General features: G+C 39.2%; 52 protein-coding genes (1 of these 52 running past the window's edge). 38 read left to right on the plus strand and 14 right to left on the minus strand.

What is annotated here, in order from left to right:
- Nucleotides 1–64 precede the first annotated feature (64 nt).
- On the minus strand, nt 65–1,312 hold the full coding sequence (locus LMB56_RS02705) for an ISL3 family transposase (protein WP_229283443.1): 1,248 nt from the start codon (nt 1,310–1,312) through the stop codon (nt 65–67).
- A 549-nt stretch (nt 1,313–1,861) separates the two neighbouring features.
- Here LMB56_RS02705 and LMB56_RS02710 point away from each other — a divergent pair.
- The 4 genes from LMB56_RS02710 (at nt 1,862) to LMB56_RS02725 (ending at nt 10,760) form a co-directional block, all read left to right on the plus strand.
- Nucleotides 1,862–7,366 carry a mucin-binding protein gene (locus LMB56_RS02710; RefSeq protein ID WP_229284155.1) on the plus strand — a complete coding sequence of 1,835 codons (5,505 nt, stop codon included), beginning with the start codon at nt 1,862–1,864 and terminating at the stop codon, nt 7,364–7,366.
- A 286-nt stretch (nt 7,367–7,652) separates the two neighbouring features.
- On the plus strand, nt 7,653–8,834 hold the full coding sequence (locus LMB56_RS02715) for a PTS transporter subunit IIC (protein ID WP_229284156.1): 1,182 nt from the start codon (nt 7,653–7,655) through the stop codon (nt 8,832–8,834).
- A gap of 260 nt (nt 8,835–9,094) precedes the next feature.
- Nucleotides 9,095–9,652 (plus strand): elongation factor P, encoded by a 558-nt coding sequence (gene efp, locus LMB56_RS02720; protein WP_003664757.1) that lies wholly within the window; start codon nt 9,095–9,097, stop codon nt 9,650–9,652.
- Nucleotides 9,653–9,716: 64 nt separating this feature from the next.
- Entirely contained in the window at nt 9,717–10,760 is a 1,044-nt protein-coding gene (locus LMB56_RS02725; RefSeq protein WP_229284157.1) for a hypothetical protein, read from the plus strand.
- Between the two features lie 48 nt (nt 10,761–10,808).
- Here LMB56_RS02725 and LMB56_RS02730 read toward each other — a convergent pair whose 3' ends face one another.
- Together LMB56_RS02730 and LMB56_RS02735 are read right to left on the minus strand one after the other, a co-directional pair.
- The gene (locus LMB56_RS02730) at nt 10,809–11,273 is read right to left on the minus strand and encodes a low molecular weight protein-tyrosine-phosphatase (RefSeq protein WP_229284158.1); all 465 of its coding nucleotides are present in this window, start codon (nt 11,271–11,273) and stop codon (nt 10,809–10,811) included.
- A gap of 18 nt (nt 11,274–11,291) precedes the next feature.
- On the minus strand, nt 11,292–12,398 hold the full coding sequence (locus tag LMB56_RS02735) for an NAD(P)-dependent alcohol dehydrogenase (protein ID WP_229284159.1): 1,107 nt from the start codon (nt 12,396–12,398) through the stop codon (nt 11,292–11,294).
- A 128-nt stretch (nt 12,399–12,526) separates the two neighbouring features.
- Here LMB56_RS02735 and LMB56_RS02740 point away from each other — a divergent pair, with 128 nt between their 5' ends.
- Complete coding sequence (locus LMB56_RS02740; protein ID WP_229284160.1) at nt 12,527–13,420, plus strand: LysR family transcriptional regulator; 894 nt, start codon at nt 12,527–12,529, stop codon at nt 13,418–13,420.
- Here LMB56_RS02740 and manA read toward each other — a convergent pair.
- Both manA and LMB56_RS02750 read right to left on the minus strand, forming a co-directional pair.
- The gene (gene manA / locus LMB56_RS02745) at nt 13,417–14,382 is read right to left on the minus strand and encodes a mannose-6-phosphate isomerase, class I (protein WP_229284161.1); all 966 of its coding nucleotides are present in this window, start codon (nt 14,380–14,382) and stop codon (nt 13,417–13,419) included. The two genes, LMB56_RS02740 and manA, sit on opposite strands and share 4 nt — an antisense overlap.
- Nucleotides 14,383–14,519: 137 nt before the next feature.
- Nucleotides 14,520–15,050 carry a GNAT family N-acetyltransferase gene (locus LMB56_RS02750; protein ID WP_035169458.1) on the minus strand — a complete coding sequence of 177 codons (531 nt, stop codon included), beginning with the start codon at nt 15,048–15,050 and terminating at the stop codon, nt 14,520–14,522.
- Between the two features lie 115 nt (nt 15,051–15,165).
- Here LMB56_RS02750 and LMB56_RS02755 point away from each other — a divergent pair, with 115 nt between their 5' ends.
- From LMB56_RS02755 to LMB56_RS02830, 16 genes are all read left to right on the plus strand, one after another.
- Nucleotides 15,166–16,179 carry a hypothetical protein gene (locus tag LMB56_RS02755; RefSeq protein WP_229284162.1) on the plus strand — a complete coding sequence of 338 codons (1,014 nt, stop codon included), beginning with the start codon at nt 15,166–15,168 and terminating at the stop codon, nt 16,177–16,179.
- 164 nt (nt 16,180–16,343) lie between these two features.
- Nucleotides 16,344–16,739 carry a winged helix-turn-helix transcriptional regulator gene (locus tag LMB56_RS02760; RefSeq protein WP_229284163.1) on the plus strand — a complete coding sequence of 132 codons (396 nt, stop codon included), beginning with the start codon at nt 16,344–16,346 and terminating at the stop codon, nt 16,737–16,739.
- 294 nt (nt 16,740–17,033) lie between these two features.
- Nucleotides 17,034–18,212 (plus strand): ammonium transporter, encoded by a 1,179-nt coding sequence (locus tag LMB56_RS02765; protein WP_229284188.1) that lies wholly within the window; start codon nt 17,034–17,036, stop codon nt 18,210–18,212.
- Nucleotides 18,213–18,252: 40 nt separating this feature from the next.
- Complete coding sequence (locus tag LMB56_RS02770; protein ID WP_019253683.1) at nt 18,253–18,771, plus strand: AmiS/UreI family transporter; 519 nt, start codon at nt 18,253–18,255, stop codon at nt 18,769–18,771.
- A gap of 30 nt (nt 18,772–18,801) precedes the next feature.
- Nucleotides 18,802–19,104 (plus strand): urease subunit gamma, encoded by a 303-nt coding sequence (locus LMB56_RS02775; RefSeq protein ID WP_035155979.1) that lies wholly within the window; start codon nt 18,802–18,804, stop codon nt 19,102–19,104.
- Nucleotides 19,105–19,134: 30 nt separating this feature from the next.
- A complete protein-coding gene (locus tag LMB56_RS02780; protein WP_035155977.1) occupies nt 19,135–19,509 on the plus strand; it encodes an urease subunit beta in 375 nt (124 codons plus the stop codon).
- Between the two features lie 15 nt (nt 19,510–19,524).
- Nucleotides 19,525–21,246, plus strand: a complete 1,722-nt coding sequence (gene ureC / locus LMB56_RS02785) for an urease subunit alpha (protein WP_107721743.1) — start codon at nt 19,525–19,527, stop codon at nt 21,244–21,246.
- An 82-nt stretch (nt 21,247–21,328) separates the two neighbouring features.
- A complete protein-coding gene (locus LMB56_RS02790; protein WP_003664737.1) occupies nt 21,329–21,778 on the plus strand; it encodes an urease accessory protein UreE in 450 nt (149 codons plus the stop codon).
- Nucleotides 21,779–21,791: 13 nt separating this feature from the next.
- A complete protein-coding gene (locus LMB56_RS02795) occupies nt 21,792–22,502 on the plus strand; it encodes an urease accessory protein UreF (RefSeq protein ID WP_229282136.1) in 711 nt (236 codons plus the stop codon).
- Between the two features lie 26 nt (nt 22,503–22,528).
- A complete protein-coding gene (gene ureG / locus LMB56_RS02800) occupies nt 22,529–23,155 on the plus strand; it encodes an urease accessory protein UreG (RefSeq protein WP_229272887.1) in 627 nt (208 codons plus the stop codon).
- On the plus strand, nt 23,145–23,999 hold the full coding sequence (locus LMB56_RS02805; protein WP_229284164.1) for an urease accessory protein UreD: 855 nt from the start codon (nt 23,145–23,147) through the stop codon (nt 23,997–23,999). The genes ureG and LMB56_RS02805 overlap by 11 nt, the downstream gene beginning before the upstream one ends.
- A 15-nt stretch (nt 24,000–24,014) precedes the next feature.
- The gene (crcB, locus tag LMB56_RS02810) at nt 24,015–24,395 is read left to right on the plus strand and encodes a fluoride efflux transporter CrcB (protein ID WP_035154127.1); all 381 of its coding nucleotides are present in this window, start codon (nt 24,015–24,017) and stop codon (nt 24,393–24,395) included.
- Between the two features lie 15 nt (nt 24,396–24,410).
- Complete coding sequence (crcB, locus tag LMB56_RS02815; RefSeq protein ID WP_003664732.1) at nt 24,411–24,821, plus strand: fluoride efflux transporter CrcB; 411 nt, start codon at nt 24,411–24,413, stop codon at nt 24,819–24,821.
- 19 nt (nt 24,822–24,840) lie between these two features.
- Nucleotides 24,841–25,854, plus strand: coding sequence for a cobalt transporter CbiM (cbiM, locus tag LMB56_RS02820; protein ID WP_229269362.1), 1,014 nt, complete (start codon nt 24,841–24,843; stop codon nt 25,852–25,854).
- Nucleotides 25,823–26,671, plus strand: coding sequence for an energy-coupling factor transporter transmembrane component T (locus LMB56_RS02825; RefSeq protein ID WP_003664730.1), 849 nt, complete (start codon nt 25,823–25,825; stop codon nt 26,669–26,671). The genes cbiM and LMB56_RS02825 overlap by 32 nt, the downstream gene beginning before the upstream one ends.
- A complete protein-coding gene (locus tag LMB56_RS02830) occupies nt 26,668–27,393 on the plus strand; it encodes an energy-coupling factor ABC transporter ATP-binding protein (protein WP_003664727.1) in 726 nt (241 codons plus the stop codon). The genes LMB56_RS02825 and LMB56_RS02830 overlap by 4 nt, the downstream gene beginning before the upstream one ends.
- A 151-nt stretch (nt 27,394–27,544) precedes the next feature.
- On the opposite strand, the gene LMB56_RS02835 is transcribed toward LMB56_RS02830, so the two are convergent.
- A complete protein-coding gene (locus tag LMB56_RS02835) occupies nt 27,545–28,255 on the minus strand; it encodes a winged helix-turn-helix domain-containing protein (protein WP_229284165.1) in 711 nt (236 codons plus the stop codon).
- A 125-nt stretch (nt 28,256–28,380) separates the two neighbouring features.
- On the opposite strand from LMB56_RS02835, the gene LMB56_RS02840 reads away from it, so the two are divergent.
- From LMB56_RS02840 to LMB56_RS02875, 8 genes are all read left to right on the plus strand, one after another.
- On the plus strand, nt 28,381–29,253 hold the full coding sequence (locus tag LMB56_RS02840) for a phosphate ABC transporter substrate-binding protein (RefSeq protein WP_229284166.1): 873 nt from the start codon (nt 28,381–28,383) through the stop codon (nt 29,251–29,253).
- 4 nt (nt 29,254–29,257) lie between these two features.
- Nucleotides 29,258–30,157: a phosphate ABC transporter permease subunit PstC gene (gene pstC / locus LMB56_RS02845; RefSeq protein ID WP_003664723.1), complete on the plus strand. Its 900-nt coding sequence runs from the start codon at nt 29,258–29,260 to the stop codon at nt 30,155–30,157.
- Nucleotides 30,157–31,038, plus strand: a complete 882-nt coding sequence (pstA, locus tag LMB56_RS02850; protein ID WP_019253675.1) for a phosphate ABC transporter permease PstA — start codon at nt 30,157–30,159, stop codon at nt 31,036–31,038. Before pstC ends, pstA begins: the two co-directional genes overlap by 1 nt.
- Before the next feature lie 10 nt (nt 31,039–31,048).
- Nucleotides 31,049–31,804, plus strand: a complete 756-nt coding sequence (gene pstB, locus LMB56_RS02855; RefSeq protein ID WP_003664719.1) for a phosphate ABC transporter ATP-binding protein PstB — start codon at nt 31,049–31,051, stop codon at nt 31,802–31,804.
- 10 nt (nt 31,805–31,814) lie between these two features.
- On the plus strand, nt 31,815–32,519 hold the full coding sequence (phoU, locus tag LMB56_RS02860; RefSeq protein ID WP_003664717.1) for a phosphate signaling complex protein PhoU: 705 nt from the start codon (nt 31,815–31,817) through the stop codon (nt 32,517–32,519).
- Nucleotides 32,520–33,698: 1,179 nt separating this feature from the next.
- Complete coding sequence (locus LMB56_RS02865) at nt 33,699–34,562, plus strand: hypothetical protein (protein WP_229284167.1); 864 nt, start codon at nt 33,699–33,701, stop codon at nt 34,560–34,562.
- Between the two features lie 142 nt (nt 34,563–34,704).
- Nucleotides 34,705–36,012 carry a glycosyltransferase family 2 protein gene (locus tag LMB56_RS02870; protein WP_229284168.1) on the plus strand — a complete coding sequence of 436 codons (1,308 nt, stop codon included), beginning with the start codon at nt 34,705–34,707 and terminating at the stop codon, nt 36,010–36,012.
- Nucleotides 36,013–36,026: 14 nt separating this feature from the next.
- Complete coding sequence (locus LMB56_RS02875; protein ID WP_229284169.1) at nt 36,027–37,166, plus strand: glycosyl hydrolase family 8; 1,140 nt, start codon at nt 36,027–36,029, stop codon at nt 37,164–37,166.
- Here the strand turns inward: LMB56_RS02875 and LMB56_RS02880 are convergent.
- Nucleotides 37,163–37,924, minus strand: a complete 762-nt coding sequence (locus tag LMB56_RS02880; RefSeq protein ID WP_229284170.1) for an NADPH-dependent oxidoreductase — start codon at nt 37,922–37,924, stop codon at nt 37,163–37,165. The genes LMB56_RS02875 and LMB56_RS02880 overlap by 4 nt on opposite strands.
- Before the next feature lie 77 nt (nt 37,925–38,001).
- Entirely contained in the window at nt 38,002–39,774 is a 1,773-nt protein-coding gene (locus LMB56_RS02885; RefSeq protein WP_229284171.1) for an oleate hydratase, read from the minus strand.
- Nucleotides 39,775–39,928: 154 nt separating this feature from the next.
- Between LMB56_RS02885 and LMB56_RS02890 the strand changes: the two genes are divergently transcribed.
- The 3 genes from LMB56_RS02890 to LMB56_RS02900 are packed head-to-tail and all read left to right on the plus strand — an operon-like array spanning nt 39,929 to nt 42,496.
- Nucleotides 39,929–41,272: a TrkH family potassium uptake protein gene (locus LMB56_RS02890; RefSeq protein WP_229284172.1), complete on the plus strand. Its 1,344-nt coding sequence runs from the start codon at nt 39,929–39,931 to the stop codon at nt 41,270–41,272.
- Nucleotides 41,265–41,933 carry a potassium channel family protein gene (locus tag LMB56_RS02895; protein ID WP_003664702.1) on the plus strand — a complete coding sequence of 223 codons (669 nt, stop codon included), beginning with the start codon at nt 41,265–41,267 and terminating at the stop codon, nt 41,931–41,933. Before LMB56_RS02890 ends, LMB56_RS02895 begins: the two co-directional genes overlap by 8 nt.
- Nucleotides 41,934–41,950: 17 nt before the next feature.
- Nucleotides 41,951–42,496, plus strand: a complete 546-nt coding sequence (locus LMB56_RS02900) for a class I SAM-dependent methyltransferase (protein WP_229284173.1) — start codon at nt 41,951–41,953, stop codon at nt 42,494–42,496.
- Nucleotides 42,497–42,877: 381 nt separating this feature from the next.
- Here the strand turns inward: LMB56_RS02900 and LMB56_RS02905 are convergent, their stop codons facing one another.
- Nucleotides 42,878–43,225, minus strand: coding sequence for a helix-turn-helix domain-containing protein (locus tag LMB56_RS02905; RefSeq protein ID WP_229284174.1), 348 nt, complete (start codon nt 43,223–43,225; stop codon nt 42,878–42,880).
- Between the two features lie 192 nt (nt 43,226–43,417).
- Between LMB56_RS02905 and LMB56_RS02910 the strand changes: the two genes are divergently transcribed.
- Together LMB56_RS02910 and LMB56_RS02915 are read left to right on the plus strand one after the other, a co-directional pair.
- Nucleotides 43,418–46,204, plus strand: a complete 2,787-nt coding sequence (locus LMB56_RS02910; RefSeq protein WP_229284175.1) for an LPXTG cell wall anchor domain-containing protein — start codon at nt 43,418–43,420, stop codon at nt 46,202–46,204.
- Nucleotides 46,205–46,209: 5 nt separating this feature from the next.
- Entirely contained in the window at nt 46,210–46,668 is a 459-nt protein-coding gene (locus LMB56_RS02915; RefSeq protein ID WP_035155936.1) for a hypothetical protein, read from the plus strand.
- 259 nt (nt 46,669–46,927) lie between these two features.
- Here the strand turns inward: LMB56_RS02915 and LMB56_RS02920 are convergent, their stop codons facing one another.
- On the minus strand, nt 46,928–48,232 hold the full coding sequence (locus tag LMB56_RS02920; RefSeq protein ID WP_016496550.1) for an Nramp family divalent metal transporter: 1,305 nt from the start codon (nt 48,230–48,232) through the stop codon (nt 46,928–46,930).
- A gap of 2 nt (nt 48,233–48,234) precedes the next feature.
- Complete coding sequence (hemH, locus tag LMB56_RS02925) at nt 48,235–49,167, minus strand: ferrochelatase (protein WP_229284176.1); 933 nt, start codon at nt 49,165–49,167, stop codon at nt 48,235–48,237.
- A 386-nt stretch (nt 49,168–49,553) separates the two neighbouring features.
- Here hemH and LMB56_RS02930 point away from each other — a divergent pair, with 386 nt between their 5' ends.
- On the plus strand, nt 49,554–50,468 hold the full coding sequence (locus tag LMB56_RS02930) for a PLP-dependent cysteine synthase family protein (protein ID WP_229284177.1): 915 nt from the start codon (nt 49,554–49,556) through the stop codon (nt 50,466–50,468).
- A 194-nt stretch (nt 50,469–50,662) separates the two neighbouring features.
- Nucleotides 50,663–51,202 carry a flavodoxin family protein gene (locus LMB56_RS02935; RefSeq protein ID WP_229276525.1) on the plus strand — a complete coding sequence of 180 codons (540 nt, stop codon included), beginning with the start codon at nt 50,663–50,665 and terminating at the stop codon, nt 51,200–51,202.
- An 82-nt stretch (nt 51,203–51,284) separates the two neighbouring features.
- Here the strand turns inward: LMB56_RS02935 and LMB56_RS02940 are convergent, their stop codons facing one another.
- The gene (locus LMB56_RS02940; RefSeq protein WP_035153731.1) at nt 51,285–52,313 is read right to left on the minus strand and encodes a YeiH family protein; all 1,029 of its coding nucleotides are present in this window, start codon (nt 52,311–52,313) and stop codon (nt 51,285–51,287) included.
- A gap of 178 nt (nt 52,314–52,491) precedes the next feature.
- Here LMB56_RS02940 and LMB56_RS02945 point away from each other — a divergent pair, with 178 nt between their 5' ends.
- The gene (locus LMB56_RS02945) at nt 52,492–53,208 is read left to right on the plus strand and encodes an alpha/beta hydrolase (protein WP_019254020.1); all 717 of its coding nucleotides are present in this window, start codon (nt 52,492–52,494) and stop codon (nt 53,206–53,208) included.
- Nucleotides 53,209–53,440: 232 nt separating this feature from the next.
- Here the strand turns inward: LMB56_RS02945 and abc-f are convergent, their stop codons facing one another.
- Both abc-f and LMB56_RS02955 read right to left on the minus strand, forming a co-directional pair.
- Nucleotides 53,441–54,910, minus strand: a complete 1,470-nt coding sequence (abc-f, locus tag LMB56_RS02950; RefSeq protein ID WP_229284178.1) for a ribosomal protection-like ABC-F family protein — start codon at nt 54,908–54,910, stop codon at nt 53,441–53,443.
- A 258-nt stretch (nt 54,911–55,168) separates the two neighbouring features.
- Nucleotides 55,169–56,113, minus strand: a complete 945-nt coding sequence (locus tag LMB56_RS02955) for a Dyp-type peroxidase (protein WP_229284179.1) — start codon at nt 56,111–56,113, stop codon at nt 55,169–55,171.
- 134 nt (nt 56,114–56,247) lie between these two features.
- Here LMB56_RS02955 and LMB56_RS02960 point away from each other — a divergent pair, with 134 nt between their 5' ends.
- Nucleotides 56,248–57,671: the 5' portion of a YfcC family protein gene (locus LMB56_RS02960; RefSeq protein WP_229284180.1), read on the plus strand. The gene runs 94 nt beyond the window's last position; only the first 1,424 of its 1,518 coding nucleotides appear in the window; its start codon is at nt 56,248–56,250; the stop codon falls past the right edge of the window.

Below are 57,671 nucleotides of genomic sequence, written 5' to 3' on the forward strand. Positions count from 1 at the left end.
GGATATCTGTCAACTGGTATGGTTGACTAAAAATACTTCCTACGAAAATGTAGGGGGTATTTTTTTACGAAAAAATACAATCGATTCTTAAAAAGAAAAATTTTTGATTGGCAAAACCATAACAAGTTCGTTTTAGAGTTTTGATTTTGCGATTGATGCCTTCTAAAGGACCATTAGAGTATTCAAACTTAGCACTATTTAAGACATATTTTCTGTTTTGACGAAGGGTTTGGATAGCGGTATCCATTTCTGTATTGGTTTTTTGGTAGTCTAAGATGGTTGACTCTAGTAATTCACTATTGCGCTCGTTGAGGGCTTTCGTGATATCTTGGTAAGTTTGGTATACTTCAGCGAACTTAGAAAATTTACTAGTAATGAGATCCACAGCATTTTGGCGAGTCATATATTGCTTAACGCCGCGAAGAAAAACTACTTCTTCAGGGTGAAGATCTTCAGCTTTTTTATGGAATAGCTTCCAATGTGACTTCATAATTTTATATTCTCGGCTCTGTTTATCGAGTTGTTTTAGGATAGAAATACGACAATTGTCCAAAGCGCGACCAGCTAATTGCACAAGATGGAAGCGATCAATAATAATGTTGGCATTAGGGAAAAGGCGATAGATAAAGCTTTGATATTGAGCATTTAAATCAATTACAACTGATTGAACGTATTCGCGTTCGGCTTTTGAATAACGACTTTCAAAATAATCAATAATTGTAGGTGATAGACGATCCTGTAACTTTGTGACAATTTGGTGGGTTTCAGCATCACAACAGATAAAGGACATCACAGACTTAGTTGAACGAAACTCGTCAAAACATAAATGCTTAGGCAACTTAGCCACACGATAGTGTGGTTCCATGCGCTCTAAAATTGTTCGACGAACACTACTAGGAGAGCAGTGACACATTTCAGCAATTAGCTGACCGGATAGTCCTTTACGAGCCAAAAGCATGATTTGATTTTTGAGATCACTGGATAGGGTTTGATTTTCTTTGGTTAAATTAGTAATAGCACCAAACGTAGTATGACATGATTTACATTTATAGCGTTGTTTACGAAGCTCTAATTCATATCTTCTCCCGTTTAAACTAGCCAGTCGTACATGAGTTTTGCGAAAGCCATCCTTATTAACAGTGGGAAAGCCACAGTTGCGACAACGATTAATCGGATAAGAAAGAGTAGCTGTTATTAGCGTTATATACTCTTTAACAGAATCATTGTTGTGTTCAGCTTCTTCAACAGAAATAATTTTAATATTTTTATCTTTAATTCCAAGAATATTTAGGATAGAATCATTATGGGACATTTGTTTAACCTTCTTTCATGATTTTTGTGGTGAATTGATTGTATAACGAGGGGACAGCAAATGCCTCTTTTTTATACAAAAAAATCTGGCATGGAATCTCCATCCATACCAGAAAGTGTATACCCATAAAAGAAGCTCTACAGTTTTCGACTGTAGGGCTTTTTTTTTGCGCATAATTCAAAAATGTTTATCGTTAGCTAAAAGAATGGCCTCGCTATGGAATTGTTTGAAATTAAAAAAATTATTGGATGACGTTAGAAAAAATGGTTGAAAGATGGGATTGAAGCACGCTAAGTAACACTAGATATGAAATAGTTTTCATGTTTGCTGGATTTGTTTTCATTAATTTGGCATAAAATAATTTAAGGTTAATTATTGAGCTATCAGCATTTAAACGCTAAAATTATTAACAGATGATAACTTAATTTTTGCTAATTGAGTTGTAATTTGAAGAATAAGTTTTATATTTAAAAGGTGAAAACAAGTTGTGATGCATGTTTGGGCGCCTGGTAATTTAGCTTATCCATTGATTAAGGGGAATATAGAAGAATGCTATCTCATAAAAACCTTCAAGAACAAATTAAGAAAAATGAACCTACTAAGCAACGGTTCGCGATTAAAAAACTAAGCGTTGGGGTTGCTTCTGTATTGTTAGGAGTTACTTTTGCTGGTACTGCCTCTGCTGATACAACTGATGCAAATTCAACATCTAATTCTGGAAGTGCGGGTGCAGAACAAACTGACCATAACCTTGTTGTTTCTTCTGCAAGTACTGCAACGATGAAACAGGCAACTGCCGCTAATGCTGCACAAAATGTTTCGGCTTCTGTTGTCAATCCCGCTGGTAATATTGATACATCAGTTGCTAACGATTATGAAGCTGCTGTTAATAGCGCTGCCTCTACGGCGATGAGTAGTGCAACGTCTGCAATTACTGATAGTACTTCTACTAGTGCTGCTAATCAGCAATCAGCAGCTGTTGCGGTCAACAATACAAGCAGTGCAACGCAAAATAATAGTGATGCAAATGTCGCTCAAGCACCAAAGACTGAAACATTTATCCCTACAACGACCCCATCAGCTGAACATGCAATTGGTGTTCAAGGGGTGACGGCGCAAAAAACCGCTGCGACTCCAACAGCAAATGAAAATGTTAATCAGACTTATAAAATCACCGTTAAGGCTGTTGATGTAACAACTGGTGCTGCTCCAGTTACACCATCGTATATTTTTAACTACAACTTTAAAAATGGTGTTTTTAATGGAGAAGGCAAGACAGGTACTAGCCTATATTCGTTTGGGATGGCGCCAACGGGTTACAAGCTATTAAACCCTGAAGTTCTTGATGAAAACTTTACGATGGATGGTAATATGGCTCGAATTAAAGATAAAGATGTTGATATTACCCTTCAATATGCCCGTATTTCTCCAATTTTAGTTCGTTATATTGATGAAGATACAGGAGAAGTACTTTCAACTTCATCTGTTGGTGCAAATACTTCCACTACAGCTAGTTACGCTTATAATCATGGCGATAATAAGGATATTGGTCCATCAAAATTTCTTCTTCAAGCCATTGATATTCCTGGTTATCAGTTAGATGATCAGGCAACCTTTATTGATACTTATAATAATGTTCAATCCAAAGGTAATCTTAATTACCAAATCCATACCTTTAAGTACAAAAAGATTATGGATAATCCTAACCCTAAAGATAGTCAAAAGGGATCTGGTGCCCAATACGGTGAATACTTTGGTCCAGCGTGGGATACGATTGATCCTGCCGATGTGTTTAATGTTTCAGGAGTTAAGGGATTAACTTACGAACATGATAATGGTGATATTGAGGCTAAGATTGATAATCTTGTTAAGAAGTATCACAACCAAGGTTACACCTACATGGGAACCTTTAATTACCACAAGAATACTGACTACTACAACTGGAATGAGGCATCAACTTCAATTAACCTAATTCCTAACAAGCCAGTGACTGTTAAATTTATTGACGAACAGGGTAACAAGCTTGCCGATGACCAAGTGATTGCTTTCAATAAAAAAAATCCAGACCAAACTAATGATGGGATTAATGCAACAAAGCACTGGTACTCTGCTGGTGAATGGAGTACAACGCCAAAGACCTTTGAGGGTTACACTTTACGGACAACCTATGGCGCTGATCACGGTCAATTTACTCCATATAATTATGTTGTAACTTATGAGTACGCTAAGGATGCCACTGCGCAGGTCAAGTACATCGATGATACGACTAATACTCAACTTAAAGCTGATGATCTTAAGGGATACGTTGGCGATCCGATTGACTATTCAACTAAGGATTCAATTACTAATTTTGAAGGTCAAGGTTACGAATTAGTCTCAGATGGTTTTACCGCGGGCGCTAAATACGCTGATGGTGCGAACGTCTTTGAAGTGCATTTTAAGCATGGTCAACAACCGGTCAACCCTGATCATCCAGACAAAAATGTTGATCCATCCAATTACCTTAAAGATGTTAAAGCAACTGTTCATTATGTTGGCGCAGGTGATAAGACACCAGCCGATAATGTTCAAACTTCACAGTGGAGTCGGACAGTTACAATTGATGCTGTCACCCATGAACTTGTTACGGGTGGAGAATATGATACGGATTGGGCAATTGTTCCTGGGCAAAAGACAGAATATGCTCAAGTAGCTACTCCAGTAATCGATGGTTTCCATGCGGATCGGGCAACTGTTCCTGCAACAGCTGTTACGCAAGATGACATTGAAACAACTGTTACTTATGCTCCAAATGGAAAGATTATTCCGGTTGACCCAAGCGGCAAGCCAATTCCAAATGTCCCAACTCCACAATATCCGACTAATCCAACTGATCCTACAGCGGTAACGCCAGATGAACCAGTTCCAGATATTCCAGGATGGGTGCCAAGTCAACCAACCATAACGCCAACCGATCCGGGCAAAGATACACCAGTTATTTACAATCAAATTCAAAAAGCTGACTTAACAATCGTGGATCAAGATAACAATAACCAACAAATTATTGTTGAGGGCATCACGACTAAGTTCAACGCTGATGGAATTGAAAATACCAAGATTGATTTTACTGGCTATGGTGATTCAATTAATGCACTTGAAAGTCTTGGCTATGAATATGTTAGTTCCGACTTTGATGTCGATCAGACTTTTGATAACGACAGCAATAACGATCAGCACTTTATTATTGTGATGAAGCATGGTACTGAACCAGTCAATCCAGAACATCCAGGGGCTGGTTACAACAAGACTGATTTACAAAAAGAAGTTACACGGACAATCAACTATGTAAATGCGAAGACAGGTGAGCAAGTAGCTGATCCGATTGATCAAACTGTTAACTTTACTGCTCAAGGTACAGTTGATAAGGTTACTGGCAAATTGGTAACCGTTGAAGATGGGAAGATTACAGGCCCTGGCGAGTTAACTTGGACACCAGCTCAAGATGTCAAGGGGGTTGAATCACCAAGTATTGCCCGGATGCATGTGGTTTCCGTTAGTCGAGATGCTAATGGCAATAATGTCAAGAGTGTGCCATTGAACCATGGGGATGAGAGTTATACCGTTACTGTTAGTTATGAAGATAATGGAACGGTCGAACGAAATGCGCAAAACATTCCAGCATCTCAGACGATTAAGTTTGTCGACGAAAATGGCAACACGCTTCATGAAAATAATGTTCAAACCAGTGAATTTACCCGGACGGCTGATGTTGTTGATGCGGTAACCGGGGATGTAATTACTAATGGTGCATGGAATGAAACTAGCCACAAGTTCGGGACAATCAACGTTCCGGTAATTGATGGTTACGTTGCTGAAGTTCCAACTGCTGGTGGATTGACAGCAACTACTGATAATCCAAATGTTGTGACAGAAGTCGTTTACAAGAAGGTTGGTAAGATTATTCCGGTTGATCCAAGTGGCAAGCCAATTCCAAATGTTCCAACCCCAAGTTACCCTAACGATCCAACTGATCCAACGAAGGTAACGCCAAACGAGCCAGTTCCAGACGTACCGGGCTATACACCAAGTGTTCCCACAGTAACGCCAACGGATCCTGGTAAGGATACACCAGTACCATACAACCCAATTGTTAATGATCAAAACGCAGTTGTTAACTACGTTGACCAAGATAACAACAATGCGCAAATTGCAACTTCTGGTAACTTAACTGGTAAGCCAGGTAGTGTAATTAACTACAGTACGGCTGACCAAATCAAACAACTTGAAAATCAAGGTTACGTTCTCGTAAGTGATGGTTTCCCAGCTGGTGCAGTATTTGACAATGATGACAATACTACCCAAACTTACACGGTTGTCTTGAAGCACGGAACCACGACGTTCAAACCGGATAAGCCAGGTACACCGGGTGAACCAATTAACCCTAACTACCCAGACGGACCGAAGGTAACCAATGAAGATGTTGACTACCTTAAGAATGTTAAGTTTACTGTCCACTATGTTGGTGCAGGAAACGATAACCCAGCTGACAATGTTCAAAACGCGCAATGGACTCGTTCCATTACGGTTGATAATGTGACTGGTAAGATTATCAGCTCAACAGAATGGGTAAGCAACAAGGGAAGTTATGATGGGGTTAAGACCCCAGTTGTTAATGGTTACCATGCTGACCGGGCACAAGTTGAAGGGCCAAGTGTCACGATGGAAGATCAAGAAGCGACAGTTACTTATGTACCAAATGGAAAGATTATTCCAGTTGATCCAAATGGTAACCCAATTCCAGATGTTCCAACACCACAATACCCAACCGATCCAACTGATCCAACGAAGGTAACGCCAGATGAACCAGTACCAACTATTCCAGGCTACAAGCCAGAAGTACCAACGGTAACACCAACCGATCCAGGTGTTGATACACCCGTTAAGTACACGCCAGATACGGTAAATCCAAAGCCAGCGGTTGATCAAATTGCGATTGTTAACTACGTTGACCAAGATAACAACAACGCGCAAATCGCAACTTCCGGTGACTTGACTGGTAAGGCTGGCGACAAGATTAACTACAGTACGGCTGATCAAATCAAGCAACTGGAAGCACAAGGTTATGTACTAGTAACTGATGGCTTCCCAGCAGGCGCAACCTTCGATGATAACGCGGATCAGAATCAAGTCTTCACTGTTGTCTTGAAGCACGGTCATGCTCCAGTAGGACCAAACAATCCACATGAACCTGGTACACCAGTAAACCCTGATGAACCAAACGGTCCAAAGTGGCCTGCTAAGGATACTTACACGAAGGAATACACTTCAACGGTCCACTTCGTGGATAACAACGGTAATAAGATGCGTGATGACGATGTGCAAACTTCAACTTGGACACGGACATTAATCATCGACAAGGTAACTGGTCAAATTATTAACCCTGACGAAGGATGGACTGCTGATAAAGGCAGTTATAACGAAGTTAAGGTTCCAGTAATCAATGGCTATGTTGCGGATAAGGCTAACGTTCCGGCTAAGGAAACGGTTCAACAAAATCTTGAAGATACGGTTACTTACACTAAGGTTGGAAACATTGTACCGGTTGATCCAAATGGCAACCCAATTCCAAATGTTCCAACTGTGCCATATACCAATGACCTAACTGATCCAACCAAGGTTGTACCAAATGAACCAGTACCTTCAGTTCCTGGAATGACACCAAGCGTTCCAACGGTAACGCCAACGCATCCAACTGTTGATACACCAGTTGTTTACACGACGCCAACACCGGTAACTCCTGAGACGCCAGTAACACCACAACCAGATGAACCGGCAACTCCAGAAACACCAGCTACTCCAGAACCGGTTCAACCGGCAACTCCTCAAGCTCCTGCTGCCCCACAAGCAGAGACGCCAGCGCCAGTGAAGACTGAATCAGCTGCACCTGCTAAGCAAGAAGCTAAGAAGCTACCGCAAACTGGTAATGAAAATAATTCAGCTGCTGCCCTTGGATTAGCTGCATTAGGCTTAACTGGTTTATTGGCTGCAGGAAAGAAACGGCGTAAAGAAGATTAGTAATTCTTTGAACTGTCAAAGATAAGTTATGCGGAGAGTTGTGGTTAATTTGAAGATGGTTTATTGCAATGACTTAACACATAATGCAATGGATAGTGGCTTAACAGATTCATAGCAACAAACTCGAAGCATAAAATAAAAGGATAGTGAGCATTTCAGCTTTGCTATCCTTTTTATTCTTTCTTAATAATTCATTTACAAAAGCGCTTACTTTAAGATTAAATGTAGTAATAGATTTAATAAATCTAACCTTTTGATTTAAATTAAAAATAAATGAGAAATATAATTGACTTTTAATTATCGCTCCGATAAACTAACAACAATCATTAAACAAAAAATAAATTATAAGGAGGCGTTAATGATGGAAAATCAAGTTAGCAATTCTAAAGCTAATGCAACTTATCAAAATTCATCAAAGGTCAAGGAAGTGGCCTATCGAATTTTTGCGGCGGTGGCTAATGCTATTTTGGTCGTTCTAGGAGGAGGATTATTAACTCAAACAATTGGTAACTTGACAGGTATCCATGTCCTTACCCTAATTGGTGGTGAGGCTCAAGCATTATTAGCGCCTGCTATTGGGGTTGCGGTTGCTTCACAGATGAACACAAATACATTAGTTACATTTGCATCAATGGTAGCGGCTACCGTTGGATCAAATGGTGTTCATTTTACTGATACGGCGGTTAAAGGAATGACTGCAACAGGGCAAGTAACTGCGGCGGCAGCGGGAGCACCGGTTCTTACTACTGGCCAACCTGTTTCTGCTGTTTTAGCGGCGATCGTTGCTGTTCTTGTCGGTAAGTATTTAACTGGAAAGACACCACTTGATATGGTTCTTGTTCCGTTTGGTGCATTAGCCGTGGGTATCGGTTTTGGTCTAGTCGTTGCGGCAGTTGTTACGCCGGCGCTTCTTGCTGTGTCCGCCTACATTGCGCATTCGATGCAAGTTTCACCAGTTTTAGGATCAATGGTAATTTCCGTTGTGTGGGCCCTATTTCTGATGACGCCTGCCTCTTCTGCAGCCTTGGCCGTTGCGTTGATGCTTGATCCGATCTCTTCGGCGGCTGCCTTGATCGGTACTACTGCTCAATTTGTTGGTTTTACTGCGATGTCATTTCGGCAAAATAACCTTGGCGCAAATATCGCCCAAGGACTTGTTACCCCTAAAGTTCAATTTCCCAATCTCCTCATCAATCCTTATCTTTTAGTTCCAACGGTTGTTTCAGCAGCTGTTTGTGCACCAATTGCAACAGTTCTGTTTGATTTCCGTTCAACATCGACCTTAGGAGGATTGGGACTAAACTCCTTGATTGCACCAATTGCTTACTTATCACGCGGCTGGGCTCAGTTCAGCACATACATGGTTTTCGGCGTGGTAGTACCCGCTGTTCTTTCAATTGCTCTTTACCTTGTTCTTAAGCGCGCTGGATTCATTGGTGAAAAGCAATTACATCTTGAGCTAGTTTAGAAGTATCGATCAAAGAAAAAAAGCTGTTTGTCTATTGAAAATTATGAAATAGGCAGACAGTTTTTTATTGATAAAACATCCTAACAACTGCTATTGTTGTGATTAGGGAATGTGATACAATAGACAGTGAATGTAAATTGTAGATGGTAACTATCTATGATTAACGGCACGGAACGAAGCCAAAGATTAAGGCTTGCTTTAAAGCAAAGTCCCATTAATCGGTAAAAGAGTTCAGTTTTATATGAAGGAGTTTTTATACTATGATTCAAACAATTGATTTGAAAAAAGGTATGGTTTTTGAACGTGACGGTAAGTTATTAAAGGTTCTTCAAATCAACCACCACAAGCCTGGTAAGGGTAACACTTTAATGCAAATGGACATCCAAGACCTCCGTTCAGGTTCAATTGTCCACACTACTATGCGTCCATCTGAAAAGGTTGAACAAGTTAACGTTGACAAGCGTTCTGCTCAATACCTTTATGATGAAGGTGATTCAGCCGTATTTATGGACCTTGAAAGCTACGAACAATACAGTTTAAACCATGACTTGCTTGGTGACGACAAGAACTACCTTGTTGAAAACATGAAGGTTATCTTAAACTTTGTTAACGGCGACATCATTGGGGTTGAATTACCAACCACTGTTGAATTAACTGTTGCTGAAACTGAACCAATGATTAAGGGTGCTACTATCGATGGTGGTGGTAAGCCTGCTACGATGGAAACTGGTTTAGTTGTTAACGTTCCTGCATTTATCAAGAACGGTGACAAGTTAATCATCAACACTACTGATGGTAGCTACAAGTCACGGGCTTAGTTAAATATGTAATCAAAATGCTCCTTGTATATCACAGGGAGCGTTTTTTATGGGAGAAAATAATATGAATAAGAAAATAGGATTTTTAATGGTCACGGGGATGGGCCTATTGTTGGCTGGTTGTGGAAATCAGGCTAACAATAAAGCGGCTAATTCTTCATCTGCATCAAGCAGTAGTTTATTAGTCGCTAAAAGTAATGTGAAAGTTAATAGTGATAACATGAGCCCCCAAGAAGCTGTCAGTTTGATTAGTACGTATTGCGGCCTTCGTTATGGCGGAAATTGGGCTGCCATGGCTAAAGAAGCGCAAAAAGAGGGATTGCAGGTAAATCTTTACCCAAGCTCTAAATACCAATTGAGTGATGGAGGGCAAGGAGTAGCTTACGATGTGACTGCTGGTGGAAAGTCACAGGGCTTGGTTTACACTGTTAATAACGATGATGTAAACATCTACCAAAATGTTAAGGAAAATCAAAAGAGTACCAAACTCGCCACAATCTCAAAGTCAGAAATGGCCAATTATGTTAATCAAGAAGGTCAGGGGAAGCTCGTTAATGACTTAGCTGCTAAGACGCAGGTAGTTGATAAGCGCAGTGGTGATAGCAATTCCTCAGCAAGCACCAGTAATTCTGGCAATGATCATAAGTATGGCCGCAGTGGTACTATTGATGTTCCAAGTGAAATGCAGGGAACCTGGTATTCGGCAGATAATGATGCTGACTCAACAATAACATTTGGTCCTCATACCTTTACCTACAGTGGCGAGAATAGCAGTACAACAACTCAACTCTTTAAACAGGATTCTGAGTGGGGTGAAGACGAGGATAACTATACTAACGAAGGAATCCAAAACGCTACTAAGAACTGGGGGAAAGCCAGCTTCTTTAACATGAATGGATCACGATGGTTAAATATCCGTGGTTGGGTTCAAAATGCCGGTGACGGTTCATCATATACTGTTAAGACTGAAACAATCGATGGAAAGCAGGTTAAAGTTCTTGTATCAGCCGGGGGTGCCGGAAATTGGGTAAATGCTGTTTACTACCAATCAAAGGATATGGCGCAACAAAACGCTGATAAGAAGTTTGACGATCTTAATTACCAATAAAAAGAAAAAACACGGCTGAAATTTTCAGGCGTGTTTTTTGATAAACAGTTATTTAATTTTCTTCTTTAGCTTAGCAAGCCAATTGGGGAGGGCTTCACTTAAGCTATCATAGGTATCTTGGAACCGGTGAGTGATCCAGGGGTCAACGATATAGCGATTTTCTTTTCCTGGGGTAGCTTCAAAGATTCCGTGAACCTTATTCTCTAACCCAGCTGGTGCCATATCTTTTGCGTCCTGGATATTCATCTGATCCATGGCGATAATATAATCGGCATCATAATAATCCCTGTCGCGCAATTGACGGGCAATCATTCCATCGTCTTTAATGTGATATTTATCGAGAATGGCTTTTGTTCGACTATCAGCAGGTGAACCTTCTGCAATGTTACTTGTGCCGGCCGAGTCAACGGTAATTTGATCAGCAAGGCCAGCTTCTGTAACCATTTTTTTGAACATCGCTTCCGCCATTGGTGAGCGGCAAATATTACCAAGGCAAACAAAAATTACTTTCATAAAAAACACTCCACCTAATTATTTAGCTAATTCAGGATCAATTTTGATGATTGGCTTAATAACCTTTCCGTTGGTTGAGTCAGCGATAACTTGGTTGATATCAGCGAAATCGTAGTACTTAACAAGCTTATCAAGGGGGAACTTGCCTTGCTTGTAGTACTTAACTAGTTGAGGAATAAACTCTTGGGGATTGCTATCTCCTTCGACAACCCCAGAGATTTTCTTGGATTCTGACAAGATATCATTCATTAAGTTTAAGGTAATATCACCGCCGACCCCTAAGAGAATACATTCTCCAGCGGTGGCAAGACTATCAATTGCTGATTTAATTACACCGGTGTTTCCGGTAGTATCGATTGCATAAGTTACACCACGCGGAACGATTTCTTTAATTGCTTTGACGGGATCTTCAGCCGTATTATTAATCGTTTCAGTAGCGCCCAATTCCTTCGCCAGGTCAAGGTGGTTACCGTTACGATTAATCGCAATAATATGTTTAACTCCAGCAATTTTAGCAGCCATAATTGCGGCTAAGCCAACAGCACCAGCACCGAAAACGGCAATTGCATCTTCAGGAGCAGGTTTAATATAATTTAGAACGGTTCCAGCACCTGTTTGCATTCCACAACCGAGTGGGCCTAATAAGTTAAGGTCTACATCTTGATCGACTTTAACAATATTATGGACATTGGCTGTTATATATGTTGCAAAGGAAGACTGACCAAAAAAGACACTGACTGGCGTGCCATCATCTAAGTGCAGGCGGTGAGTACCATCATAGGTTTTTCCTTCAAAGTTTAGCTGATTGAAGTTTTCGCATAAGCCTTGATGATTATGAGTACAGTTATAGCAATGGCCACAGTAGCTAAATGATAGAACAATATGGTCGCCGGGTTTAACGTCCGTAACGTTAGCTCCTACTTTTTGAACGACACCCGCACCTTCATGCCCGAGGACAACGGGGAGAGGAGTAGTAGCACCGCTTCGACCAACAATATCTGTATGACAAAAACCTGTTGAAGCAATTTTTACTAATACTTCATTTTCTTTTGGTTCATCCAATTCGACGGTTTGAATCTTTAAATCAGCGTTAGGTTTGGTTGCAACAGCAGCTTTAATTTGCATATTTGGCTCTTCCTTTCAATATAAATACTCTGGATATTAAACAAAATTATTGTAGCATTAGAAAGAAAAAGTGTAGACTGTTAATGGAAGTCTACACCCGAATTAAAATGTTCGCCTAGGAGATGAAAATGAACGAAGAATTATTACGATTATTTTTGGATGTTGTTCAATTAGGCAGTTTTCAAAAAGTAGCGGAAAAGAATTACGTCTCACAACGGGCTGTTTCGCGACAGATTCAACGGTTAGAGCAGAATCTTCATACTCAATTGTTCGAGCGCAAGAAAAATAAAATCGTTTTGACGCCGGCTGGTGAATTCTTTAAAAAACGCAGTGAGGCAATTATTAATATGCTAGATGCAACCGAACATGAGCTCCACCGTTTTTCTTACCGGGGCGCAACTAACTTGTTAATCGGTTATTTTTCGCCTTTTGATGGCCTCTTTATCCATAAACTGCTTGCTAAGTTATCGCCCACTGTAAATGCCTTTGTAAGCGAAGAGAGTGTGGAACATTTGGTCTCAGATGTATTAATGGATAACCTTGATTGTGCCATTGTGATGGATGATTATGGCTTTAACAATAATTATGCACAAATGGGATTACAAACGGTTACCATCCACCGTGACCGAATGATCATCGGAATAAGCGAGCGTTTAAGTCATAATAATGAAGTTGAGCTTGCTACTATTCAGAAAATGCCGGTAACCTACTATAGTAATGAAGATTCATCATATTTAAAACAAGCCTTTACCAGTAGTCTCCAAGGAATTGTACGACCTGCTGAAGTATTACGAGTGCCGACTTATGAGCAGATGCAGATGTTAGTCGGATCAGGTCAAGCCGTAGCGTTTTATCCCGAAAAGCTGATCAAGGTCCTCCAAAACCCACTTGAAAATATCCGCTATTTACCGTTGGCCGGGAAAAGCAATCAGTCGTTTAAGTTTAAATTAATTTTTAAAGCGGAAAAACCGCATGATATTGTAAAACAAGTAGCTAAAATACTGCAGGTAGCAAATGATTAATCTGTTGGTTCAGAAGCAATCGCTAAAAGCTCACCGTCCATTATCCAGCTTTTAACGGTTGCAGGGATGATAAAATGATCGCCTTTGTGAAGCGAATACTGTTGATCATCAACAGTTAAAATTCCATTGCCATCAATAATTGAAACCAGAGTATAAGGGCCATGCTCGTGAGCCAAGCTGGTTTGATCACGGATCTCCCACTTGTAGACGGTAAAGAATGGTGAGTCAGGTTGAGAAATTAAAGTAGTAATTATTGAATTACCATCATGAACGATGCGGGGGTTAATTTGTGGCTCAGTAAATGGCACCGTTGTCACGTCTTTTGCCTGTTTTAAATGAAGCTGACGTAGCTGACCTGTTTTTTTATCTCGACGGTCATAGTCATAGATCCGATAAGTGGTATCAGAACTTTGCTGGGTTTCTAAGACGATAATTCCTTTATTTAAGGCATGGATAGTTCCGCTTGGCACATAGACAAAGTCCCCCGTTTTTACTGGCTTTTTACTAAAAAGTTTTGACCATTGATGATTATCGATCATCTTAATAAGCTCGTCGCGCGTTTTTGCGGTATGGCCGTATGTTAAATAAGCTCCAGGTTCTGCATGAATAACATACCAACACTCTGTCTTGCCTAGTTCGTGCTCATGTTCTTCAGCGTAAGCATCGTCGGGATGAACTTGAATTGATAGACTAGCATTAGCATCAAGAATCTTTGTTAATAATGGAAAAACAGAAGAGCGTGGATTGCCAAATAGCTCGGGATGTTGCTGATAAACTTTTGGCAATAGTTGGCCTTCGTATTGACCATTTGTGATGATATTTGGCCCATGAGGATGGCCAGAAATTGCCCAGCACTCACCAATTGTTCCCGCTGGAATTTGGTAACCGAAATCAGTTGCAAGGTGCCGACCACCCCAAATTTTCTCATGAAAGACTGGTTTTAAAAATAATGGTTCTACCAATGTTATCACTCCTTTATGTATCCGCTTACATAAATTATAACACTTTTGTGAACCTTATTTTCTTGACGATAAAAAGAGACTGTTGAAAAAGCAAAAAAGCTTTTTTCAACAGCCTCAAACTAGTAAAATTGAAATATTTATTGAATCAGCCAACCAAGCGGCCATGAGAACCACTCAAAGGCCTTATCAATCTTTCGTTGGTTGATTTTTTTATTGGTTGCTAAAACTTGGAATGTGACTTTTTCTTCTTTGAAAAGTTTTGGCGTTGGGAAAAAGCCATTGCGCCGATAAAATTTAAGTCGTCGTAACCGTTGTTGGTTATTTGCCGCTTGAGGGTTCGGTTGCTCAACGTCAAGAGCAAGTGAATCCTCAGGGTAAAGGTGACGAAGCTCATTAATAATCCGCGTCCCATATCCTTGAGAACGGATTTGATCATTAACTGCGAGATACAAAATATAATGCATACCGTGACTGTGAATAACGTAAGCAAATCCAACAAACTGTTCCTGGTCATAGAAGGCCATAAAGTCAGCGCGTTGATACTTACTCTTGATGAGCAACCACGTCCACGGTTCTCGCTCATATTTCGGGAATGCGCGCATATATAATTGTTTAACTTGTTTATATTCTTTTAAACTCAACCTCACGGGCTGTATGTCTAAATCCAAATAATATCACTCCTTGTAATTAAATATTTTACCAGAAAAGGATTAAATAGACAATTTGAAATCGAACATTTGTTTTGATATAGTAATACAGTATTTTAAGAAAAGGGATGAGAGGATGGATAAAATTATTGCGTTGACCCGTCAACAGCGAGAAGATATTTTACAACAGTTAAGGCCAGACCAGGTTCAGGCATTGAGTGAGTTTACGCGTTATGCGATGCTATCGCGTTTTCATACCCACCACTATCTCAAACAGACTGACTGGGAGTTTCAGGGGATGGTAATTGACCCATGGTATCAGCGACAACATGATCATCCTGGCGACAACCTCTATTGTGATTGTGGTCGGCGTTTAAAAAATCAATTTATCCTACGTTCGCGGACAACCGGTCGGCAGTTATTTTTGGGCATCTCTCACTTTCAGCAGCATGCCAGTATTCCTCAAAAGGTTGCAAGAGAGATTCAGGCCGGAATTAACGAAATTAATCTGTATATGGATAGCATTCTTTTGGCTTATCAAGCTGGGCGGCGTTTTCCACAAGAGATATTCCAGTTTATTGTTGATCGGCAGGGATTTAAGAACCACGAAGGAACGATCCTTTACCAGCGATGTAACTTGTTTAGTCGAGTTGACCTTCCACTCCACCAACGCGATTATCAAGATCTGCAAACCTTATATCACCAATTAAAACAAGGAATTACCCACCGCCTTACCAAAGAAGAGATTGAGCAATTACGAGATAATATTGCAACGGATTGGCGACAAGTCGACCAGCAGATTACGATGTTTAATTACCTCCTCCGTCAACACGGTCTCACAGTTCAAGATATTCATCGGATTAAGAGTAATTCAATTAACTATGCTTTACAGCGCCGAAAAACCCGTTTCTTGATTCATGATCATAAACAGTTTAAGGATGTGACTTTGACGAAGGCACGGAACCAATTAGCAATTAAATTACGGCAGTTATCATTCTATCTCCAAATATTCCAGCAAAATGAGTTAGCGAAAGTACAGTGTGACCAAGCACGACAAGTATTAATCGCTCATAAGATGAGTAGTCCTAAATCACATTTCTTTGGGATAAAAGAGGCACAAATTTTACTAAAAAGTAAATATACAATATAATGCTATTGAGAACGATTTCATTGAATAGATTGACTTTAAAAATATATTTGTCTTCAAAGATAATAATATGATAAATGAATTCGAGGTTTTCTTTTGAGATTGCTTTTTCCTCATGTTATAATTTGTGATGAATATTACAATACTTTGTACGCGGGAGTGGGTTAATGATGAATCAAGAAACTAATCATGGCATTACTTATTCTTTAAGCCTTTTGCGCAACGGCGATTACTCTAAAGCTCTTTTCTGGCTGGGAGTAAAACCGTTAGACTTTGATGATTTGCACGAATTGTTGACTAATATTTCTGATAATCAATTGATAACAATACTTGAGGAATTGCAAGCCAAATATTTGATCAGTCCGATTAAAGAAGCTGGTTGTTTTGTTCTCACGGAAGGTGGTCAAGAATTTGCCCGTCTCGTTATGTCTTTGGGAGTATGGGGACGTCAACAAATGGATGAAAATGGTGGCAATGATAGCGTTCAAGTTGTGCTTCCTGATTCTTCCATGGAGCAAACAGAACTATTAAAGTATCGAAATGCGGTTGAACAGTATATTTAGTTTTACAAACTCTACACGGATAAAAAATAAATCAAATTAATTACACTAATAAAACAAAAGCCTATGAGACTATCAATTCTCGTAGGCTTTTTTTAGTAGTTATATTTTTATGAAAATAAAAGCCTTATTTCTTGTAATAATTAATATAAATAGTATTATAAAAGTGAATATTAGTGAAAAGGCTTTAATAATCATTTAGCAATTACGTGTTTATTATCAATGTTTCATTAATAAATCAATTAGCAGTAAAGGAGGAATTATATTTTGCATATTAATAGTGGTGACACAGCCTTTATGATGCTTTGTACGGCAATGGTTTGTCTGATGACGCCAGGCCTCGCCTTCTTTTATGGCGGTTTAGCTCGTAAGCGCAGTGTCTTATATATCATGATGCAATCATTTATTTCAATGGGAATCGTTACACTGATTTGGATCTACGGTGGATTTGGTCTTGCATTTGGAAAAGATGAGGGGGGAGTAATCGGACGGATTTCTGATTACTTTGCTTTAGCTAATGTTGGATTAGTACCAAGTTCAGTTCACGCTGCTTCTATTCCATTTACTTTATTCTTCCTATTCCAGTTAATGTTTTGTGTAATCACAGTTCCATTAATTAGTGGAGCCTTTGCAGAACGACTGAATATGAAAGGGTATATTCTTCTCGATATTTTCTGGACATACCTTGTTTATATTCCAGTATGTCACTGGGTATGGGGTAATGGTTTCTTAGCAAAGTGGGGCTTTGTTGACTTTGCTGGTGGAACGGTTATTCATACCACTGCTGGTTTTGCCGCCTTAGCAAGTATTATTGTGCTTGGTAAACGGAAATTAAAGCAGGCAGGAATGAAGCCAAGTAATTTGATGGCTGCCGCGATCGGAACCGGACTTCTTTGGTTTGGCTGGTTTGGCTTTAATTCAGGCGGGGCCTTAAAAGCAGGTGCGCTATCTACCAAGGCTTTTGCTAATACTGCAATCGGACTAGCTAGCGGAATGATTGTATGGGTCTTATATGCCAAGTTTGTTCGTGGGAAGGCTAATTTTATTGATGTTTTAACTGGTTCAGTTGCCGGTTTAGCTACAATTACCCCTTGTGCTGGATACATTAATCCTGCTGCCGCGGTCTTAGTTGGTTTAGCAGCTGGGATTATCTGTAATGTGGCTGTTAGTCTTCAAGAAAAGATTGGCTGGGATGACGCGCTTGGTGTTTGGGGAGTTCACGGTATCGGTGGATTCACTGGAACAATTTTAATTGGTATCTTAGCAGATAAAACCGTTAATGGTGTTGCTGCAAGTGGTCACCAATTCTTGATCCAAGCTGGTGGCGTTATCTTGGTTGCTGCTTATTCGTTTGCAATTACCTATATCTTGCTTAAGGTTTTAGGTGCAATTACTAATATTCGTCCTTCTGATGAAATTATTCAAGAAGGTCTTGATCAAACGTTGCTTAATGAAACGACATACGACATTGATTAGTACTCTTTAACTCGTCTCAATGAAAGGAGGCGAAAATGAATTGTTAGGTTGTATATTGCTTTATGTCGGCATGGTACTGATGAGTAATGGTTTCTATGCTGTAGAAGACATAAAGGATAAATCGATTGTGGTTATGAACTTCTTTACCGGTGGTCTCAGTTTAACTCTTAATATCGTTGCGTTATCTTGGGGAATTATTAACAATAAACCGGCAAGTTGGTTCTATGCCAGTGCCACTGGGTTGCTATTCGCATTTACTTATCTTTATGTAGCTTTTAACACTCTCTGTGATTTTGACCAACGACTTTATGGCTGGTTTAGTTTGTTTGTTGCGATCAATTCAATTCCAGCTGGGATCCTTTGTTTCCAAAATTATGGTGGAAATTGGATGTATGGAATCATCTGGTGGGCCTGGGGAATTCTCTGGTTAACAGGATTCTTGACTAACAATCTAAAAATAAATCTTGGGAAGTTTCCAGGATATTTAGGAATTATTGAAGGAATTTGTACAGCATGGATTCCAGGATTCTTAATGCTCCTGAACTGCTGGCCTAACTAACACAATTTAGGCAGAAAGGAAGGATATACAATGAGGCTCACAAAGCGTGAACAGGAAAAAATGATGATTAGTTTAGCCGGAATGGTTGCTGAAAAGCGTAAGGACCGTGGGTTAAAGCTAAATGAACCTGAAGCAGTTGCTTTAATCACCAGTCGTTTAATGGAAGGTGCCCGTGATGGTAAGACCGTGGGTGACTTGATGAACGCTGGGGCTACTTGGTTAACTAAGGATGACGTTATGGAAGGTGTTCCAGAAATGATCCCAATGATCCAAGTTGAAGCAACATTCCCTGATGGCACTAAGCTAATTACTGTTACTGACCCAATTCGTTAATTATTAGCATAGATAAAAGGAGGAAACAAAATGGTTCCTGGAGAATACAAATTACAACCAGATAAAGTTCCATACAATGTTGGTTACGATGACATTTCGCTCAAAGTAAAAAACGTTGGTGACCGTCCTGTCCAAGTTGGTTCAGAATATCACTTCTATGAAGCTAATGAAGAAGGGCTCCAATTCGACCGTAGTCAAGCCTGGGGTAAGCACCTTGATATTCCAGCTGGTACTGCCATTCGGCTAGAAGCTGGTGAAGAGCGGACTGTTAAGTTAATTGATTTTGGTGGTAAGCGCCGTGTATTCGGTTTTAACAACAAGGTCAACGGTTGGCTTGATGTTGATAAGAAGGCCGATACCTTTAATGGATACCCATTTGAAAAGAGTTATCCTGAAGAGAAGTAAAGAGGAGGTAAAGTTATGAGTTTTGATATGGATCACGAGCAGTTTGCCTCATTTTATGGACCAACTACTGGCGATAGTGTACGACTAGGCGACACTGATCTGTTTGCCAAGATTGAAAAAGACCTAACAGTTCATGGTCAAGAAAGTCTTTTTGGTGGTGGAAAAGTTCTTCGTGACGGTATGGGTGTTAGTGCTACTGAAACACGTGCCGAGAATCCAATGGTTGCTGATTTAATTATTTCTGATGCAATTATTATTGACTGGACTGGTATTTACAAAGCCGATATTGGTATTCGTGATGGTAAGATCTTAGCCATTGGTAAGGGTGGTAACCCAGACGTCATGGATAACGTTGATTTCATTGTTGGTGCAAGTACTGAAGCCATTTCTGGTGAAGGAATGATTGTTACTGCTGGTGGAATTGACTTACACGTTCACTACATTACACCATCAATTGCCCAAGCAGCTTTGGATAACGGTATTACAACCCTCTTTGGTGGTGGTACTGGTCCTGCCAATGGTACTCGTTCAGCTACTTGTAACCCAGGTGCTTGGTATACTCATCGGATGTTACAAGCCGTTGATAACGCACCTATTAACTATGGATTGATGGCTAAGGGTTCTGGTGATCGTCCAGAACTAATTGGTGAACAAGTTGAAGCTGGTTGTGCTGCTATTAAGACCCACGAAGACTGGGGTGCAACTGCAGCCGGAATTGAAAACTCAATTGCTGCTGCTAACAAGTATGATGTTCAATACGCTGTCCACACTGACTCATTGAACGAAGGTGGATTCGTTGAAAATACTATCAATGCGTTCGATGGCAACACAGTTCACACATTCCACACAGAAGGTGCCGGTGGTGGACACGCTCCTGACATTATGGTTGTCTGTGGTCAAGACAACGTTCTTCCATCATCAACTACGCCAACTAACCCATATTGTAAGAACACTCTTGACGAATTGTTCTACATGACAATGGTTTGCCACAACCTTAATCCAAAGATTCCTGATGACGTTGCCTTTGCTGAATCACGGATTCGGAAGCAAACTGAAGCTGCTGAAGACGTTCTCCAAGACATGGGTGCCCTTAGTATGATGACTTCTGATGCGCAAGCTATGGGACGTGTTGGAGAAGTTGCAATGCGGACTTGGCAGTTAGCAAGCAAGATGAAGAAGGTTCGTGGACCATTAGATGGCGATTCCAAGTACGATGATAACAACCGGATTAAGCGTTACGTTGCTAAATACACAATTAACCCAGCTATCTGTAATGGTATTTCCGATTATGTTGGTTCAATTGAAGTTGGTAAGTATGCCGACTTAAACATTTGGAACCCACAATACTTTGGAACTAAGCCAGATATGGTTATCAAGAACGGAATGATCACATACGGTATTGCCGGTGACCCAAGTTCAAGTCTTCCAACACCTGAACCAGTTCTTGAACGGTTCCTTTACGGTGCTGAAGGCCGAGCTGTTAACCATACATGTGTAACTTATGTATCTCAATATGCATATGACCATGGTATTAAGGAACAACTTGGTTTGAACAAGACGATCTTACCTGTTCACAATACACGGAGCCTTACTAAGGCTAACATGAAGCTTAACAACTACACTCCAAAGACGATTGAAATTGATCCACAAACTTACAAAGTAACGATTGATGGTGAGCTGATCACTTGTGATGCTGCACCAACATTGCCATTAACTCAACGTTACTACCTATACTAATCTAATTTAGATTTATCCAGGGGATTGGGAGCCGTGCCCCAATCTCCTTTTATAAAAATATATAAAAAGAGGTTTTATACTTATGGTTTTAACAGAAGTTTATCGTAACGTAGATGATATTCCTAATATTGGTAGTTATCACATTGAAACTGCAATGGTTAAAAGTGATGATTTAATGAAAAATATTCTCCGGGTAAAGACAGATCATGGCAACGAATATGGCATTCGCCTCGATAATGAAGACCAGATTTTAGAGAATGGTTCTGCCTTTAAGCTTGGTGATAAGCAATTGCTTGTCTTGAGCGTAATCGCTGATGAAATGATTGAGATAACGCCACGTGACATTGATGAAATGGGTCTTGTAGCTCACTTCCTTGGCAACTTACACAAGCCAGTCCAAATTAAGGATGGTAAAATTTCACTTCTCTTAGATAAAGTTGTAATTAAAATGCTTGATAAGCATGATATCAATTATGAATTAAAGAAGGTTCAACTAGACCAACCACTTGAGTACCTCGATTTGACAAAGTAAGTAGGGATAGATAATGGAAAATGAATTAACAAAGAAACTCAACTATCTTGAAGTTTTTCAAATTTGTGATTCGACCTTCCCAATCGGTACATTTAATCACTCATTCGGAATGGAAAATTATTTACGAACTAATGTAATTAAAAAAGCTCCTGAGTTTCGTATTTGGCTTGAGAACTACTATCGTTCGCAATTTAGGTTTGGTGAAGGCTTGCTCGTCAAGCTGTGCTATGAAGCCATTGATAAGCATGATTTTGATAAGCTTATTGAATATGATGATCAGATTACGAAATCAACTTTAGCAACTGAAACACGGAATGGGACAAAGCTGATCGCCCACCAAATGATTATTTTAATCGATAAAATTTACGGCGATAAGGTTCCGCACCTAAAAGAATATGCGAAAGCAATTGAAGATGGTAAAGCGTATGGAAACCCCGCAATCGTCTTCTCGATGTTTGCTCATTATAAAGGTGTTCCATTGATGGATGCGTTCTTGATGTACGGATATAGTGTTGCTTCAACGCTGGTCTTGAATGCGGTTCGAGCAATTCCATTAGGGCAGCGTGAAGGACAAGTAATTTTAAACGACCTAATTAAGTTATTAAAGCCATTATATAAGCGGGTAATGAAATTAGATGAATCTTACCTTGGCGCTAATGCTCCTGGTCTTGAGATGGCACAGATTAATCACGAAACACAAGAATCACGGTTGTTCATGTCTTAAGTATTTTGGAAGGGAAGTTAAAATTTATGAAACGTGCAGTACGAATTGGTGTTGGTGGTCCTGTTGGGTCAGGAAAAACGCAATTAATCGAACGGCTTACCCGGCGGATTCATGATGATTATAATATCGCGGTAATTACCAATGATATCTATACTAAGTGGGATGCCGAATATATGGCTAAGAATTCTGTTCTTGATGAAGACCGGATTATTGGGGTTGAAACAGGTGGTTGTCCTCACACTGCCATTCGTGAAGATGCTTCAATGAACATGGCCGCTGTAGAAGAATTAGAGCAACGGTTTAATAATGACCTTGACTTGATCTTTATCGAAAGTGGTGGGGATAACTTAGCGGCAACTTTCAGTCCAGAATTAGTTGATTTCTCAATCTACATTATTGATGTCGCTGAAGGTGAAAAGATTCCACGGAAAGCTGGACAAGGAATGATCAAGTCGGACCTCTTCATTATTAACAAGACAGACTTAGCTAAATATGTCGGCGCTGATCTTGACCGGATGAAGAAAGATTCAGAAAAATTCCGGAATGATGGCAACTTCCTCTTTACTAACTTAAAGAAGGATATTGGTCTTGATGGAGTTGTTGACTGGTTGAAGAAAGATGTATTACTTGAGGACTTGGAAGATGAAAAGTAAAGATTATGATGGCATGATCGACCTCGAATTTACCCATACGAAAGGGCGTGACTTTGCTAAGCGTACTTTCCGAAAAGGCAATTCATGGTTATCATTTTGCCAACCCAATAAAGATAACATTCCATATTACTTTCTCATAACTACAGGTGGCGGATACGTTGAGGGTGAAAAATATCATCATCAAATTACATTAGATGATAATAGTCACGCGATTGTAACTACCCAATCACCAACCTATGTTTATAAGTGTGAAAATCATCAAATGACAACCCAAGAAGATGATTTTCATCTCGGTAAGAATGCAATCTTAGAATTTTATCAAGATGAAACGATTCCATATAAAGATGCATGTTATCGGCAAACAACAACCATCGATATGGAAAAGGGTGCTAAGTTGATTTTAACTGATGGCCTTTCTAAAGGATGGTCACCAGATGGAGCGCCTTTCCAATATGATGAAGTGGGTTTGCAAACAAAAATTAACTATGATGGTCAGTTAGTATATAACGATTATCTGTTGGTTGACCCAGAATCTGATCCAATGCAGGAAATTGGTTATTTTGAAGGTAAACTTAACTTCAATTCTGTTGTTATTATTGATGAAAATATTACGCAAAAGACGGTTGAAGAATTGCGGAAGTATTTGGACCAGTTTGACGTTAATATTCACTATGGTATCTCCCTGCTTGAAAAAGATGGAATGGTGCTGCGGTTATTGAGTGACAGTGCTTTTGAAAACCACAAATTAATGTGGAAGTTTATCAGTTACTACCGTGAAAAGATTCTTCACTTCTCTGAACTCAACTTGCGGAAGAGTGAACACCTTGAACGAGAACAAGCTTAAAGTAGGTAGATAAGAATGAATATTATTGTTACAGATTTACTTGCGGCCGGCGTTGGTGCATTTTTTGGTGGTGGACTACGAAGCCTACTATCAGATGTATTAAATTCTGACTATGATCATTACCGTTGGGGAACCATTATGGCAAACTTAATCGGTTCGTTACTGATTGGCGTCTTTGCCGGAATGGTTACTAGTGATGAGCTGCGGAATACAATGAATGTTTTACTAGCAACTGGCTTTTGTGGTGGATTAACTACTTTTTCTACATTTTCACTAGAAACTTTGAAATACTTCAAAAGTGGTAAAAAGCTTTTAGCCTGGACGTATTGGGTAGGAAGCGTAATTGCCTGCATTTGCTGTGTTTACTTAGGATTATGGTTTCACTCGTGGTTGTAGAAAGGAGTTAGTAAGATGACCAATGGTTTGAAATTGCTAGTAATTGGCTGTGGTTGCTTTTTCGGTGGTGTTCTCCGTTATGCTTGTGAATTGGTTTCAGATTTGTGGATCAATCCACCATTTGCTGATCCGTTAGCAGTCTTAATTGTCAATGCTGTCGGTTGTTTCATTATTGGACTATTTACTGGCTGGGCACTGAAAAAGATTGTACCCAAAGATTGGCATACGATAATTACTACCGGTTTTTGTGGTGGTTTAACAACGTTTTCATCCTTTGCCCAGGGAATAACGGTTTTGTTTATGGGCGGTCATATCTGGGTTGGAATTTTCTATATTCTAGCTGATATGATTTTAGGATTATTTGCTGTTTATGCTGGTCTTTTCCTAGTAATGGGAAAGAATTATGGCGAGGAGCTGTTGAAATAGGTTAAAAGGAGTGGGATTAGTGCATATTCCAGATAATTATTTGAGTCCAGCAACTTGTGCAGTGATGTTTGCGGTCGCTGCGCCAGTAGTTGCAGTCTCGGCTAAAAAAGTCAAAGTGCAGTTAAAAGAACATCGTGAACTTGCACCAATGCTGGGGATTGCGGCCTCATTATCATTTTTGATGATGATGTTTAATGTTCCAGTACCTGGTGGAACGAGTGCACACGCGGTTGGAGGTACGCTGCTTGCAATCTTAATTGGGCCATACGCGGCTAGTATTGCAGTTACAGTCGCACTGATCTTACAGGCGTTTCTCTTTGGTGACGGTGGAATTCTTGCCTTAGGTGCTAATATTTTTAATATGGCGATTATCATGCCGTTTACCGGTTATTGGATTTATAACTTTTTGCGTAAACACCATCACGCAAGCTTAGGAGCGATTATTGGTTCGTATTGTGGTATTAATCTTGCCGCTTTAATGGCAGGGTTTGAGTTAGGAATTCAGCCATTAATTGCGCATACGGCGAGTGGTGCACCCCTATATAATCCGTATCCATTAGCCGTAACGATTCCAGCAATGGCGTTTGCCCATCTAGCAGTAGCAGGATGGATCGAAGCTTTCTTTACCTATGTTGTTTATGTTTTTGTCAAGAAAGTTGCGCCTGCTGAAATTTACAAGAATGATCAGCAAAAAACGCCTAAAAAAGGCTCCCTTAAATATCTGGTATATGTCATTATTGGTTTAGTTGTCCTTTCACCAATTGGATTGCTCGCTAGTGGAACGGCTTTTGGTGAATGGGATAAGACTGAGTTGCTTCACCGCTTAAAATTAGAACATATTTCAAGTTCAGTACCTGCAGGGATGAATCATGGCTTTAACTATACAGCATTGTTTGGCGACTATACGATTCCCGGAACAAGTTTGCCAATTGGCTATATTTTAAGCGCGATTACAGCAATATTAATTTTCTTCTTAATAAGTAAGGTGCTGATGGCAGTCTATGGTTCAACAAACAAAGCCCCAAATAAATAACCAACCTAAAAATAAACCAATAGAAAAGTTACCAGTCTGGTTGATGAATTCAGAGCGGCATCAAGTTCCCCTAACAAAGGGGCGGTTAGTGCAAGATAACTTGAGCAAATTTGCCGCATTGGTTGCTTTTCTTACACGCATTACGCCGGTTTATTCTGCTAAGAATTCACCATGGGTTCGAATTGTTGAACTGATCGGTTTAACAATTTTGATCGTATTATCATCACAAGTTATGTTTTTATGGTTAATGCTAATCCTGATGTTAGTTCACCTGCTTATTTTGCCTGGCTCGGTAATAATTACAATTAGTAAAAAGCTTTGTAAATTATTGCTTGTTTCATTAGTTGTCCTTTTACCAAGTTTATTATTACAGGCAAATAATATTGGATTATTTTTAGCGCGGATTGCACTAATCATGTTAAATATTTCCATATTCTTAAGTATTACTTCTTGGCCGCAATTCATTCAAGGATTGAAACAATTACATTTACCGAATGTCATCATTCTAACTCTTGATATTACAATGAAATATGTTTATACATTAGGTGTTTATATCCAGGAATTATTAAGCAGTATTAAATTACGGACATTTGGACAACACGTAAATCGGCGTGTTTTAGGCGTAATTATCGGACAAGTATATCTATCAGCAAAGAAGCGAACCAGTGACCTTTACCAAGCAATGTTATTACGGGGATATAATAGTAATAATGTTGCGAGTTGGAGACTTAGTTGGAATAAATATGACGTTATTAGTATGGGAGAATTGTTACTAGCAATTGTTGCATACTGCTTAATACGAGGAGTGGTTGCATGATCAAAATAGCTAACGGAGCTTATACTTATGGAACGCAAACGGGTTTTCATGATGTAAATATCAATGTTAATCGTGGGGATGCGGTCTGTATCATGGGTCCAAACGGGTCTGGAAAATCGACACTATTGAAAACAATTGTGGGACTATTTAGTTTGGAGAATGGTAAATATACATTTAATGACCAGACGATCGATAAGAAGTTTTTAAAAGATTCAACTAAAACTGGTCCATTTTATCAAAAGTTTGGCTTTGTCTTCCAGAATAGTGACATTCAATTATTTAATACCAGTGTAACTGATGAGATTGCATTTGGTCCCCAACATTTAGGACTTCCGCAGCATGAAATTGATCAACGAGTAAATGATTGTTTGAAACTTCTGAAAATTGAACGGCTACGTGATCGGGTTCCTTATCACCTTTCTGGTGGGGAACAAAAACTCGTGGCGATTGCGAGTGTTCTGGCAATGAATCCTGACATTGTAATTCTTGATGAACCGTTTAATGGTTTATCGCCAAAATATCGGGCATTGATAACTCAGATTGTTAACCAGCTTCATCATGCGGGAAAAACAATTATTATTTCGAGCCACCATTTTAACCAGATTAGATCATTAGTAGATCGGGTTTATGTTTTTTCTGAAGACCATACTATTACCCGGGAAATAACTGCAGATCAATTAGAAGAAATGCCCCGCTTTATTGATTACTTAGATAATTTATAAAATGAGAGATGTTTGTAACAAAAAATGAATGAGGCTATTGAAAAAACTTTTGCTTTTTTCAATAGCCTCTTCATATATAAACATTATTTAAGATATCGTGGAACTAACCCACCGCCTTGTCGAGGAGGTTAATTCTCAACTCCCTTTTATTTTAAACAAATTTATATCCAAATCCCCGTACTGTGAGCAGGTGAGTAGGGTGTTGGGAATCATCTTCAAGCTTATCGCGGAGGTGGCTGATATGAATGTCAACGATCCGTGAAGTATCAAGGATATCGTATCCCCAGATCCCATTAACGAGTTGATCCCGATTTAATACCTGTCCTTTATGGTCGACTAAGTAGGAAAGTAGTTGAAATTCCTTAGGTGTTAAAGCGATTGTTTTATCATTTTTAGTAACAGTATAAGTTTCTTGATTAATTTCCCATGATCCAGTAGTTATTACTGGGTCATTTTTGGTTGTATTATCATCAGCTAATGAATGCATCTGTGGATAGTGGTAAGTCCACAAGCGTTGCTGAATTAAGGGGCGGAAAACACTGGGAAGGAGAGGAAATTCAATTATATCATCAACATGTGCCCGGTATAATTTTCGTTGAATGCGTTCCGTAAGACGAGGAGTAAAAACGGTAATTGGTCCTTGGACTTGCGACCTAATAAGGGTCATGGTAGCAATCGTGGTATCTAAGCTTACCTCCGTCATATCCCACCAAATTCCGCTAATTTGATTTTTTTCTAAGGCTACTACTAAGCCCGTCGGAGTAGTCACGAGCTCATAGGCCCAGTGTTCTTTTTTACAAATAGCTTGTAACTGTTGGACGAGATCGTCTTGCTGGCTCATTAGCAAAAATTTCTTGGTCATAATACTTTCTCCAAAATTTACATAACCTTTACATTACAAAGATTAAAAATTTACATCGACTTGCTATTCTCTATTTGTACCATACGAAATATATGAAAACAACTAATAAACAGGTAGGAATAGTAATGAAAAAAACGATTATCGGGGTTGTTGTCGTCGCAATAGTTTGTTGGCTAGGCGGGTCATGGGTACTCGCTAAGCAACAACCATCACAAGAAAAAATTACCATTGTCGGCTCAACAGCTCTTCAACCATTAGCTGAAGCAGTTGCAAATGATTACCGAACTAAGCATCCCCAAACCAGCATTATTGTACAGGGTGGCGGTTCAGGAACCGGTCTTAGTCAGGTACAAGCAGGAGCAGTAAATATCGGATCTGCTGATATCTTTGCTGACCAGCAAGATGGGATTAATGCCAATAAATTAGATGACAATATTGTTGCTGTTTCGGGAATAGTACCAATTGTTAATGAAGAGCTTGGGATTAAGAATTTGACAATGAAGCAGCTTCAGCAAATTTTTACTGGTCAAATTACGAATTGGCAAGAAGTTGGCGGACCTGATTTGCCAATTACAGTTATTAATCGTGCTCATGGGAGTGGAACTCGGGTTGCGTTTGAACAAACAGTATTGAAACCAGGGATGCAGGCAGTGAATGCTCAAGAACAAGATTCAAACGGGACAGTCAAAGAAATTATTAGAAATACACCAGGGGCAATCAGCTATATTGCATTTGCCTATCTTAATGACCAAGTTCAGTCAGTTAACCTTGATGGAGTAGCGCCAACTGCTGATAATGTTACAACTAATAAGTGGCCATTATGGTCATATGAGCATATGTACACGCAAAAACAACCATCCCAATCAACTGCAAGTTTCATTAAATATATGCAAAGCGAGAAAGTCCAAAAGACGCTCGTAACAGAAGCTCACTATATTAGCATTCATGATATGAAAGTTGAAAAAACGCCAACTGGGAAAGTAACTGAAAGGAAATAGTACGATGGAAGACTTACGACAACGTTTGACACAGCCCTCGGTTGAAAGTAAGCAGGAAGCCTCAGGGAAAGTAATTAGTTATCTGGCGATTACTTTAATTGGGGGACTAGTGGCAACGATCTTAATCTTTTTAACTTGGAAAGGAATTGCCCTTTTTACTGGCAATCACTATTCATTGTGGGAATTTCTAAGTGGGATTAAATGGCGGCCAAGTGATCATGTATTCGGCGCGTTGCCGATGATCGCTACTTCTTTTAGCGTTACTCTTTTGTCAGGAATAATTGCTTTGCCGCTTGCCTTAGTAGTTGCTATTGCAATCACAGAGATTTTGCCATCAACCGCATATAAGTTTCTCCAACCGACCATTGAATTATTAGTCGGAATTCCATCCGTCGTATATGGATATGTTGGGTTAACAGTAATCGTTCCCTTCTTACGTCGCTTTTTCGGCGGCACTGGCTTTGGAATTCTCGCTGCTACTTGTGTATTATTTTTGATGATTTTACCAACAATGACTTCGATGACAATTGATAGTTTTAGGGCAGTTCCTAAACAATATCGTAATGCGTCTGCGGGGCTGGGAGCAACTCGCTGGCAAACGATTTCGCGGGTGATTATTCCGAGTGCCAAAAGCGGGATTTTAACCGCAATGGTATTTGGAATGGCCCGGGCATTTGGTGAAGCCTTAGCCGTTCAAATGGTAATTGGAAACACGACGGTAATGCCAACGGGATTGATGCATTCGGCGGCAACCTTGACTAGTGTTTTGACTACCGGAATTGGAAACACAGTCATGGGGACGATCTCAAACAATGCGCTCTGGTCCTTAGCTTTAATTCTGTTAGTAATGTCCTTGGCCTTCAATCTGTTAATGCGGCTCGTTAGCCGGAAAGGGGTAAAATAATGCGTCCAGAAAAAGTAGATCGGTTGGCAACCGTGATTATTTTAACTTTAACCGGTTTAGTAGGGTTAGTTTTATTTGCCTTGTTAGCGTATTTATTACTATCAGGAATTCCCCATATTTCTTGGCATTTCTTAACGTCAAGCGCTGAATCATTTAGAAGTGGTGGGGGAATTCGTGATCAATTGTTTAATTCTCTTTACCTGGTTGTTTTAACATTAATCGTTTCGATTCCTTTAGCATTGTGTGCTGCCATTTACTTAAGCGAATACGCACCAGATAATCGGTGGACAAACTTATTACGCTTGGCGATTGAAGTTTTAAGTTCATTACCATCAGTAGTAGTGGGATTATTTGGTTACTTAGTCTTTGTTTTGCAATGGGGGTTAGACTTCTCCTTACTTGCTGGGGCATTGGCCTTAACAATTTTGAACTTGCCAATTTTAACGCGGGCATGTGAAGACGCCCTTCGCCAAGTTCCTTACCTTCAACGCCAGGCTGGGTTGGGATTAGGAATGTCAAAGTGGCGAGTAACAACTAAAATTGTTTTACCAGCTGCTTTACCGGGAATTATTACGGGAGCGATCCTAAGTGCTGGCCGTATTTTTGGGGAAGCTGCTGCCTTAATCTACACGGCCGGGCAGAGTTCACCGGCAATTAGCTATACCGATTGGAACCCATTTAGTCCTACCAGTTTCTTAAATCCATTACGACCAGCCGAAACTTTAGCTGTCCATATCTGGAAAGTTAACAGTGAAGGACTGGTTCCAGATGCCCGTGCTGTTTCAAATGGTTCAGTAGCGGTTTTGATTCTAACAATTTTAATCTTTAACCTATTAGCTAGATATATTGGTTATTTAATTAAGCGACGACTTGCAAAGTGAGGATAAAAGAATGGAAAATTCAGTTGCTCTTGAAGTGAAAAATTTACAAGTATTATATGGTGATAAACACGTTGTTCATGACGTTTCAATGAAATTTCCGGCCAACAAGATTACGGCAATGATTGGGGCTTCTGGTTCAGGAAAGTCAACATTGTTACGAAGCCTTAACCGGATGAACGATGATTTAGCAACGGTCAAAGGTGAAATTAATTTTCATGACTTGAATATTAACCAGCCTAAAGTTAATGTTTACCGGATTCGTCAACAAATTGGCATGGTCTTCCAGCAACCGACGCCTTTCCCCTTATCAATCTACGAGAATGTTATTTATGGATTACGGCTTGCCGGAGTAAAGGACCGGCAAATTCTTGATCAACGAGTAGAGGAGAGTTTGCGTCAGGCCGCTTTGTGGGAAGAAGTCAAAGATCACTTAAAAGAAAGTGCGCTCGCCTTATCAGGAGGCCAGCAACAACGACTTTGTATCGCGCGGACACTGGCAGTTCAACCAGAAATTATCTTGATGGATGAACCAACAAGTGCCCTTGATCCGGTTTCGACTTCGCAAATTGAAGATACTCTAGTACAATTAAAAGAGAAATTTACGATTATTATGGTTACCCATAATATGCAGCAAGCATCACGTTCAGCAGACTGGACAGCTTTTATGCACCAAGGAAAATTAATTGAATTTAACCAGACGGCAGATATCTTTATGAATCCTCAACAACAACAAACGGCGGATTACCTTAGTGGAAAATTTGGTTAGGAGTGAAAACATGGGAGCAATTTTTGACGATGAATTAAAACGGCTGCGGAGCCACTTCATGGAAATGGGAATTGACGCTAGTGAGCAGATCTATCAAGCAACAAAGGCGTTTACGGATCATGATGCGGACTTAGCGGATAAGGTTTTAACAACTGATACAAAGATTAACGACGAAGAAATTCATTTGGAAAAACAGGCGTTGAAGCTAATGGCATTGCAAAATCCGGTTGCAACCGACTTTCGGAAAATTATCAGTATCTTAAAAGCTAGTACTGATATCGAAAGATTAGGTGATTATTCCACCCATATTGCTCGTGCTGCGATTACCTTGAGCAAATTTGAACATCATGAAGACATCGAACAGCCGATTGAACAGATGATGATGATTGTTCGCAAAATGCTTGAACGAATCCTTGATGCTTATGTCTATACTGATGAGCAGGTTGCTTATGAGGTTGCCAACGAGGACTTAAAAGTTGATTTACTTTATGTGAAATTACAAAAAGAAATCATGAAAGCACTGGTTAAAGGTGGCGAAGATGTAAAAGCCTATGAAAGTTATTTAGCTGTTCTTCGGAATTTAGAGCGTGCTGGCGACCATATTGTTAATTTGGCAGAATGGATTATTTACAGTGGTTCGGGAAAACTGGTCGAATTAAATCCAGGGAAGGCTGATCCAACGTTAGTCCGGCGAAAATTAACAGGAAATCAGTAATTAAATTAAAAAGCAATCTCAGGGTCAAAGGATGACAGTGAGGTTGCTTTTTGATTAGAAAGCTTAAATATAGAGATTGCTTTGTAACTGTGTATTAATGAATATTCTATTTTTGGATCAAACAACAGCGCTTCTAAGAATAATGAGAAACGCAAAAAGAGAATTACTTAGTTAAAAGTATTAGTGATATGATTCCAAGCGATTTAATCGTTTTGATAAAGGAAGAAAAGTAGCTATAAAGTAAATTAAATAACTTAAATGATACCGCTAAACTTAACTAACAAAGTAAAAACTTCTGCTCCTTTCTATAAAGTTTGATAAATAAAATCCAATGAAACAATAGCTTATAAATAGCCATAAAATCATCGCTGCTGACCAATGGGGTGTGATCAGGAATAATAAATTCATTTCTTTTAAACAAATTTATCAAAACTTATTTATCACCCTTATATTAGCCTTTTTTTTTTTTTCAACACCAATTGCATAAAAATATTTATTTTTCTAAATTATAATATAATGAGGTGGATATAATGAAAATTATTAGAAGAAATCAATGATATTGTCTATCAAATGCCGGAAAGAATTTTAATCTGATAAAGACAAGGTAATTTATTATTTCTAGATTTATGTGGGAAACACGTGATATTGTGATGATAATCACTGCTTGTGCATTAGGTGAACGTTAGATAAATAAGAGTTTTTTGCGAAAAAACATTTAATCATCCTAAATCTTAGTTAACATTTTCACAACAGGTGTGATATAATACTTACAAACAAGAAATCCACTTGTTTATTTAAGTTAGATAAAAGACTCTTCATTGAAACAAAGCATCCCTTTATCCAATTAACATCAACAACATTATGTTTCATCGATGAGTTTACTAAGTTAAAAGCCTGATTTTTCCTGCACAGTTAAATCAGGCTTTTGTGTTTGCCTTAATTATTGTAGTTTTGCTTATCAACGTACAAAAATAAAACATATCTTATATGAATGTCTATAAATTTAAATATAGCAAAAAGTTATTTTTGGCAGGCAAATTTACCTGTTATAAAATGATAATTATTTTCACAAATAAAGCGTAATCCCTTATTTATCAAGCTTTTAAACTAGTGAAATGCTGAAAAAGGTGTGCTAAGATATTAGCTGCTAATTTATAAGAAGAAGGGGAGAATATTCTTATGATTCGGCGACATGTTGTAGAATCGGGGCTTATTGCGCTTTGTGTAATATTGACTGCAATTGTGTTAATGATGTGGTGGGCGTCCCAATACTCACATTTTATTACAACGGCGATGATGATTATGATCATTTTAGGCTTAGTGATGGGGAGTTTGGTGCCGAATATCGTTTTAACCTGGCTTGCAATCGGCTTAACAACGATTGGTAGTGCCATTTTATTGCTAGGTTATGTGGTAATGGATAATTCGATCAAAATAATGCTACTGTTTGCCTTTCCAATTACCGCAAGTTTGGCGTATTTCAGTCGGTACATTATTGGTGAGTGGGGCTGGCTTGACCGCAATCGTGCAGAGATAGAAAGCTATGCGACCCACTATAATCAAATAGTAAAACTTCAGACGGCCTATAATGCTAATAAGATTTATGAAAAGGAACTTCAATTCATTATTAAAGAACAAATTGCTGATTTGTGGATTGATGTTACAGCGATTCACTGGGTTCATAATCACCAAATACGGCAATTTCATCATAATGATTACAACTATGCTCTTCAGCAAATTGCGAAAGTCTTAAAACGGCGCCGATTACCATCTGAAGCCTTGTACTATTTAGAAGATGGTACTTTTTTAATTTTGTCATATCATTTACCAGATATTACATTTGCTTATCAGAATCAAAGCACGCGTGCAGGACTTGATGAATTACAAATTAATAATTCAAAGCCTCAATTTAAATGGGGACATTTGAAAGTTGATGATATTAATGCGACTTCATTTAAGAATCTGGAAAGTGTAATGCGTCATATTGAAAGAGATATGGAAACAGACCTTGTCGTTGAGTATTTAAGAGGGGTTCAGAGATAATGGTAAGGATTTTCTTTTGGTTGGCGCTGGTGATTACCCTGATCTTTTTTGTTCAGGCATTAATATTTGCTGTTCTTCAATGGATGATTTATTTTCGCGTTGAACAGACAACACTAAATGTAAAAAGGGAAAGGAAAAAGCAATGATCGAGTTTGTAATGATTGTGACCCTGATCTCAATTTGGAGTTCGCTATTAATGTCATCTATTACATTGGGTGGGGCAGTTCACTTTTGGCTTGAGCATAGTAGAAAAATTGTGGATATTGTCCCATTGAAACGATATCCATTAATTACGATTGTCGTTCCCGCCCATAACGAAGCAGTAGTTATTGCTCAGACGACCCAAGCGATCCTTGAATTAAACTATCCAGCAGATAAGGTCGAATTATTAATCTTTGCGGATAATTGCAATGATCAAACTGCTCAACGGGCCCGAACAGTGTTACAGCTTCCAAAATATGAAAATAGGGCGGCAAAGGTAATAGAACGTCATGGCAGCGGAGGGAAAGCGGGTGTCTTAAACGATGCTCTTAAACTGGCTCATGGTGAATATATTGGCGTTTACGATGCCGATGCAATGCCCGAAAAAAACGCTCTCTATTTCTTAGTACGAAAAATCCTCGAAAATCCAACACGGTACGTTGCAGCATTTGGCCGGAACAAGACACGCAATGCTGAACAAAACTTTTTGACGAAGTGCATTAATCAAGAAATTGTTGTTACCCAACGGATCCAGCACTGTGCAATTTGGCATTTATTTAAGATTGGCCGGATTCCAGGAACTAACTTTATCATTCAAAATAAATATGTCCGTTCAATCGGGGGCTGGGCAAATGGAGCCTTAACAGAAGATACTGATATTTCATTTAAAATTATGCAAAGTGGCAAACTAATCGCGCTAGCTTATAATTCGGAAGCCTTTCAACAGGAGCCTGAACGTCTGCATGATTATTACTATCAGCGTTTACGGTGGGCAAAGGGAAACTACCAAGTTGTCCTTAAAAATTTTAAGTACCTCTTTAGAAAGAGCAATTGGCGAGTAAAGTTAGAAACTTTTTATTATTCCTGTACTTTTTTCTGGTTTAATGCGGCAATCGTCCTTTCTGATGCGATCTTTTTAGCGAACGTAGGCTTTTGGATTGCTCATCTTTTTAATCCACGGGTAATGATTCCCTTTACATTCGGGGAAAGCAACATCTTAATCGCCCAACTTTTGCTTTTTAATTGGTTATTAATGATAATCTTGTATATTTTACAAATTACAACAGCAGCAGCTACACAATTTGGGCAAGCGACGAATAAACAAATCTGGTTGGCGCTTGCTTCATACTTTACCTATTCGCAATTATTTATAATTGTTTCGATTCATGCGGTAATCTCCGTTGCACTTGATCGACTATTACGGCGTGACGGGACAAAGTGGGTAAAGACTAAGCGGTTTGCTGACTAATAAGGGGATTAGTTATGAAACGTCCAGTATATATTTGGCTTCTTACGCTCGTTGTTGCAGTTATTTATATTGCAACGCTCGCGTTTGTAAGAATAAAGAATCCTGAACATATTCAATACGAAGCTTATCGTCGATGGCAGGAGACATATTTGGTCCGCAAAAATAGTAAGCAAACGTTTGTTAATACCAGCAACGATCAAAAACATCCGGTTGCATTATCAGAAGGCCAAGGCTACGGACTGCAAGTAGTATCTCGTGCTGCTGAAAAGGGCTGGGCAAGTGAAAATGACTTTGATAAGTTGCTTAACTATTACCTTGCACATCGCGATTATGTTGGTGAACACCATGACCACCTAACTTACTTGATGGCCTGGCGTCAGTCTTATAATAAAAAGGGGCAATGGGTCGATGATCATAATAGTGCGACTGATGGTGATCTTTACATCGCTGCGGCTCTTCACCAGGCTGCAAAAGTTTGGCCACAAAAAGCACCTTATTATCATAAGCTAGAGCAACAGATTGCCGCTGATATCTTGAAATATGAATATAACCCAACCACGCACATGCTAACAGTGGGTGATTGGGTTACGAAGGATTCTAAGTTTTATTATTTATTGCGAACCTCTGATGTAATGCCGACAATTTTTGATCATTTATACGATCGTACTCACGATTCAAGGTGGCAGATGATCAAAAATAATATGCTTGACCGGCTGACTGCATTAAGTAAACAGCACCAAACAGGACTAGTACCTGACTTTGCCTGGGCTCGACCAGGAAGTACCAAGCCGGTGGGACCGAATACGGTTGCTGGAAAATATGATGGAGACTATAGTGCCAATGCTTGTCGGGTTCCAATGATGTTGGCAAAAAGCAATGATCCACGGGCTCAGAAAGTCTTAAATAAAATGATGAGGTTCTTCAGTGAACAGTATTATATTACAGCCGGTTATTCATTAAACGGTCACCGATTGGTTAAATATCAATCAAATAGTTTCAGTGCGCCGATTTTTTATGCGGTTAGCTGCAATCGTAATGAAGGGTATGATAATCTGTTTGCTAGTCAGAAACACATTTTCAGTAAACCCTTAACAGAGAAGAATTACTATGATGTGACCTTAACGACATTAGCTGCTCTTGAGGGGATGAACTAATCAATTCCTTCATCAGTGCAAAGGCCTTGTTGGTGTAATACCTTCATGATTTCATCGCGCTTGGTATAGTGGCGATCGAGTTTAGCTCCCGCAATCTGGTTGGTGAAGGAATCAATTCGTCGGTTAGCATCACGAAGGTCATAGTAGGTAGTAACTTCTTGATCATAATCGCTTAAGTCACTGAGCTTGATCTCTTTTGGATAGTCATTATCAAATGCGATGAATTTTAATGGCAGGCGGGGCTTTAGTTGAGGTTCTTGGTCAGGGACACCGATTTGTAAGCCTAAAACCGGGAAGGTCATTTTAGGAAGATTAAGAACTTCAATGATTTTTTGCGGATCATTTTTGATTGAACCGAGGGGAACGACGCCAAGACCCATACTCTCGGCAGCAACAATCACGTTTTGGGCAGCCATGATTGCATCATCAAGGCCTTGAAAGAAAATATCAGCGGTATGTAAACGGCCATCATCCTTGCCCTTTTGCTGCCGTATTTGTTGGTTACGATAAAGGTCAACTAACAAAATGAACAGGTCACCGTTTGCGCCGACATACGGTTGTTTACTAATTTCTCTTATTGCGGCACGTTTATCTGGATCAGTGATGTGCATAATTGACATCTGCTGCATAAACATACTAGTTGGCGTCTGACTAGCAACAGAGTAAAGAGTATTCAGTTGTTCTGGAGAAAGGTTTGTGGGCTTAAAGGCCCGAATTGTACGATGGTTTAATTGGTGCTTAATCGTTTCATTGATCATAAAAAAGACTCCTTTATATTAAATTGAAGGGAGTGGGACAAAAGCTGATTTAACTTGTGCCTCACTCCCTCAGTGTTTTAAAGTAAATGCTGTTCTTCCATTAATTCGCCAATCCAATTCTTCTTAATTTTCTTGAGCAGTGGTTTCTCAACAATCTTTGGAATTGGCAAGTCCATTTCTTCAAGCGGCTTTTTATCGTTCATATAATACATTGCCCGCATCAATTCGCGAATATCATAGATCGAATTAAAGACTTCTGGTACCCCGCGATCAACGTTGAGGAGACTATAAACAGCTTCCATCGCCGTCCGGACTGAATACTCAGTTGTAAAGACGGTATCCCGAGTTGGTGATTCGGCAAAGTTACCAATGAAGGCCAAGTTAGCTGATCCCTCAGGAACAACATCAGGACGATCGCCTTTTACCCGCGGCATAAAGTAGCTAGTAACGAATGGCATATAAACAGGGACGGTATTAACAGACTCTTCTTTTGCTAAATCGTCAATTAAAGCTTCTGGAACACCGAGATGGTAGAGCCATTCTTTAGTAATTTCTTCCCCAGTACAATCAACAATTCGTTTCTTGATGTAATTACCTTCTGTGTCAGAATAGAGGCCATAGATCCACACAATGGTTTCATTTGGCTTTTGACTCTTAAAATGAGGTTGCCGGTGGATGGTCCAACTCATCATCCAATTAGAATCAGTGATGGTGATAATTCCACCAGTGTTTACCTTTCCATCATGAAGATCACGCTTAGTTAGTCGTTCAATGTACGGTTCAATTTGTGGATTCTTAACGGTAGCAGTTGCAGAAATGAACCAACTGCGGTTAGGAATATTTTTACAAAAGACATCCGGGTGACCGAATGATGGCGATTGTTTAGCAATGTTTTCCCATAATTTCCAGCTACCGCCAAGGGCCCGGGTTGGTTGTGCTACCTGGTGATGACTCCCATAATTTGAACTTTCCGTGATTGAACCATTAGTAACAAATACCAGATCATCGTCAGTTAAGTTGATCGTTTTATCTTCGCCGCCTTGCTTAAGAATAATCTTTTTAGCGTGCTTTTCACCATTCTTGGTATCAACTAGGACGTTTTGAACCTGGGTATCATATTCAAACTTAACACCATGATCTTTAAGGTATGCAAGCAATGGTTTGGTCATTGATTCATACTGGTTGTACTTATTGAATTTAAGAGCAGTAAAATCAGGCAAGCCGTCAATGTGGTGGATAAATCGCATTGCGTATCGCCGCATTTCTGCTAGCGAATGCCACTTTTCAAAAGCAAACATGGTTGACCAATAAATCCAAAAGTTACTCTTGAAGAAGTCCTCAGAGAAGTAATCACCGATCGTTAAGTCGCCGAGCTGGTCTTCAGGTGTAAGGATTAGTTTCATCAATTCCTTAGTTGACTTACCGAGAAGGTATTTGCCGTCAGTCGGAACCTCATTGCCCCGTTTATAAGTTAAGCGACAATTTGAACTATTTGGATCATCCTTATCTAGCCAATAATATTCATCAAGATAAGATGCGCCAGGGATTTCCAAGGATGGAATTGAACGATACATATCCCACATACATTCAAAGTGGTTTTCCATTTCGCGGCCACCACGAGTGACAAAGCCAACATCGGGGCGATCTTGACCATCTAAGGAACCACCAGCGATTGGTAATTCTTCAAAAATATGGATGTTTTCGCCTGGCATTTGGGCGTCACGAATTAAGAAGACGGCCGCAGAAAGACCTGCTAAACCGGCGCCAACAATGTAAGCATGTTTTTTATCCACTCCCGCCGGCTTACGGGGACGAGCAAATGCTTCATAATTTCCGTTTGAATAGTACATAAAAGGATCTCCTTTCAGGAAAAGCAATCGGGTAATCTACAATTATATTGTAGCGCTTTCTCGAGATGATTTCCCGGGAAATAAAATAATGGTTTAGAATTTAACAAAAACGCTTATAATTAGTTGAGTAATATTAATACGAGGAAGGATAAAAGTGATTGAAATAAATAAACATAAATATACATTTCCCAAAATCCTGACATTTGGGTTCTTGATTGTGATTTTTATGGGAACAATCTTGCTTTCTTTGCCGTTTGCGACACGACCAGGAGAAACGACAAATTTTATGACTGCTTTCTTCACTTCAACGAGTGCAACCTGCGTAACAGGGTTAACTCTCGTGAGTACAGCTCATCACTGGACATTATTTGGTCAGATTGTAATTGCAATCTTGATGGAAGTAGGTGGATTGGGCTTTATGACATTCGCGGTCATGATGTCACTTTTGGTGCGGCAGCGAATGAGGATGTCGACACGATTGCTAACTCAAGAAGCACTTAATCTTGACCACTTATCCCAATTGAACGTGGTTTATCTTATCATTCGGCTTTCATTACTTATCCAATTAGCGGGTGGAATATTTTTGTTTTTTGACTTTTATCCGCGTTATGGACTTGGCAAGGGAATATGGTTTAGCATTTTTCACTCAATCTCAGCCTTTTGTAATGCCGGCTTTGACTTGTTTGATAATAGTATGGCAAATTATGCTAATGACCCTTATATGCTATGTGTGCTTGCTGTTTTGATTGTTGCCGGATCATTAGGATTTTTAGTATGGAAAGATATCCTCAATTATCCTAAATATCACCGGCTATCCCTGCATACTCAGTTGGCGTTACGTACTGGAGCAGTTTTATTCGTTGTTTCTGTGGTTGTTTACTTTATTACCGAGAAAAACTTAGCACAATTAAGTGATAAATTAAGTTTTTCCAACCGTATTCTCAATACTATTTTTATGGCAATCACTCCACGAACTGCTGGTTTAATCACTTTTCCTTATACTGATTTAAGTGCTGCTGGCCTCGCGTTTACTGTTATTTTGATGTTTATCGGTGGAACGCCGGGGTCAACTGCTGGTGGTGTTAAAACAACGACAATCGGGTTATTGACGATTCAGAGTTTTGCAACCCTGCGTGGTCAACGGGATACGACTTTTGCCCATCGACGTTTTACCCAAGAGAATATTTATCGCGCTTTGACATTACTGTTTGTTGCTTTATTTATTTTGCTTGTATCAATTTTGGTGCTTGTGGAAACACAAGATTTGCCAGAACATGATTCGTTAGCGTATGTTACCTTTGAGGCGGTGGCGGCCTTTGGTACTACGGGGATTTCATTAGGAATTACAACTAACCTCAACCTGTTAGGACAACTGATTATTATGTTTTTGATGTTTGTCGGCCGGGTCGGAATTTATACCGTTATGTTCTCAATCCTAAATGCAAGTACAGCAGCGAAGAATTATCGTTATCCAGAGGAGAGTGTGTTAATTGGCTAAAAAAGAAAGTTATGCTGTTATTGGAATTGGACAATTTGGAGCCTCAATATGTGAAGCTTTAGTTCAGGCTGGTCAAGAAGTATTAGCGATTGATTCTAGTGAAGAAGTGGTAAATGAATTTGCGGGGTCAGTTATGCGGGCGGTAATTGCGGACGCGCAAGATGAGGATGCTCTGCGTGACCTTGATATCGGTAGTTTTGACCATGTGTATATTTCAATCGGAAAAAATGTTGAAGCAAGTATCATGGCCACGCTAATTGCTAAAGAACTCGGGGCACCAGATGTAATCTGTCGGGCTGAAAATGTTAATCATGCGCGCGTTTTGGAGCGAATTGGCGCTGATATGGTTGTTCGACCAGAGCATGATTTAGCTAAGCGACTTATTTTCCAACAACTAAATCCAAGCGTCGTCGATTATGTCACCTTAAGTAAGGAAATAACTTTGGCAGAAGTAAATATTAATAATCCAAAGTTCTTCAATAAGACTTTAGATGAACTGGATTTTCGTAATCGTTATAATGTCAATGTGATTATCATTGTTAGTAAGGATGATGAAGTTAATCAAATGCCGCAAGCTAATGATGTTATTCAACCGCACGATAAAATTACAGTTGTTGGGCAGTTAAAGGATATTCGGAAGCTAAACGATATTGTTAGTTAAATAATGGGTGAAGAGAATTGATAGTCGTTATTGGGATCGTAGTTGTTATAGTTGTTGTAATTATTGGATGGTTGATCTGGCAAAGGCAACAGGTCTGGAAAAAGATAAGTACTGATTTATCGATACGCGGGGATGTTCAAATCCTTGACATGAGCATCGGTAATGGAAAAACGTTTATTAACCTTGCCAAGCAATTGATTGCTCCCGGCAAAATTATGGGAATAGTTAAAAATGAAAAGCAAGCACAGCAAGTGAAAGAACTGATCAAAGAAGAGGCAGTAGCTGATCGCGCGAAAGTAGAATTGACTGATAACACTAATTTGCCTTTCACTGATCATCAGTTTGACTATGTTTTGATTAGCAATTTACAGCAGGTGAAACCAGCAATTACGCAAGGACGTGTTTTGCAAGAGGCGATAAGGGTTCTTGACTTTAAGGGAACCATAGTGATTACTGCTACTACTGTGCAACGTTATCGTCAACTACTGGAATATTATCGGTTTAAAGATATTAAAGTTAAACAAATAGGTGGACAGCGCGTGATGATCGCGCGACGAAACTAAAATAAAGAAGCAGGGTTTGAACATAAATATCGTTCAGCCCTGCTTCTTTAATTCAGTTGTAAAATGAGATTGATAAAAGCGTCACACCAAAGATAAAATTTTTTAATATCAAATTACTCTCCCAAAAGTAAATAGTGCCCAGTCTTTTATTGCATCAAAAATTACAACAAAATTTATTATTATCTTACAATATTTGATTAGTTTTTTAAACACTGATAACTGAAAATGAGGATATTCACTAATGACACTATTGATTTCAAGATCCTATAAAAGAAAAATCCGAACTACAATTTCGCAAAAATTGAAAATTGTAGTTCGGATTTTCATATTTTAAAACGAAGAATTAATAATTAATTCCGGGCTTCATTTGGTGCATGTTTATTAAGATTCTTTTGTATTTGGAAGTTGTGACTTTAATAATTTTAGTATACTTTTTGATAGCTGTTCAGCTTCTTCTCTTGGGTATTGATTGAGGAAAGTTTCTAATTGCTGCTGGTATGGGCCAATATTAGTTGTATAAGTTGTTTCTTCCTTTAATAAATTTTCCATTGGTACATTAAGACCTTTTGCCAACCGATAGAGTGTTTTTGCACTAATGTTTGGTGTAGTGCCACGTTCAATTTTTGAAATGTAATTAACAGACAGATTACTTAATTCTGCTAATTGTTCTTGTGTCATTTTTAATTGATGCCTTCTAGTAGTGATATTTTTACCTATTATTTTATTCATTTTTAACCTCTGTATTGCTTTTATTTTCAAGCTTACGGAGTAATTTCGTTAAAAATAAGTTACAAGTAGATTATATCTTTATGTTCCAGTTAGAAAATATTCTAGTTGGAACATAAAGACTTGTATCAATTGGAATAGCTGGATATAATTTAATTGTTAATTCTTTTCAGAACTAGGAGGAGATTGTTAATCATGAATAAAAATACTAAGAAGGTTTTAACAACTACTGCTGTTGCTGCCGCTGCGGTAACTGCTAGTGTAACTACTACGTCTGTTGTTCATGCTGATACAGTTGATCAAGCTGCTACTCAGACAACTAACGATCAATTGAAGCAAGCTGAACAAAACGTTGATGCTCAAAAGCAAAATGTTCAATCTGCTACATCAGCTGATAACCAAGCTGCTGATGCTGTCAACAAAGCTCAAGAAGATGTCAACACTGCTTCAGATGCTGCAAATCAAGCTAGTCAAACAGCTACTAGTGATGCTCAAGCAGTTAGTCAAGCAAGTGATGCTGTTAAGACTGCACAAAATCAATTAAATACTGCATCACAAGCTGTTGCAAACCGTGATCAAGCGCAAGCAGACCTCAATCAAGCTAAGGCTGATCAAGCTGCAATTGCTAATCAAAATGCTAACGGTCAATTAAATTCAGCTGTTAGTGATGCTCAATCAGCTGTAAATGATGCACAAGCACAAAAAAATACTGCTGATCAGCAAGTTAATGCTCAGTCAGCAGCAGTTCAAACTGCGGATTCAAATGTAAATGCAGCACAAACTGCTGCAGATCAAGCTAATGCTGATCTAAATAATGCTCAACAAAATAGTAATGCTAAGCAACAAGCATTAAGTGAAGCTCAACAAGCTTTAGATAATGCTAAGAAGCAAGGCGGACAAACTTCTGAGACAAGTACGAAGAAGAGTGTTGCAGACATCTTATGGATTCCTGATAACTTTGGAACAGTGATGAAGGGTGCATTTGATGAAGGTCATCATTTGACTCAAGAACAAATGAACATGCTTAACGAGCTTTATACTAAGAACGTTAACGCCTTTACTGATAACATGGATGACATTATGAGTGACGCTGATTACGATACTACTTATGACTTAAGCGGTCGGTCATACAACGTTACTGATAAGCAAGGTAAAGGTACTAATGCGCAAGCTGAATTGGAAGTATTTGCAGCTGACGTATTAAATGCTTTCCGGAGTAAGTTGAGAATGCCGTTATTATCTGTCAGTGAAGTACTTAATCAATTTAGCAATTACTATAATGATAATGATCGTTCTGTAACCCCTCCTGCTAATGTTAATCCAACTACTATAACTGCTAATGGTCAAGCAGACGCAGCGATTTTTAATGGTGTATCGCAAGCATATCCGATCTTGGGTGAACTGAATACTTACTCCATGGATCAACTTAAGTACAATCTGTTCCTGCAATTAATGCAATTAGCATTTAAAGATGTTAGTCAATCTGGTGTACAAGGCGATCATGCTGCCACACTTCTCGGAACATCAGTCGCCAATCATAACGCTGCGTACAATGATCAGCAGTATTTGATCATTTCTCTTGCAGGTGATGCATCGCAACCTTTATCATCTTCTACGATGAACATTAGTACATTTGCTCCGACAACGGCAACTGCTAATTTATTATCAAATTATGGTAATTATACTTCCAAGCTTGACATTAATAATGGTTCATCAGCTGATTTGACTGACTTACAACACAAGATTGACCAAGCACGAACTGAATTGCAACAAGCTGAAGCTGCTGTTCAACAAGCTGAAGCTACTAAGACAGCTGCTGATCAAAAGCTGAGTGATGCTAAGCAAGCTCAAAGTGATGCTCAAACTCAATACAATCAAGCTAAGAAGGCATTAGATGAAGCAAACACTAATGTTCAGACTACTAATGACAAGCTCAGCCAAACTCAATCAGCACTTAATGATTGGACCGCTGCTAAGAAGGCTGCTGATCAAAAGGTTGCTGATTTGCAAAAGGCACTTGATAATGCTAACCCTGCAGCTGTTGACGCTGCTCAACAAGCATTAACTGCTGCTCAAGCTAAGTTGAGTGAAGCTGAAGCAAAGGCTCAAGATTCTAAGAAGGCTCTTGAAGATGCTCAAGCTAAGTTAGCTGATGCTCAAAAGACATTAGATGCTGCTAAGAACAAGAAGAGTCAAACAGCTGATGCTTTAGCTAAGGCGCAAAAGGCATTAACTGCTGTTCAAGCTGAACTTGATCGGATTAAGAACAGCCAACCATCAACACCAGATCAACCTCAAACTAAGACTGATGCTGAACAATATGGTGATGCTATTCAAATGAAGCCAATTGATGTGACTGTTAATGATCAATTACCAGAACCTCAATTTGTTAATGGCTTCCACAAGGTAGTTAAGACAACTGATTCAATGCTTGTCCTTAGCGCTTCTAAGACTGATGCTATTAGTCTCCCCGAAGGAACCACTGCAAGCTGGGTCGATGCCAATACTGTTAAAGCACACTTAGCTAATGCTGGTACTTACTACGAAGATGTTCTTGTAACATTCCCAGACGGTTCAACGACAACTGTTAAGGAACAATTGAATGTCACTGCTGCTAAGACTCCAGATCAACCAGTAACTCCAGACAAGCCTACGCAACCATCTGATTCAAACAAAGGTACTGATATAACTCCATCAACATCAACTGATGATCACCGAATGACCACTGATACAACTACACCGTCAATTTCAGCTATTAACCAATCAGCTTCTAATGCTACTGGTGCTAATACTGTTGAATCAGTAGCAAATCAGATCAATGGTACTAATGAATATATGACGCGGGAAGAATATAAAGCGCAACAAAATGCTAAGAAATTACCACAAACTGGTAATGATAGTAATCGAGCACTTAGTTTGGTAGGTTTAGGGCTAGCGACATTTGCGACGATGTTTGGCTTAAGTAAGAAGCGGAATTTCTAGGAAAGATGACAGGAGAAGAAATGGCTCAATTATTAGTATCTATTTTTGCTCCCATAATTTCTGCAGTTGTTACGATTATGGTTGTTGTTCCTGCTTCTTATCATGCAGCTATTCATAAGGAAAGCAATTGGCGGGCTAGGTTAATGGAGCTTTGTTCAATCGAAGTTATTACTGATAAGAAGATTTTGGAGTTAAGGGCGTTAGCTAATCCTTATAGAAAGCCTAATAGAGATTTAGACTTAGACAATATCATTATTAAATTCTGCGACAATTACTATAATCATATTACTGCAGAAAATTCCAAAAAAGTGGCTCGGCAATTTAGGATGATTGCAAGAACCCTTCTAAAACATGACTGGAATTATAGTAAGCATATAATATTACGGTGGAAGATAAAAAAGAAAAATAAGGATCTCGTAACTAAGCTAAAACAATATCTTGAATCTGATGAATATACTTTATAAATATTCATTTTTGAGTCCCACTATAAACGAAATAGACCTCCAAAGTTCGGTTTATTACCGAATGTTGGAGGTCTATTTTTGAACTCGCTATTTGTCTTTTATAGATGTAGCCTAGCTTATATTGCCGTCTCTTTTATTTAGTAAAAAGAAGGAACTCCATATTATTAAGTGCTTTCAAAGTTTATTGGAGCTAGCGATAACAAGCTATGATAAGTAATTAAATTAGCATTTGCTACTATTGCAAAAATAAAATATTGATTTATACCAACACCAGCAAGTTCAACCCAGTGACCAAACTAGCCAAAACATATCCAAGGACGGTTTGCCATGGTGAATTAACATGTGGTCCCATCAGTTTCTTATTGCCCGTCAAAGCAACAAGGGGATAAAGCGTAAATGGCAAGGCAATACTGAGGACGATTTGCGCATAAATGATGAGTTGCTCAAACTGCTCTTCGTTGAAATTAATCATGAAGCCGATAATTAGGATTGGCACAAGGGTTACGGCACGAGTAAGGAGGCGCCTTTTCCAGAGTGGGAGGCGAATATTGATAAATCCTTCCATGACAATTTGGCCGGCCAAGGTGCTAGTGATAGAGGAGATTAAACCAGTTACCAAAAGAGCAAAGGCAAACAACCAACTCATTAATGGACTAGCGAGGCTACCAACGATCTGAGGATTCTTTAGTCCGAAAAAGACGTCCTCAAGACTACCGAGACTTGCCGCATGAAAGAAGAGGGTTCCCCCAAGGATAAGCAGAAGGGCGTTGACGACGAAGGCCGCAAAAAGGTGAATTAATGAATCCCAATTAGCAAAACGGAGCGTTTCTTTGACTTGCTTTGGATCATGTTCATCGTAGCGTCGACTTTGCGCCAGGGAGGAATGAAGATAAATATTATGGGGCATAATCGTGGCTCCGACAATCCCTAAACTAATTAGCAACTCACTGTGATTAGTAAAAATTGTGGAACGGGGAACAAAACCGTCCATGATCGCGGAAAATTCAGGGTGGGCCCGACATACTTCAATCGCAAAAATGGCGCCGACAACCAGAATAGCAGTTAAAACGATAAATTCAATTCGGCGGATCCCGAAATGAAGGAAAAATAAGACAACTAGCACGTCCGCGATTGTTAACAGCACTCCGATAAGTAATGGCAGTTTGAATAACATGTTTAAGGCGACAGCAGTTCCTACTACTCCAGTTAAGTCCGTTGCCATCATCGCTATTTCATTAAATAACCACAGGGCAATCCGCAGGGGAGTAGGTAAACGCCGTGCAATTGCTTGGGCGAGGTCGGTTCGGGTGGTAACGCCAAGTTTGATTGATAAAGATTGCATATACATGGCAATCAAAATGGCGGTAAAAAGAACCACTAATAGCTGGTAGCGGTATTGGCTACCACCAGCAAGAGATGTTAACCAGTTTCCTGGATCCATATACCCAACGGCGACTAAAGCACCCGGTCCACTATAAGCAAGAAATTTCTGCCAAAATGCACTTTGATAGACATTTGGAACATCAACACTTCCATTGATTTCGTCTAAACTTTTCCGTTCCATTTTTATCCCTTTCGTTGTACAAGATCAGTAATAAACTGAGCAAATTCTGGTGAGTCATTGAGCGAAGGCACCATTACAAGGTTATTTCCGCCATTTTCACGAAAGACTTGATAGTTCTGCACTTGATCTTCTTCTAATGTTTCTAAACAATCCGCCACAAATGATGGAGCGACGACTAACACATCACGATGCCCAAGTTGTGCCTCATTAAGCAGCGTATTCCGGAGGTAAGGTTTTAACCATGGCATTGGGCCAAACTTAGATTGGTAAGCCATCTTAATTTGCTTTTCAGGAATGTCCAGGCGTTTAATCAGTTCCGCGGTGGCCACTTCTGTTTCATCGCGATAAGGATCACCATGATTAACCATGGCTGTCGGAATTCCATGGTACGAAATGAGTAATTTGTCATATTTCCCTTTATCCCATGCCGTTTGGATTTGCTTAGCCACTAAGTCTAAATAATCTTCTTCTGCCGAGAAACGATCAATTATTTTCGCTTCTGGATCAGCATCCTTTACCTTATCAATAATCGTTTGGGTTGTACTTTTAGTGAAAAAAGGAAAGAGCGGCAAAACTGTAATATTTTGACATTCCTTTTTCATTTCGGTAATTGTGTCGCTAATTTTAGGCTTGCCATAGGTCATTGCCATTTTGACAACCCACTCCGGCATTAATTCCTGAACCTTAGCAACCAACCGTTCTGTGTAAACAATCAATGGAGATCCATCTTTTGTCCAGCAATTACGATAAAAGGTCGCTGATCGCCATGATCGAGTTGGAAGAATAATCCCACGAAGGAGTGGCTGCCATAATGCTGGGGGCATTTCAATAACATTCCGGTCACTGAGGAATTCCTTCAAATAACGTTTAACGTCGGGAGTTGTTGGCGTATCGGGTGAACCGAGATTGACTAATAGTAGTCCGTTTTTTTTCATGTATAGCGCTCCTGTTTTATAAAATAATTCTTTTTTATTTTACACCTGTCCATGTAAATTTTCTTGACAACTTACTTTTAACTAGTTATTATTACTGTAATTTGAAATACGAGGAAATTACCAATGGAAAACAATTATTTTGTTAACGCAAATATTTGTTGTTGTGAATCGCGTCTTATGCGACTCACTTTTTGGTATACTCATTTTTAATTGAATTACTATCAAGTTGATAACACATAAGGCGAGGCTGAGAAAAAACTTTTGTTTTTTCAACAGCCTCGTTTTTTATAGGTATATTGTTACAATATCGTGGAACTAGCTTCGCGTCGCCACAAGGCTTGAGGAGGTTAATTCCCACTTACTTTTCTGAGGAAGAAGGAACTATTATGTTAGTTGAAAATACTTATGATTTGATTGGTCACACTCCCTTGATGCACTTGCCGATGAAGACTCCGAATGACGTTAATATTTATGCTAAGCTCGAAATGTTTAACCCAGGTGGCAGTATCAAGGATCGTTTGGGGATGGCGCTAATCCAGCGAGGAATGGAAGAAGGAAAAATAAAAGATACAACGACAATCATCGAGCCAACTGCCGGAAATACAGGGATTGGAGTCGCTTTAGCAGCACTAAAATACCATTTACCAGTTAAATTAGTGGTACCAGAAAAGTTTAGTTTTGAAAAGCAAACGTTAATGCGTGCATTGGGAGCCGAAGTGATTAATACTCCAAGTGAAGAAGGGATCAAAGGAGCAATTGTGGCTGCAAAGGAATTAGCTGCTGAAATCGGGGATGCTTATGTGCCTTTACAATTTCAGAATCCAGCGAATCCTGATGTTTATCAGCACACCTTGGGACCAGAAATTTTAGCTGATCTTGCTAATAAACCGCTGGCGGCCTTTGTAGCTGGTGCAGGAAGTGGTGGCACTTTTGCGGGGATTCAAAAGGCGCTCCAAGATGCTTACCCAGAATTGAAAGGCTATATTGTTGAACCAGCCGGATCGATTTTAAATGGTGGCCCAGCCCATAGTCACCGTACAGAAGGAATTGGAGTGGAGTTTATTCCACCGTTTTTCAAGGACTTAGATTATACCGGGGTAAAAACAATCAGTGATGACGCTGCATTCTATTATGTTCGCTGGGTTGCTAAAAATCTCGGCCTCTTTATTGGTAGCTCTAGCGGGGCTGCACTTGCGGCAAGTTTAGAAGTTGCTAAAGAATTACCACACGGGGCTAATTTAGTCACGGTATTTCCTGATTCAAGCGAGCGTTACCTCAGTGAACATATTTATGAGGAATAGGCATGAATATCTTTCATTTCATTACGGATCGTTCATACATTAAAGAAGAACAAAAACGAGAGCGTACTAAGCTAAATTGGTTAAAAATCTTTAGTTGGCATCGTTAATTCATTTTAGCTATCTATTAATATTCAATGTTTCTATTTCTAATTTAGTCGAACTATCACTATAATTAAGTAAGAAAGGACGGGATCATGATGAAGATTGTTGTATTAACAGGAAGTCCCCATCATCCAGGAACTTCTGAGCAATTAGCAGATGCCTTTGTTAAGGGCGCTACTGAAGCAGGAAATGAAGTTTATCGCTTTGATGCTGGACGCCGGACTGATGAATTTTCGATGATTAAATTGGAAGACAATCATCCCGGACAAGAAGTTGCGATTGAACCGAATGATGTTATTACTAATGAAGTAATGCCTAAACTGTTAGCGGCAGACATGGTAGTCTTGGTTAGTTCGCTATATTATTACGGGATCAATGCAGCGCTAAAAGCAGTGATTGATCGTTTCTACAACTATAACCATGAACTTCACGGCGGAAAGAAAGCTATTACTTTAGTGAGTGGTTATGGTCAAGCAGATGCCTTTGCTTCACTTAACTTATATTTTAAGCAATTGCTTGAATATATGCGTTGGGATAAAGTAGGAGAGGTGCTTGCGGCTGATTCTTGGAATAATCAAAAATTGGCTAAACACGTTGAAGAAGCTTACCAGCTGGGAAAGAGAGTTAAATAGAAGAATATAAATAAAAAGCGTTAAATTGGAGGAAAGGCGATATGCCACTAAAATAAATCCTCAATTTAACGCTTTTAATAATTTAGAAGAATATTTTACTCATAATAATCATAAATACCAATAAACAGGTTGAGCTAATCGCAGCCGCGCCAAAAACGGCTCCTCCGCGTTTAAAAATAACCTTAAAGTTTACTGAAACACCTAATGCAGCCATTGCCATTCCTAAAAATATATAGGCTGCTTGAACAAGTGCATCAAGAAAGGCTGGTGAGAATGGAAGAAAGGTTCCTAACACACTAGTTAAAATAAAGCCACCAAGGAACCAAGGAATTGGTAATTTCTTTGGTTCTTTAGTGTGTTCTTCTTCACTTTCAACTATAAGGCGGTGTTGATACCAGTAACCAACAATTAAAGCGACTGGCGCTAAGAGAAGAACCCGTGAAAGTTTCATAATAAGGGCGTTATCTAAACTTGCTTCACCAAAGGCTCCCCCGGCTGCAACGGCATGAGCAATTTCATGTAATGAACCACCGGCAACAATTCCAAACTGTGGATCGGTAAGTCCGAGGAGTGGCTTTATTCCAATTTCAACTAAAGTAAAGACTGTCCCCATTACACAAACAACAGCAACAGCTAATACTTCATTTTCTCGTTTGCGCTCCTCGTTGTCAGTTTCAATTTGTGGTGAAACTCCCATTACGGCAGCCGCTCCACAAATACCACACCCGCAAGCAGAAAGGATAGCTAATTCATCTTCTGCGCCAAACTTTCGACTAAGCCAATAAGTAAGGACAATCGTGCCGGTAACTCCAATAGCCGCAACTAAAATAGTTTTAACACCAGCGGCCGCAAGTTTTTCTAGGTTTAAGCGGAAACCAAGAAGAATAATACCAAGCCGTAAAAATTTGTTAGAAATAAATCCGATGCCGCCTTGAGCTTCATTACGCAAGCTAGCAGGAGTCAACTGCATGGCAATACCTAATAATAAAGCAATAACCAATGCTCCAATCAAGTTGACATAAGGTAGTTTTGCTAAAAGTACCCCAGCAACAGAACAAATTAAGGTCATAATGGCAGCAATCCAGAATGATCTAGTCTTCATAATACTCATTAGATTTTCTAACCCCCAAATAATAATTGATACCTTACCACTTTAACAAATGTGTCGTGATAAACAAGAGGAAATTTAGAAATTAATAACAAATTGTTTAATTGTATCGTTTATCTCGGATTAAGGTTATACTATTCTTTGTAATTTCAACATTTAAAAATCAAAATGAGGTGAGAAAATGGAAATTAAAAGTGTTAACTTAGATCAACCATATTCGTCTCTAGATATTTATCATAGTCATACTGATAAAGCTTTGCCCGGCCTTGTTATTTTGCCAGGAGGCAGTTATAACCAGATTATGGAACGAGATTCCGAACGGGTGGCATTAACGTTTGCAACCCATGCGTGGCAAACATTTGTTGTACGATATCCGGTGGTTGAACATAAAAATTATGAAGAAGCCAAAATAGCGGTTCACCAAGCATTTGAATATATCGTCAACCATGCAGCTGAATTAGATGTTGACGCTGATCGGTTGGGGATTATTGGCTTTTCTGCAGGAGGCCAAATTGCCGCTGCATATAGTAACGAAAAACTAACGCACGCTAAATTTGCCGCATTAGGATATCCTGTTATTCAACCCTTGATTGATGAACGCATGGGGGTTACAACAGAGAATGTAGCAAAATTGGTAAATCCGCAAACACCACCAACCTTTATGTGGGGATCAGCAAAAGATGAACTAACTCCCTTTGTTGATCACCTCCAAGTATATGCAGATGCGTTAATTAAGAATGATGTTCCATATGAATTACATGAGTTTGGCACTGGGGGACATGGAATCGCGTTAGCTAACGAATATACTGGTATTGTTAATAATGATCGGGTAGATAATCATATGGGAAAGTGGTTCCCGCTATTTCTTGAGTGGTTAACTGACTTGAATTTAATTTAGCTAATGATTGTGAGTGGGAATTAACCTTCTCGACAAGGCGGTGGGCTAAGGATAGAACGGTGATTAGCACGGCACGGGCTGATTATCGTTCGGACTTAGCCTCGAGCCTTGTGGTTAATTTCCACGATATCTTGCTATTGTTCGTGAAAACAGTTAGAGCTGGGAGAAAAATAAATTTTCTCTCAGTTTTTTTAACACTAAGTTTGTAAAGCTGATTATTTCCCAGGAAATATTAAATTTCAATTTTCTTTGTAGCAATTTGCTTAATGAAATTTTGATCATGTTCAACGATTAGCATTGGTGGTCGCTTTTCTTGAATTAACTGAATTAGTTGTTGCTGATTATAGGTATCAAGATAGTTTAGCGGTTCATCCCATAAATAAAGGTGAGCGGGCTCAGCTAATGACCGTGCTAGTTCAACCTTCTTTTGTTGTCCCATACTCATTTCTTCAATCGGAACATCAAAAGTAGCACGTTCCATTCCTAATTTACGAAGAAGGTTAAGAAATTGATCGTAGTTAATTTTAGAAGAAGATGCAAAACTACGTAAACTTCCATGGTTATCAGAATAATCTTGACGTACTGTGCTGATTTTAAGGGCACTGCTAAAAAGTATCTCTCCGCTTTGCTTACCACTGAATGTCCCGATGATTGCATTAATAATACTAGATTTTCCAGTACCATTATTTCCACAGAGCAGGACCTGATCATTTTTTTCAATGGTTGTAGTGATATTAGAACAGAGTTGTTTAGTTGGATACGATAACGTTAGATCATTAATGCTTAACAATGGTTGATGATTAGTGGGGAGGACATTAATTGTTAGCGGAACAACTTTTTCAATTTCTTTTAAAAGTCCTTGCCGTTCCTCGATTGCGGTGTCTAAGCGTCCTTTCATTATAGTTGCTTTTTTCATCATTTTTGCAGCTTTGGCACCAATAAAGCCTTTATCCGCATGCGAATTATTCTTCTTTTCATTTTCTGCTTGTTGAGCCCATTGAGATTTTGCCTGACGTGTTTGCTTTAAATGATGAATATCTTTTAATAAATTTTCGTTTTTCTTGATGGCCGTAGAATCTCGTTGCTCCTTATGAACGAAATAATTACTGTAATTACCACGGGTTAAAACAAGCTGGTGTTGTTCAATCACTAATGAATGGTCAATGACTTTATCGAGAAAATCTCGGTCATGACTAGTGATAATGAAGCCGTTTTTTTTCGCTTTTAGATATTGAGCAATTTGTTTTCGCCCGTTCTGATCAAGGTGATTAGTCGGTTCGTCAAGCAGGGGGAAATATCCATCCTGGGCAAAAAGGGTTGCTAGCATTACGCGCGTCTGTTCGCCACCGCTAAGACTACTGAAGGGCTGCCATAGTAATTCAGTAGGGGTTGCCATCAAATTTAGTTCTCGTTCGATTTGCCATTGTTCACCTTGATAGCCACTTCTCATAAGGACATTCAATGTGTAATCATCTGGTTCACGAATTACTAATGGATAATAGTTAAATTTAAGATTGGTTTGAATACTTCCTTGAAAGGAAAGTTGTTTTTGCAAGATTTTGAGTAATGTGGTTTTGCCACGACCATTTCGCCCGAGAAGACCTAGTTTCCAATCGCTGCTAATATTGAGGTCACAATGATTAAAAAGTGGTTCTTGTCCCGGATAAGCGAAAGTTAGATTATTGATCGTGATTGGTTCCATTAAAAAATCACCCTTTCGTTACTCGCAGAAAAGGTAACAAAAAAAGCCTACCACTACAGGTAGACTTTTAAACTAATGGTATTGGCCCATTAATTCTCACTTATTGATCAATCATTGAAAAATAATTCTACCTGTAGTACCTTTCTGCGTGAATCCACAGTTCCAGATACATTAAATTGTGTAGAATTAAAATTTCAATGGATGATCCCTCCTAAAAATTACTGCTAATAATATAGCAATTTGCTTTCGAGTTGTCAATCAACTTAATTCGCCTTCAGCAATTTGATCCAACATTGGACGCGAAGGAATAAAGAAGAGTTGACCACCTAAAATATCAGAGAAAGTTAGGAGGTAATCGTTTTGCTCAAGCATATTTTCAAGCATCTTCTTAGTTACAGTCCAATGCCGTGAATAACCGATAAAGAAAGTTCCGGTATTATCAGCGGCAGGGTCTGAATATGGAACATTCATGCGCACAATCTTTTGTTCAACCCCATCGATTTCAGCTTGAGAAGCGACATTATGAGCATTCTTAAACTTTTCTTTTTCGCTTAATTCTAAGTCAGAAAACTTCTTGCGCCCGACAGCTTTTTCTTGTGTTTCAGTAGTTAGCTTATTCCAAATATCCATGTTATGCCGCCATTTTTGTGCAAAGGCATATGAACCATTTTCAAACGTCGGATCCTCATCACCAATAATGGCATACTCAGCAGCATCTTGAGGTTCTGGATTTTCAGTTCCATCGATAAAGCCGATAATGGCCCGGCCTTCAAAATAGCGGAAGCCCTTTGTTTCATCAACAACATTAGTAATATCCCTAATGAAGAGCATTACTTGGGCCATAAATTCGTAAACAGCAGCTTCATCATTTGCCCGAATATGGAGGAAAATATCTCCTTTTGCAGCCGGCATTTCGTATTTTGGCCCGGTTAATGTTTGGTAAGTTTCTAATTCTTTGGGTTTAGGGGCGTTCGGGAAAAGATAGTCCCAGGCATCGTTGCTAAAACCTAAAGAAACTTTAAGATTACCCTTGTTATCCCGAATCCGCAATGATCGCGTAATTGCTTGAAACCGTTCAACAAATTCTTGAATTGCTTCTTGTTCCTTTGCCTGATCTTCTCGTTTTAATTCTAATACCGTAAATTGGACATGTTCACCGGCGTCTTTCCAAACGTCTTGTGCTTTATTAGGATTCATTGCCATTATCTTCATCCTCCTTAAAATTATTACAAGGCAATTATAGCATTCTTTAAGGATAATTCTTACATTTAGTTGAAGCCGCTTTCAAACTGAATTAAAATAAAACTGACACTAATTTTACAAAAGAGGCGGTTATTGTGCAGGAAACACAAACGAAGAAAAAGCATCATTTTCATATGCCTTCTGCGTTTACGATTTTATTCTTAATTATTATCTTAATTGCAATTTTAACGTGGATTATTCCAGCAGGGACATATGAAACAGATAAAGCTGGAAATATTATATCTGGTACATATAAAGCAGTTGCAAATAAACCCCAGGGAATTTGGGATGTCTTTATGGCACCCGTTATCGGGATGGTCGGTGACAAAAAGACCGATGGAGCCATCTCGGTATCACTATTTATTCTTGTTATCGGTGGATTCCTAGGAGTGGTTAATAAGACAAATGCATTAAATGAAGGGATTGGTTCAATCGTTCGCCGGTATAAGGGACGAGAAAAACAATTGATTCCAATTTTAATGCTTCTGTTTGCTCTTGGTGGATCAACCTATGGAATGGGGGAAGAAACGATTGCATTCTATCCTCTCTTGATTCCCGTGATGATGGGCGTTGGCTTTGATTCAATTGTAGCGGTTGCGATTGCTTTAGTGGGAAGCCAAGTTGGTTGTTTAGCATCAACTGTTAACCCGTTTGCCACAGGAGTAGCTTCGCAAACATTAAATATTTCTCCCGGTGATGGCTTAGTTTCCCGGGTAATCCTTTTAATTATTACGATAACGATCAGTATTATTTATGTTTACCACTATGCCTCGGTAATTGAAAAAGACCCAACTAAATCATTGGTTTACAATCAACGAGCAGAAGATGAAAAACACTTTTTAGTCAAGGCTGACCCTAATGACGACCATAAGATGACTGGCCGACAAAAGACAGTTATTTGGCTATTTGGGATTACTTTTGTGGTGATGATTCTAGGGTTAATTCCATGGTCAAACCTTAATAGCCATTGGACATTTTTTGATAAATTTACAAAGTGGTTGGTTAATATTCCATTCCTAGGTGATTTATTAGGGCATGATATGGCACCGCTTGGAACATGGTACTTCAACGAAATTACCATGCTCTTCCTCTTTATGTCGGTCTTGATTATGGCTGTTTACCATATGAAAGAAAGCGAATTTATTGATGCCTTTATGTCAGGAATGGGAGATTTCTTGAGTGTTGCAATTATTGTGGCAGTTGCACGGGGAATTCAAGTAATAATGAATAATGGGATGATTACTGGGACAGTTCTTCATTGGGGCGAATTGGGCCTTCATGGACTATCCCAAACGATCTTTATTATCTTGACTTACATTTTCTATATTCCAATGTCATTCCTAATTCCGTCAACATCCGGTTTAGCTGCCGCAACGATGGGAATTATCGGGCCAATGGGGCATTTTGCACATGTTTCAGGGAGCCTTGTTATTACCGCTTATCAAGCAGCTTCAGGATGGGTTAACCTTATTACCCCAACTTCAGGAGTTGTGATGGGAGCATTAGCAATTGCGCATAT

The sequence above is a fragment of the Limosilactobacillus reuteri genome, from assembly GCF_020785355.1.
GTDB classification, from domain to species: Bacteria; Bacillota; Bacilli; order Lactobacillales; family Lactobacillaceae; genus Limosilactobacillus; species Limosilactobacillus reuteri_I.

Bases quoted from the DNA above. Each gene is read 5' to 3' on its own strand.
- LMB56_RS02705 (WP_229283443.1), bottom strand. From the start codon at position 1,312: ATGTCCCATAATGATTCTATCCTAAATATTCTTGGAATTAAAGATAAA.
- LMB56_RS02710 (WP_229284155.1), top strand. From the start codon at position 1,862: ATGCTATCTCATAAAAACCTTCAAGAACAAATTAAGAAAAATGAACCT.
- efp (WP_003664757.1), top strand. From the start codon at position 9,095: ATGATTCAAACAATTGATTTGAAAAAAGGTATGGTTTTTGAACGTGAC.
- LMB56_RS02725 (WP_229284157.1), top strand. From the start codon at position 9,717: ATGAATAAGAAAATAGGATTTTTAATGGTCACGGGGATGGGCCTATTG.
- LMB56_RS02730 (WP_229284158.1), bottom strand. From the start codon at position 11,273: ATGAAAGTAATTTTTGTTTGCCTTGGTAATATTTGCCGCTCACCAATG.
- LMB56_RS02735 (WP_229284159.1), bottom strand. From the start codon at position 12,398: ATGCAAATTAAAGCTGCTGTTGCAACCAAACCTAACGCTGATTTAAAG.
- LMB56_RS02740 (WP_229284160.1), top strand. From the start codon at position 12,527: ATGAACGAAGAATTATTACGATTATTTTTGGATGTTGTTCAATTAGGC.
- LMB56_RS02755 (WP_229284162.1), top strand. From the start codon at position 15,166: ATGGATAAAATTATTGCGTTGACCCGTCAACAGCGAGAAGATATTTTA.
- LMB56_RS02760 (WP_229284163.1), top strand. From the start codon at position 16,344: ATGATGAATCAAGAAACTAATCATGGCATTACTTATTCTTTAAGCCTT.
- LMB56_RS02765 (WP_229284188.1), top strand. From the start codon at position 17,034: ATGATGCTTTGTACGGCAATGGTTTGTCTGATGACGCCAGGCCTCGCC.
- LMB56_RS02775 (WP_035155979.1), top strand. From the start codon at position 18,802: ATGAGGCTCACAAAGCGTGAACAGGAAAAAATGATGATTAGTTTAGCC.
- LMB56_RS02780 (WP_035155977.1), top strand. From the start codon at position 19,135: ATGGTTCCTGGAGAATACAAATTACAACCAGATAAAGTTCCATACAAT.
- ureC (WP_107721743.1), top strand. From the start codon at position 19,525: ATGAGTTTTGATATGGATCACGAGCAGTTTGCCTCATTTTATGGACCA.
- LMB56_RS02790 (WP_003664737.1), top strand. From the start codon at position 21,329: ATGGTTTTAACAGAAGTTTATCGTAACGTAGATGATATTCCTAATATT.
- LMB56_RS02795 (WP_229282136.1), top strand. From the start codon at position 21,792: ATGGAAAATGAATTAACAAAGAAACTCAACTATCTTGAAGTTTTTCAA.
- ureG (WP_229272887.1), top strand. From the start codon at position 22,529: ATGAAACGTGCAGTACGAATTGGTGTTGGTGGTCCTGTTGGGTCAGGA.
- LMB56_RS02805 (WP_229284164.1), top strand. From the start codon at position 23,145: ATGAAAAGTAAAGATTATGATGGCATGATCGACCTCGAATTTACCCAT.
- crcB (WP_035154127.1), top strand. From the start codon at position 24,015: ATGAATATTATTGTTACAGATTTACTTGCGGCCGGCGTTGGTGCATTT.
- crcB (WP_003664732.1), top strand. From the start codon at position 24,411: ATGACCAATGGTTTGAAATTGCTAGTAATTGGCTGTGGTTGCTTTTTC.
- LMB56_RS02825 (WP_003664730.1), top strand. From the start codon at position 25,823: ATGGTTCAACAAACAAAGCCCCAAATAAATAACCAACCTAAAAATAAA.
- LMB56_RS02830 (WP_003664727.1), top strand. From the start codon at position 26,668: ATGATCAAAATAGCTAACGGAGCTTATACTTATGGAACGCAAACGGGT.
- LMB56_RS02835 (WP_229284165.1), bottom strand. From the start codon at position 28,255: ATGACCAAGAAATTTTTGCTAATGAGCCAGCAAGACGATCTCGTCCAA.
- LMB56_RS02840 (WP_229284166.1), top strand. From the start codon at position 28,381: ATGAAAAAAACGATTATCGGGGTTGTTGTCGTCGCAATAGTTTGTTGG.
- pstC (WP_003664723.1), top strand. From the start codon at position 29,258: ATGGAAGACTTACGACAACGTTTGACACAGCCCTCGGTTGAAAGTAAG.
- pstA (WP_019253675.1), top strand. From the start codon at position 30,157: ATGCGTCCAGAAAAAGTAGATCGGTTGGCAACCGTGATTATTTTAACT.
- pstB (WP_003664719.1), top strand. From the start codon at position 31,049: ATGGAAAATTCAGTTGCTCTTGAAGTGAAAAATTTACAAGTATTATAT.
- phoU (WP_003664717.1), top strand. From the start codon at position 31,815: ATGGGAGCAATTTTTGACGATGAATTAAAACGGCTGCGGAGCCACTTC.
- LMB56_RS02865 (WP_229284167.1), top strand. From the start codon at position 33,699: ATGATTCGGCGACATGTTGTAGAATCGGGGCTTATTGCGCTTTGTGTA.
- LMB56_RS02870 (WP_229284168.1), top strand. From the start codon at position 34,705: ATGATCGAGTTTGTAATGATTGTGACCCTGATCTCAATTTGGAGTTCG.
- LMB56_RS02875 (WP_229284169.1), top strand. From the start codon at position 36,027: ATGAAACGTCCAGTATATATTTGGCTTCTTACGCTCGTTGTTGCAGTT.
- LMB56_RS02880 (WP_229284170.1), bottom strand. From the start codon at position 37,924: ATGATCAATGAAACGATTAAGCACCAATTAAACCATCGTACAATTCGG.
- LMB56_RS02885 (WP_229284171.1), bottom strand. From the start codon at position 39,774: ATGTACTATTCAAACGGAAATTATGAAGCATTTGCTCGTCCCCGTAAG.
- LMB56_RS02905 (WP_229284174.1), bottom strand. From the start codon at position 43,225: ATGAATAAAATAATAGGTAAAAATATCACTACTAGAAGGCATCAATTA.
- LMB56_RS02910 (WP_229284175.1), top strand. From the start codon at position 43,418: ATGAATAAAAATACTAAGAAGGTTTTAACAACTACTGCTGTTGCTGCC.
- LMB56_RS02915 (WP_035155936.1), top strand. From the start codon at position 46,210: ATGACAGGAGAAGAAATGGCTCAATTATTAGTATCTATTTTTGCTCCC.
- LMB56_RS02920 (WP_016496550.1), bottom strand. From the start codon at position 48,232: ATGGAACGGAAAAGTTTAGACGAAATCAATGGAAGTGTTGATGTTCCA.
- hemH (WP_229284176.1), bottom strand. From the start codon at position 49,167: ATGAAAAAAAACGGACTACTATTAGTCAATCTCGGTTCACCCGATACG.
- LMB56_RS02930 (WP_229284177.1), top strand. From the start codon at position 49,554: ATGTTAGTTGAAAATACTTATGATTTGATTGGTCACACTCCCTTGATG.
- LMB56_RS02935 (WP_229276525.1), top strand. From the start codon at position 50,663: ATGATGAAGATTGTTGTATTAACAGGAAGTCCCCATCATCCAGGAACT.
- LMB56_RS02940 (WP_035153731.1), bottom strand. From the start codon at position 52,313: ATGAGTATTATGAAGACTAGATCATTCTGGATTGCTGCCATTATGACC.
- LMB56_RS02945 (WP_019254020.1), top strand. From the start codon at position 52,492: ATGGAAATTAAAAGTGTTAACTTAGATCAACCATATTCGTCTCTAGAT.
- abc-f (WP_229284178.1), bottom strand. From the start codon at position 54,910: ATGGAACCAATCACGATCAATAATCTAACTTTCGCTTATCCGGGACAA.
- LMB56_RS02955 (WP_229284179.1), bottom strand. From the start codon at position 56,113: ATGGCAATGAATCCTAATAAAGCACAAGACGTTTGGAAAGACGCCGGT.